The organism is Streptomyces sp. NPDC015144 (genome assembly GCF_043079735.1).
Classification (GTDB): domain Bacteria; phylum Actinomycetota; class Actinomycetes; order Streptomycetales; family Streptomycetaceae; genus Streptomyces.
The window spans coordinates 1-57192 of sequence record NZ_JBIBUU010000032.1; the positions used below are offsets into that span (position 1 = coordinate 1).

Below are 57192 nucleotides of genomic sequence, written 5' to 3' on the forward strand. Positions count from 1 at the left end.
TCAACGGCCTCGCCAACAAAGTCAAATCCGTCTTCCACACCGTCGCCAAACCCGTCAACCGCGCCATCGACAAAATCATCAACCTCATCACCAAAGCCGGAAAGAAACTCTGGAACAAACTCAAAGGAAAGAAGGGAAGTGACAACAAAAAGAAGAAGGGCGACAATTCAACCAACGAAAAAAATAAGCTCCAGGAAAGGAAAGAAAGAGAGCTCCCTAAATCTCTTTCCGAAGCACAACAGATCGTCAGATCTGGCGAGTCGTCCGACACCACTCCCGCCGACCTGCTCACTTCCCTAAACCCCCTCAAAAAGAGATTTCCATGGATCCGGGGGTTCGAACTCGACGGGCCTCACCCCTACTCGGTATTCCTACTGGCCAGTCGCCACACGGTCGGGAAGTTCCGGAAAGCCGACGTAAAGAGGATGACGAGCGCCCACCAGAAAGCCCAGAAGAAATACGAATCCGCCAAAAAAGTCAGCCAGCAGGGCCGAACCAAGGCGGCAGTCGCCAAAGCCAGCGAGGCCGAAAAGGAGAAGTTGACAAATGGATTCCGAGAGCTCGCCAATAAATTCCACATGGGAAGATATCCGGAGCGCGACTACCAGAACGTCCTAAAAAGCACTCAGACTGCAAGATTCCCCATAGAAGACCTCATCGACATCTACGAAAAAGCAGGCGAACTGGCCAAAGATCTGGAGACATTACTTCAGTCACTCAGGAAAACGACACCACCTACGGTCGGGGCCGAAGTAGTCATAAGAATTAACAAGGATCGCATACCTGGAAAAGTCACCGCAGTGGGTCCAGTCGACTTCACCTTGGAAGAATTTAAAGAATATCGCGACGACGGAAAGACCGGACCTCCCATTCAATACCCAATCAGCGGGAAGTGGTACACCTTCGTCCCCGATCAGGGATTCTTCAAGCGGGGACCAGCATGGGAGACAATGAAGAAACAGGAAAGCTGGGCAGAGTACCGGGATGCCCGGCAAGTTCTCAGCTACCGAGCCGGCGCGAACGAGCGCTACCCCGCTGTCCCCAAAGGTAAGAACTGGCACCACATACGCGAGGCCAACAATGGCGGACCGAACACGGTAAAGAACCTCGCGCTCGTAGATGCAAAGATAAACCAGGAAGAATTCAACCGATGGTTCGAATCACCTCAGCCGGGCACAGGAGCAGTACCGGTTCGCGATTTCCTTTCAGGTCAGCCTGACGCGGAGCACATGAGATTCGGAATAGCCTGTATACATGCCCACGGCCTCTCCTTGAAGATGAAGAATATCGGGAGAGGTAACTACCAGGAGATTGAGTGATGAGGACTCAGGTAATACTGCAGTTCCCTAAGCCGCCGCAGAGGGAAACCCTGCTGGACCTCGCCAGGCACGGAGCCAAGGCCCACAAGGTCTACGTGAACACCTGGGTTTTTCCAGGAAGCTCACTGCCACAGGAACTTGAGGCCGACATCAATTCTCGGCAGATCAATTGCACCACGTTCTACGAGTTCAAGCCGACTCCTCAGGACTCATCGAACGAACTGGCTGCATATCTCTGGCTCGGGCGCTTCGAAGCAGTGCGAGAACAGGAACCTGACCTGATGCTCGCGAGAAGCACGGATCTTCGAGAAATCATTGCCAGTGCCCATTTGGCCAGGGAACTTTCCTCGATCTCGCCTGAAATCACCTGGAGGGATTTGAGAGACCAAGAGGGTTTCATGGTGCTGAATCAAGTTGCAGAGCTCCCTGACCCCATCTCAGTACCGCATCCCGTGTCCGTTTCAGAGGGCGAGGACGAAATCTGGGCCGTTCAGAGCGATGGCAGGGAATTTATCACACAGAAAAGCTTCGTTTTCCTCATGGCCGCAGGAATCGCTAATCCTGCCCGCTGCGTAGTGAATGAGCGTGTTCTCCACTGGCGGCGTGGCCTTGTCTTCGGGGGAAACGTTCTCAAATTCTTGATGGAAAATGAGGTCGTTGGCATGCCCCCCGAGCCGTCTTTCCTGACAAGAGCAGGGAGCCCCGGCTGAACGCACGCTGTCAGGAATCGACCACGTGCACCGGCAGGGACTTCACCCCGTTGATGAAGTTCGACACCAACCGCGCGGGCTGAGAGGCGAGTTGGAGTTGCCCCGGCGGCAGGGCCCGGCACACCTCCTCGTACAGGGCGCTCAGCTGCAAGCGTGCGAAATGCGCGCCCAGGCAGACGTGGGGGCCGTCGCCGAAGGAGGTGTGGGGGTTGGGGGTGCGGGTGAGGTCGAGGGTGAAGGGGGTGGGGAAGGCGCGTTCGTCGTGGTTGGCGGAGGCGTGGAGGACGACCACCTTGTCGCCGGCGCGGATGTGGGTGCCGGACAGTTCGGTGTCCAGGGTGGCCGTGCGGCGGAAGGTGAGGACTGGGGGGTGGCGGCGGAGGAGTTCGTCCACGGCCGTCGCCATTCCCGCGTCACCCCGGCACAACCTCGCGTACTCCTCCGGGTGTTGGGCCAGCAGGCTCAGGCCGCCCGGCGCCGCGCTGCGTACCGTGTCGTTGCCGGCCACCACCAGGAGGAAGAAGAACATCTCCAGTTCGGGCGCGGTGAGTTCGGGGTCCGTGGCCAGGGCCGTCATCACGTCGTCGGCCGGGTGGCGGCGCTTGTGGGCGGCCAGGGCGTGGGCGTAGTCGAACATGTCGCGCAGGGCCGACGGGGAGCGCGGGTTGACCGGTCTGCTGTCCGGGCCGAGGGTCGGCGTTCCGGCCTCGTCGGGGTCCTGGTAGCCGATGACGCGTTGCGTCCAGTGGAGGAGCAGGGCGCGGTCGGTGTCCGGTACGCCGAGCAGGTCGGTGAGGTTGAGCAGCGCGTAGTCGTCGGTGACGTGGGCGACGAGGTCGCAGGTGCCGTCGCCGGCCCGCGCCTCGGTGACGGCAGGGCTGAGGAGGGTGCGGGCGCGCTCGCGTACGGCCGTTGCGAAGTGGTCGACGCGCTTCGGGGTGAAGGCGCGGCTGACCAGGGTGCGCAGGCGGCGGTGGTGCGGTGGGTCCTGGTTGAGCATCATGCGGCGGATGAACGGCAGGTCGGCGGGGTCCGGGTCGCGGATCTGGGTGGCGCCCAGGTACGAGGAGAACGTCGCGGAGTCCTTCAGCACCCGCACCACGTCCGTGTGCCGGGCGACCGCCCAGAAGCCGGGGCCCTCCGGCCAGCCGAGCACCTCCGGTTCCTCCTGCCACGCCACCGGGTGGTGGTCGCGCAGGACGCGGTAGCGGTCGTGCGGGACGCCCTGCCCGTACAGCCTCGGGTCGAAGACGTCCGGGACGGCGACGGGCACGGTAGCGCTCACGCGTCCGCCCGCAGGAAGTCCTCCACCACCCGGATCAGGTCGAGCGGGGTCTCGTCCATCGCGTAGTGGCCGCACCCCGGCAGCTCCACCAGCTCGCCCTTCGGGTACCAGCGCATCCAGGTGGCGCGCTGCAACTCCGCCGACAGCGCCGGGTCCAGGGCGCCCGCCACGGCGAGGGCGGGTACGGGCAAGCCCTCGATCCGGTCGTGGAAGTCCTCGCCCGCCCAGGAGTCCAGCCAGGCCCGGAACGCCTTCGCGTCGCTGCACTCCACCGAACGGCGCACCATCCGGTCCAGCCAGCCGGCCGGGCGGCGGCCCCCGGTGGTGGTGTCGAGGATGGTCCGGCGGTTGGCCGGGGTGTCGGCCGCCCCGGCGAAGAGTTCCCACTGCTCGGGCGGGAGCGGCAGCCCGGAGGCGGGGACCGGCGAGACCCCGACGATCCTGCGTACCCGCTCCGGAGCGGCGGCCAGTACCCGCTGGACGACCGATCCGCCCATCGAGTGGCCGATCAGCGAGAACCGCTCCCAGCCGAGCCGGTCGGCCAGCGCGAGCACGTCCCCGGCCCCCTCGGCCGTGGTGAACACGCCGTCCGCGCCTCGGGCCTCCCCGTATCCGCGCAGGTCCACCACGGCGTAGGTGAACGAGCCGAGGTCGAGGTCGGGCAGCACGGGGGCGTACGCGGAACGGTCGGCGAGCCAGCCGTGCACCGCGATCACCTTGTGCGGGCCCTCGCCATGCAGCTCATGGGGCAACTCGTGGGGCGGAACAGGCGGAACAGGCAGTGCGGTCACGCTGACTCCCATGGCGGTACGGATGTGCGTACGGGTACGGGTACGGGGGAACGGCTCACCGGTTCGGGACCACGGTCGCGCCAACTCCGCACCCGCGCAATAGGGCCCGCCCCGACCGGTTCTCAGGCCAGCAGCTCCAGATACGGGCCGAATTCCGAGGCCAGGGTGAGCCGGCCCAGCTTCTGGTACTCGCGCTGGACGGCGTGGATCAGGGTGGGCATCGTCACCGGTTCGCCGGTGTCCGCGGCCAGGTACGCGGCGGTCACCGCGATCGAGCGGATGTTGCCACCCGCCAGCTCGAAGTTCTCCGCGCAGAACGCCAGGTCCAGGTCCCCGCCCCGGGGCAGCACGGGGCCCAGGCAGCGTTCCCAGAGGACGTGCCGCTGCTCGGGGTCCGGGACCGGGAAGTCGACGACGAGGTCCAGGCGGCGGGTGAAGGCGTCGTCCAGGTTGGCCCGGAGGTTGGTGGCGAGGATGGCCAGGCCGTCGAAGGACTCCATGCGCTGGAGGAGGTAGGCGCTCTCGACGTTCGCGTAGCGGTCGTGGGCGTCCTTGACGTCCGAGCGCTTGCCGAAGATCGCGTCGGCCTCGTCGAAGAGGAGGACGCCGTTCACGCCCGCCGCCTCGGAGAAGATCCGCTCCAGGTTCTTCTCCGTCTCGCCCACGTACTTGTCGATGACCGTCGCGAGGTCGACGGTGTAGAGGTCCAGGCCCAGGTCGGCGGCGATGACCTCGGCCGACATCGTCTTGCCGGTGCCGGAGTCGCCCGCGAAGAGCGCCGAGACGCCGCGCCCCCGGCCGCCGCCCGGGCGCATGCCCCACTCCCCCAGGACCCGGTCGCGGTGGCGGGCGCGGGCGGTGAGTTCGCGGAGCTGGGCACGGGTGTCGGGCGGGAGCACCAGGTCGTCCCAGCCGACGGCGGGTTCGATGCGGCGGGCCAGCCGGTCCAGGCCCGCCGCGTTCTGGGCACGGGCGCCCTGGCGGACGTGGTCGGGGGTGAGGGTGCCGCCGTCCAGGTGGGTGGTCTGGGCGGCGCCCCGGGCGGCGCGGGTGATCTGTTCCGGGGTGAGCAGGAAGGGCGAGAGCAGCCGGTCCACGTCGACGGCCGGGGGGACGGGCGCGTCGTACGCGTCGGTCCAGAGGGCCGCCCTGGTGGCGGGTTCGACGCGCGGGGCGTGCAGAAGCAGGGGCGGGGCGGCGGACCAGGCCGCGTCCCAGGGGGCCCGGCCCACCAGGATCGTGGGGACCGGGGTGCCGGTGAGCAGCCTCAGGAGCCCGGGGTGGTCGCGGGCGACGGCGTCGAGCGGGGCGCAGACCAGGCCCGCCCCGGTCAACCGGGCCTCCCGGACCAGGGCGCGGACGGCTTCCGCGGGGGCCGGGTCCTCGGCGAGGCGGGCCAGGTCCAGGCCGAGGACCCGGCGGCCCGCGCAGGTCAGCGCGGAGGCCGCGAGGGCGGTGCCGGCGCCGCCCTGGTCCTCGCGGAGGTAGGCGAGCGGGACGCCGTGGGCGAGGGCCCCGGCGAGCGGGACGGGGTCGCCGACGCCGGGTACGGCGTGCCACGGCGCGAGCAGCTCCGCGAGGCGCGGGTCCGGGGTGTCGTCGCCCAGCAGGTGGGCGGTGACCCGGTCGGGGACGCGCAGCGCCCGGCTGAGGAACGGCCGGTCCAGATCCTCGACGAGCAGCAGACGGCCCTCCCGGAGCGGTCCACGGGCCGCGAGCCGGCCGCGCGCCTCCTGGTCGGCGGGGGACAGCCCGCACAGGCCGAGGGCGAGGCCGATGGAGGGGCGGCGGCGGGTGACGTCGTCGTTGAGGTAGCCGTAGAACGCCTCGAAGCGGTCGTCGAGATCCGGTACGAGCGTGATGAGCAGGATCTCGACGTCGAGCTCGGTCAGGCCGAACTCGGCGGCCAGCGAGGACAACCTGGACTCCGGCCCCGTCCCCGGCCCCGGCTCTGCCCCTAGCCCGTCCCCCGCCCCGTGCGCGGGCACCGGGTCCGGGAACGCGCGGGCTCCGGACTCGTCCAGCAACCGGGCGATGCTCTCGTCCGTGAGGTAGAGGCCGCGGAAGGCGTCGTCCGGCTCCGGATCGGTGAGCTGCCGGGCCTCGACCGCCCGCCGGATGCGCTGTTCCACGGCCACCGCGCGGGCGAGCAGATGGCGCAGGTTCGGATCACCCACGGTGGTCATTCAGCACGGTCCTCCGTAGTCTCCGTTCCCGGAGCCTCCGCCCCGGCCCCCGCGCGTCCCTTGCCCGCCCTCCGGGTCTCCGTGATGCGGAGGGACAGCCCGCGCCGCCGCTCCCCGTCGGGGACCCGCCCGGCGGGCGCCCCGGACGGCCGCCCCGGTCGCCCTCCGTACACCGGGAGCCTGCCGCGCCCCGGCATCGGTTCCGAGACGGCTTCGGCGCGCTCGGGGATGTCCCCGAACCGGGCCTCCAGCCCCTCGTCGCCCACCGGCGGTCCGACCGCGTAGCTCGGCGACGCGGTCACCGGCACGCTGACGACCAGGTCGAGCGAGGGTTTCAGCTCCCCGCCCAGCGCGCTCCACACATCCGCGAACGAGCGGTCCTCGGGCGGCGGCAGCGCGATCGACATCGGCACCGGTGCGCCGATCTCCGCCAGGGTGCCCGCCATCCGGTCCGGCGGCAGCGCCTCGTACCGCAGCAGGCAGCCCAGCAGGGACGAGAGCAGCCGGTGTTCGTCCTCCGGGCGCTTGGTCCACGCCGTGATCAGGTACGACAGCTTGAAGAACCGGGGCGGGCGGCGACGCGCGACGATCGTGCCCCGCTCGTCGTAGTCGTTGTGCAGACCGCGCTCGCGTCTGCGCATGTCCTCACGGATGTCGTACAGGTACAGATTGACCATCGGTGCGTTGACCTTCGCCGCCCACTCCCGGGTCGGGGCGTCGAAGACGACCGCGATCTGGCCGCCGCCGAGCACCTCCGCCCTGATCAGGGCCCGCAGCACGTCATCGACTTCGTGGATCACCCGGTCACCCCCGTGCGGTCGGCGGCGCTCATGCGCGGCCCGCGAAGTCCGGCGGCTGGAGGTTCCGCTGCACCACCAGGACCGGTTTCTGGAGCCGGGCCAAGTCGTGCGCGTCCACTCGCAGGACGCGCGGCCCCAGCTTGTCCTTGCGCAGGACCAGGACCTGCACCTCGAAGGTGCCGTCGCGGCCCACCACGGCCGTGGCTCCACCGGGTGTGATGCCGATGTTCCACGTGAAACGTACCGTCGCCCCCGGCGGGTAGTCCTTGCCCCGGGCCAGCACCGGCTGCCCCGGTTTGGCGACCTGCGGGGTCACGGTCAGCGAGGGCTTCAGGACACGGAGCCGGTCGGTGTCCTCGTTGTTGGTCGTACGGCGGTCCGGCAGGGTGCCGCGCACGGTGGCCCGTACGTCCCCGGTGACCGCCGCGCGGTACGTGGCGTTCTGGGTCACCTCGATCCGGCCGCCGGACGGCACCGTGCAGGGCTTCGCCGCCGTGCAGCGGGTCAGGGCGGGCAGGGTACGGTCCCCCGCCTTGGCGGTCTTCGGCCAGCTGGTGCCGAGGACCACGCCCGTCGCCGGGTCCGGGCCCGCGTTGGTGATGACGAAACGGGCATGGGCCTGGCGCCCGGTGTACGTCCGGTCGGGGCTGACGTCGGCCTTCACCGCCAGGTCCGCCGAGGGCGGGACGGGGGGTTCCAGGACCTCGATCCGGGCGCTGTCCGTTCCCGTGTTGCCCGCCGAGTCGGTCGCCGTGCAGGTCACCGTCGTGATGCCGACCGGGAAGAGCGAACCGGAGGCGGGCTCACAGGTCACCGGGAGCGTGCCGTCGGTGGCGTCCTCGGCGGTCGCGGTGTACGTGACGTGGGCGCCGCCCTTGTCCTCGGCTCGGACGGTCAGGTCGTCGACGGTGACGACGGGTGCGGCGATGTCGTTCACGTCGATGGTGATCCGCTCCTGGAAGTCCGGGTCGGCCACCGCCGCCGGCCCGATCGCCTCCGCACCGGGGACCTGGGTACCCAGCAGGAACTGGACGGTGCAGCTCAGCCGGGCACCCTGCGGCGCGTCGGCGGAGACGTCGATGTTCTCCGCGAAGTGCGCGGTCTCGCCACTGGTGAGCTGCTGGGTGGGCGGATCGAGGCTGACGGAGAGATGCGGGTCGCAGTCGTCGAGCCGGTAGCCGACGCTGGTGGGGAGGTTGCTCAAGCCCTCGATGATGGCGTCGGTGACACCGTCGCCGGGGATCCCGTTCAGCATGCGGCCGTTGGTGGCCTCGGCGATCCGCTTGGCCTGGTCGGGGTCGTGGTACGGGTCCTGGTAGGTCTCGCTGCTGTATCCGGTGCCGTTGAGCCCGTCACCGTTGTCGGTCTCCACGTCGACGGCGATGACCCGCACTCCCTTGTCCTGGAGGGCGAACACCGCCTCCTCGTACGGGATCTTGTTGCTGGGATTGTGGCTCGACGCGTCGCCCACCAGAACCACGACCGGGCTGGCTCCCTCCCGGAAGACCGTGCCGCCGTCCGCACCATTGGCCACTTTCCACAGCGCGTAGATCCAGTCCTCCGACGGGCCCTTGCTCCTGTATCCGCGGGAGGTGTCCAGCTTGTCGACCCCCTGCGTCTGCACGTCCTCCAGGTTCGTGGTCAGCCCCTGGAGAACGGCGAACTCCGCCGTGGGATCGTCCTTCTCGTCGCCGTAGGTGGCCACCGCGAAGCGGGAGTCCGGCTGCTGCTCACGGACCTTCTTCGTGATCTGGTTCAGCCCTTTCTGCACGTCACCGATCGGGACGCCCATGCTGCCCGTGCCGTCCACCAGCAGGACCACGTCCGGCCGGGGCGGGATCGCCGGCGTACGCACCTGCTTGTCCACGCCCGTGGAACCGCCCGGGTCGACCGCGTCGGTGAACTCGGCCGGTGTGACCCAGGGTTCGGGCACGTCGACCGACGGCGCCCCGGCTGTGACGGCCGAGCCGGGCGCGATGCCGGTGGCCACGAGCAGCAGCGCGAGCGCGGGGACCCGGAGCGCGGCGAGGGTCCGGTGCCGCCCGGACGCCCGTCCGCCCGGCCACCGCGTACCCGGCCGTGACCGTGACGTCCGCCGAAGCGGCTGTAACCAGCGCACGGAAGCCTCCCCGTCCTCGCCCGACCCGACGGCACCGCATGCCGGTCGACACACCGGACGCCGGTCGGCACACCGGGCGTCAGGGTCCCGCGCGGACGGGCGACGCGCAGCGGTACGGAAGTCACACCCCCGGGAAGCCCCCACTGCCCGAAAGGGCAGCAGGGCCCCGCCCCCACCGACGGAGCGGCAGCGGGTCGCTGGTCGCTGGTCGGTTCAGATCAGCCCCTGCCGCATCGCGTACGCCACCGCGTGCGAGCGGTTCCGGAGTTGCAGCCGGGTCATCACCGAGTGCAGCACGTTCTTGATGGTGCGTTCGGAGTACGAGAGCTTCGTGGCGATGTCCGCGGTGTCGTATCCCTCCGCGACCAGCCTCAGCACATCCACCTCGCGCGCCGCGAGCCCCGTGAAGTGCAACCCGCGCGGGCCGAGCACCTGCCCCTGGAGGCGGCCCACCTCCTCCAGCAGCCGGCCCAGCAGGTCGGACGGGAGATGCCCCTCGCCCCGCGCCACCGTGCCGATCACCTGCACCAGATGCTCCGGTGTCGATTCGGAGCGCCTGACCACCCCGGCGACACCGCACTCCGCGGCGCTCACCAGCTTCTGTTCGTCGATGTCCGTGGTCACCAGAACGGTGCGCGAGGTGCTGGTGCGCTGAATATGCCGCAGCATCGTCAGCACCGCTTCGTCGACCGCGTCCACGACGACGATCACAATCTGCGGAGAGGACTCCCCTTCCCCCCACTCCACCACGCTGACCTCGGGTCGCGTACGTAATTGACTGGCCACGCCCGCCTGCGAGATCGGGTCCTGAGCTCTTAATGCGACAGTGGTGCGATCCATGGCAATGCTCCCCCTGGGCAACAGCCGATGGCATCACGTCGAACACAACCAACACGGCTGTTTCGTCTGCCTCATTCGCCTGAGGCGGTCAAAAGATGCCCGCCTTTCCTTGAAGGGAAACAAAAAAGCCGTTCCGGGCACGGAATCTGCCCGAATGTGTTCCTCCGCGGCCGATGGCGACGACCGGTACCGAACCTACGGTGCGCCCTATGAGTCTCACGGCAAGCCTCGACGAGGCATCCGTCACGGCCGCACCGGGCGAGGAGACCACTCTCCCCCTGCGGATCCTCAACTCCGGCAGCACCGTGGAGGAGTACCGCTTCGAGGTGCTCGGTGCCTGCGCCGCCTGGTCGACGGTCGAGCCGGCCACGCTCTCGCTGTACCCGGGCGACTCCCGGACCGTCTCCCTCAAGCTGCGGCCGCCCCGGGACTCGACCGTGCCCGCGGGGGAGACGACCTTCGGCATCCGGGTCGTCCCCACCAGTGAACAGGGCGACGCGGTGGTGCCCGAGGGGCGGGTCACCGTGCTCCCCTTCGTCGAGACGACCGCCGAACTCGTACCGCGCAGCTCGCACGGTGCCTGGGGCGGACGGCATCAGCTCGCCGTCGACAACCGGGGCAACGCCCCGCTCACCGTCCGGCTGGGAGCCCAGTCCGGCACCGAGCGGGCCCGGGTCTCGTTCGCGGCGGAGTCCCTGCTGATCGAGCCCGGCCGGGCGGACTTCGGCAAGGTGCGGATACGCCCCGCCAAGCGCGTATGGCGCGGCATCCCGGTCACGCACCCGTTCCAGCTGGTCGCCACCCCGGAGGTGGGCGAGGACCAGGCCCCGGTCGCACCGGTCGTCGTGGACGGCGTCTACCAGCAGGAACCCATCCTGCCGCGCTGGCTGCCCCGGGCCCTGATCCTGGCCGCCGTGCTGCTGATCGCGCTGGTGGGGCTCTGGTACGCGCTGCTGCGCCCGGCCGTGAAGTCGGCGGCCCGGGAGGCGGTCACCCCCGAGGCGGTACGGTCCGCCGCCGCGGCCGACAAGAGCAAGGCCCCCGAGAAGGGTGGATCGGCGGGCGCCTCGGGCGGCGGCGACTCCTCCGGGGCGAACGGAGGCTCGCCGAAGCCGAGCCCCTCACCGAGCTCCGGCTCCTCGTCCGGCGCCGGAGCCACCACCCCGACCAGTGCCCAGGTGCAGGTCAGGGACTCGGTGGGCGGCGGCCCGAACACCGGGGCCGCGCTCCAGGTGCCCAGCGGGCACACGTTCGAGCTGACCGACGTCGTGGTTCAGAACCCGCAGGGCGACGCGGGAACGCTGGAGATCTCGGCGGGCCGGGGCGCGCCCTTGTTCCGCCTGGCGATGGAGAACTTCCGGGACTCCGACTACCACTTCGTCACGCCGATCATGGTGCCCGCCGGGGGCAAGGTCACCATGACCGTCGACTGCCACAAGATCGGGAAGCCGGTGAACGCGCCGACGCCCTCGCGGTGTTCGGAGTCGCTCTTCCTCGGCGGGACGATGAGGACGGACACGGCGGACTGAGACCGGCCGGCCCCACCGACCCGTCCGGATCGGCCTTGCTCGCTCCTCCGGATCGGCCCCACCGGCTCCTCCAGGAGGACACAAGGCACGGAACAAGAGGCTCCGGCTCACTCGGCCGGGGCCTCTTCCTCCTCCTCGCCGCCCTCCTTCGCCCGCTGTACGAAGGAGCCCTGCACGTCGGCGGGCTGCTCGTCCTCGTCCTCCGTCGCGGCCCGCTGCACGGCCGCCGGACCCGCGGCGGAGGCCGGTGCGGGCGCGGGGGTCTCCGCGGCGGGCGCCGGGGCCGGGTCCGCGAGCACCCGGTCCGCGTTGGCGACGGCCTCCCGTTCGAACCGGTCGGACGGGTCGCTGACCCGGATGCCGCCCGCCGTCTCCGTACCGTCCACCGGGCCGTTGCGCTGCTGGATCACATGGGTCAGCTCATGGGCCAGGGTGGTGCGCCCCTGCGGCGAGGCGGGGTCGTAGGCGTCCCGCTGGAAGACCACGTTGTTGCCGACCGTGTACGCGTGCGCCCCGACGCCCTTCGCGGAGTCGTGGGCGGCGGAGTCGGTGTGGACGCGTACGTCGGAGAAGTCCGCGCCCATCCGGGCCTCCATGTCGGCCCTGGTGTCGGTGTCCAGCGGTGCCCCGCCGCCCGAGGAGACCACGTCGTGCACGGGGGAGCGCTCCTCCGTCCCGGGCTCCTCCCCGGTCGCCTTCTTGCGCTGGAGCATCGCCCCCACGGCGCTGTTGCCGACCGCCCGCTGGAGCACGCCCATGCCGCCGGCACCGACCACGTCGGCCCGTCCGGCCGCCGCTGCGCGGTAGAGCCGCCCGGTGTCCGCGGGCTCCCGCACCTCGGGGGTCCGCGCGGCGGACACGGGCTCGTCGTGCCCGTGGTCGTGCCCCGCGCGGTCGTGCTCGTGCCCGGTGTGGTCGTGCTCCTGGTCCCATTCCTGTGCGTGCATCGTCATCTCCCCTGCCCGCGCCCCGGCCGGGAGCGCGTCATGATGGCCTCACCGTTCCACCATCACGACGCCGCCCGTGCCCCGTCCAGCCCGGACCCCGCCGGCCGGGGGCAGCCGGTCCTGCCCGTTCGGGCACCCGTCCGGGCCGCGCCCGGCCCGCGCGTACGGCGAACGGGCGCACCGGCCGCCGGTGAAGTGGCCGGGCCGCACCGTCGTCGCGATGATCGGGGCATGACCCAGAGCGACAAGGACCGGCCGCCGCACACCACCCTGCGGATCGCCCAGGAGCCGGAGGCCGACGCACTCCTCTCCCGCAGCCCGCTCGCCGCCCTGGTGGGCATGTTGCTGGACCAGCAGGTGCCGATGGAGTGGGCCTTCAGCGGCCCGTACTCCCTGGCCCGGCGGATGGGCCGGGACGATCTGGACGCCCATGAGATCGCCGCCCTGGACCCCGAGGCGTTCGCCGAACTCTTCACCACCAAGCCCGCCCTGCACCGCTATCCCGGTTCCATGGCCAAGAGGGTCCAGCAGCTCTGCCAGTACCTGGTCGCGGAGTACGACGGCGACGCGAGCGCGGTGTGGACGGGCGCGTCCGACGGCGCCGACCTGCTCAAGCGGCTGAACGCGCTGCCCGGCTTCGGCACCCAGAAGGCGCAGATCTTCCTGGCGCTCCTCGGCAAGCAGTTCGGCGTACGGCCCAAGGGCTGGCGCGAGGCGGCGGGCCCGTACGGGGAGGCCGGCTCGCACCGCTCGGTCGCCGACATCACCGGCCCGGAGTCGCTCGCCGAGGTACGCGCCTACAAGCAGCACCTCAAGCAGGCGGCCAAGACCGCCAAACGCGCCGCCGGGAAGTGAAAGCCGGAGGGAAGTGAGAGCCGCCGGGAAGTGAGAGCCGCGGGGAAGTGACGGCCTCCGCTACCGCCTGCGCCGGGCCGTACCGAAGAGCGACCGCGAGATCTCCCGCCCGAGCTGCGTCCCCACGGAGCGGGCCAGCGACCGGAACATCCCGCTCGACACCACCTGCTCGACCAGCGAGGTGTCCTCCTCGGCGGCCCTCCCCCGCGCCACCCCGGTCTCCCGCCGCTCTGCCTCCCGGTCCTCTCGGTCCTGCCGGTCCTCCCGGCCGTCCCTCGCGGGAGGAGCGCTCAGCCTCTCGTACGCCGACTCCCGGTCCACCGCCTGCGCGTACCGCCCGTACAGCGGCGAGGCCCGCACCGCCGCCTCCAGCTCGGCCACCGGGTACGGCCCCATCAGGGAGTTCGGCGCCCGCAGCCGGACGGCGGCGACCGGCGTCGGCGCGCCGCTCTCGCTCAGCACCGTCACCACGGCCTCGCCGGTGCCCAGCCCGGTCAGCACCTCCTCCAGGTCGTACGGCGACTTCGGGAAGGTCTTCACCGTCGCCCGCAGCGCCTTCGCGTCGTCCGGGGTGAAGGCGCGCAGCGCGTGCTGCACCCGGTTCCCGAGCTGACCGAGCACGTCCGGGGGCACGTCGCGGGGTGTCTGCGTGACGAAGAAGACGCCCACGCCCTTGGAACGGATCAGCCGCACGGTCCGGGTGATCGATTCCAGAAAGGCCGCCGAGGCCCCGTCGAAGAGCAGATGCGCCTCGTCGAAGAAGAAGACCAGCTTCGGCCGGTCGAGATCGCCGACCTCCGGAAGATCGTGGAAGAGATCGGCAAGCAGCCACATCAGAAAGGTGGAGAAGAGCTGCGGCCGGTCCTGCACCGCCGCCAATTCCAGTACGGAGACGATCCCGCGCCCGTCCGGTGCCTGCCGCAGGAACTCCGTCGTATCGAATTCCGGTTCCCCGAAAAAATCACCGGCGCCCTGCTGTTCGAGCGCGGTCAACGACCGGAGGATCACTCCTGCGGTGGACGTGGAAAGTCCGCCGATCTCCTTGAGTTCCGCCTTTCCGGTGTCCGACACGAGAAACGCGACCACCGCCCGGAGATCCTTCAGGTCCACCAACTCCAGCCCTTTGGCGTCGGCGTAATGGAAGATCAGGCCGAGCGATTCCTCCTGCGTCCGGTTGAGCCGCAGCACCTTGGCGAGGAGCACGGGGCCGAAGCTGGTGACCGTGGCCCGCAGCGGGATGCCGGGACCGATGCCGCCGAGCGCGTAGAACGCGCAGGGGAAGCCCTCCGGCCGCCACTCCTGCCCCACCTCGGCCGCCCGCTGTCCGACCTTCCCGCCCGGTACGCCCGGGGCGGCGATGCCCGAGAGGTCGCCCTTCATGTCGGCGAGGAAGACGGGGACGCCCTCGGCCGAGAGCTGCTCGGCGATGAGCTGGAGCGTCTTGGTCTTGCCGGTCCCGGTGGCGCCCGCGACGAGTCCGTGTCGGTTGAGCATCGCCAGCGGGATCCGGATCCGCGCCCCGGGCAGGCAGTCCCCGTCCCAGAGCAGCGCGCCCAGGTCGAGCCCGGCCCCGGCGACGGCGTACCCCGCGACGATCCCCCGCACCGGCTCCGGCAGCGCTCCACTCCCTGCGCCGCCTCCAGTCCCGTCACCGTCGCCGCTTCCGCCCCCGTCGTCGCTTCCACTCGCGTCCCCCGCGCCCGTAGCGGCCCCGGATCCGGCGCCCGCATCCCGTACGCCCGCGCCCGGGGGCCGCGGCGCGCCCGGGGCCGCACGTTCACCCACCCGTTCGCCCGTATCTCCCCCGGCCGCCCCGGCCCCGCCGGGCACCGCGCCGTCGGCCGCGCCCGGGCCGGGCCCCGGACCAGCCCCGGAAGCGGCGTCCGGCTTCGGACCGTTGCCCGTACCGCCGTTCGCGCCATCGCTGTCACTCATCAGGGCCCCATTCCGGAATGCCTGCATTTGTGGCGTTCTCGCCAGCATCGCAGTCCGGGTCCATGGCTGCGCCCGGAGGCTCCAGCCCGGTAGGCTTTCCGTGTGATCTTCAAGCGCATCGGAAATGGGCGGCCTTATCCCGACCACGGCCGGGAAAGCACCCGGCAGTGGGCGGACGTCGCGCCGCGCCCGGTCCGCCTCGATCAGCTGGTGACCACCAAGGGCAACCTGGACCTCGAAACCCTCCTCGCCGAGGACTCGACGTTCTACGGTGACCTGTTCGCGCACGTCGTGAAGTGGCAGGGCGACCTCTACCTGGAGGACGGGCTGCACCGCGCGGTCCGCGCCGCGCTTCAGCAGCGTCAGGTCCTGCACGCCCGGGTGCTCGAGCTCGGCTGACCGAAGCGGCCCCGCCCCCGCGGCCCGGGAAGCGGGCGAGCCCCTGTACGGCCCGCAGGCCGCCCCGGGGTTCGTTCGGGTGCATTCACACCCGGACGGGTGCGATCCGTTGATCATTTAGTAGGCATCATCACCGAGCCGCACTACGCTGCGCCCATGAGCATGCTCACTCCCCCCGGCATGGGCGGAAAGTACCGCATCACCGGAAACACCTACCCACGGATGCGCCGCCCCCGGCGCCGCGGCAGGCTGATCCTCGCTGCCACCGCCTCCGTGGTCGCCCTCGGGCTGGCCGGCTGGGGCACGATGCAGCTCATCGACGTCTTCACCGGCGGCGACCGGAAGGCCGACGCCGCGGACCACAAGACGGACTGCCCGACCGCCCGGCCGTCCACCTCCACCGCCCACGCGAAGGCACTGCCGAAGCCCTCGAAGATCACCGTCAACGTCTACAACGCGACGACCCGCAGCGGGCTCGCGAAGCAGGCCGCCGACGAGCTGAAGAAGCGCGGTTTCGCCATCGGCAAGGTGGGCAACGCCCCGGCCGAGTACGACAAGAAGGTCCCCGGACCCGGTGTGCTGCTGGGCGCCCCCGCGGCCACCAACGACTCGTTCCCGGTGCTCGGAACGCAGCTGCACGGCGCCACACCGAGGACCGACGCCCGCAAGACGGCGGACGTCGATCTGATCCTCGGCAAGAAGTTCACGGCGTTCGACACGCCGAAGGCAGCGGCCGCGGCCCTCGCCGAGCTGGCGAAGCCGGCCCCCGCCCCGTCCTGCTGACGGCTGCCGGGCCGGTCCCGGCAGCCGCACACGCCACAGGAGTCTCCGGGCCGCCCTTTCCCCCGGGGCCCTGGCCGACCGCGGCGTACGTCAGTCGACCGTGCCGTACATCCGGTCGCCCGCGTCGCCGAGGCCCGGCACGATGTAGCCGTTCTCGTTGAGCCGCTCGTCGACCGAAGCGGTGACCACCGTCACCGGCGTACCGGCCAGCTCGCGCTCCATGACCTCGACGCCCTCCGGCGCCGCGAGGAGCACGACCGCGGTGACGTCGTCCGCACCGCGCTCGATCAGCTCGCGGATGGCCGCGACCAGCGTGCCGCCGGTGGCCAGCATCGGGTCCAGGACGTACACCTGGCGGCCCGAGAGGTCCTCCGGCATCCGGGTGGCGTACGTCTCCGCCTTGAGCGTCTCCTCGTTGCGGATCATGCCCAGGAAGCCGACCTCGGCGGTGGGCAGCAGCCGCACCATGCCGTCGAGCATGCCCAGACCGGCCCGCAGGATCGGCACGACCAGGGGGCGCGGGTACGACAGCTTCACGCCGGTCGTGGTCGTGACCGGGGTCTCGATGTCGACCTGTTCGGTGCGCACGTCCCGGGTGGCTTCGTAGGCGAGCAGGGTGACCAGCTCGTCGGCGAGGCGCCGGAACGTCGGCGAGTCGGTGCGCCTGTCGCGCAGGGTGGTGAGTTTGTGCGCGACCAGTGGATGGTCGACGACGTGGATCCGCATGGACTCAACAGTAACCGGGCCTCCCGCACCCGTGCGCTGGCATCAACCGCATGTTCGGGGGGAAGGTGGGGGCATACGGACCCAGCCTTGGGGTGATGAGTCGATGCCGGACGGCGACAAGCGGAAGCGAAGGCGGACCCAGCCGGACGCGCAGGACCCGCCGGGCTCGTCGGCCTTGCCGGGCTCGCGGGAGCTTCCGGATCCCGGGGCCCCCGAGGGCGCCGACGCCCCCGCCGATCCCGTCGACCCCGAGGAGAGCGCCGCGGCCCGCCGTCGGCGCCGCGCCCAGTTCCTGCGCGAGCTCCACGAGGCGAAGGCGCTTCGCGACCGCGTCCAGCCCCGGCGCGCGCGGGCGGCCCGGATGCGCCAGGCGATGCGCATGCGTACCTTCCGCTGGTAGCCGCCGGGCATCGCACCGGGGGCCGTACGGCGCCCCACCGGTGACCGTGCGGTGCCCGGCGTCCCTCTGCTGGCCGCGTCCAGGAGAACTGATGGCCGACGCAACGGCCGAACTCCTCTCCCGAACGCCTAGTTTCTGCCACGATTCCGATTGGGCGGGACTCAGGACAGCCGGGCCACCGGATGCCCTCCCGCCGGACCGACGCCCCTATGACCAGTGGGAGAGTCACGGTGTACTTCGCCGCACTGCTCGCGCGCACCGAAGACGGGTGGGAAGCGAGCGACACGGAACTCGACGATGTGGAGACCCTGTCCGACCTGACTGATCTGGCCCGTGACGCCTCGGTGGACGAGGACACGGTGCTCGTCTTCATCGAGCAGGAGGACGCCTGGTTCGGCGTCGTCCGGGTGGATGGCGAGGACGACCCCCGGATCTTCGTCTCGGACGCCACCGCCGCCGCCCGTTCCTCGTACGGGGAGATCCTGCTCACCGACGAACTGCTCGGCCGCGAACCCGAGGCCGAGGACACGATCGCCGCCCTCGAAGAGCTCGTCGGCCTCGACGGCACGGAGGACGGCGAACCGGACACGACCCCCGACCACACCTCCGACACCGATACCGACACCGGCTCCGATACCGACTCCGACTCCAACGACCCGGACGACGGATTCGGCGCCGACGCCGACGCCGTACCGGCGGGCCCGCTCGGCGACACCCTCGTCCTGGCCGACCTCGGACTCCCCGAGGCCGAGCTGCTGATGCTGAGCACGGACGTACTGGCGGAGATCGCGGACGCGCTGGGCGCGGCCGAGGTCCTGGAGACCGTCCGTTAAGGTCCGCGGGTGAGTGAACCACCGCACCCGCACCACCCGCACGAAGCGCGCGAACCGTACGACCCCGTGAGAGACCCGTGGCGGGCGCACATGCGCCGCGCCCTGGCCGAGGCCGATCTGGCGGCGCGGGCCGGCGATGTGCCGGTCGGCGCCGTCGTCCTCGGACCGGATGGCGCGCTGCTCGCCACGGGCCACAACGAACGCGAGGCCACCGGCGACCCGACCGCGCACGCCGAGGTCCTCGCCCTGCGCCGGGCCGCCGCGTCCCACGGCGAGTGGCGCCTCACCGGATGCACCCTGGTGGTCACCCTGGAACCCTGCACAATGTGCGCGGGCGCCCTGGTCCAGTCCCGGGTGGACCGGGTGGTCTACGGGGCCCGCGACGAGAAGGCGGGCGCGGCCGGCTCCCTCTGGGACCTCGTGCGCGACCGCCGCCTCAACCACCGGCCCGAAGTGATCCAGGGCGTGCTGGAAGCGGAGTGCGCGAGCCTGCTGACGGCCTTCTTCCGCACCCGCTGAGAACCGATTTCTTCTCCCGGCCCGCGATGGTCTAAGCTCTCTCTCGGTAGCGTGTCCGAGCGGCCGAAGGAGCTCGCCTCGAAAGCGAGTGTGGGGAAACTCACCGAGGGTTCAAATCCCTCCGCTACCGCTCTTGATGAAGGGCCCGACGCATCGCGTCGGGCCCTTCGAGTTTTGTGCTTTCCCCGCACAATGACGAACCCGGCAAACCACCTGCACGGGTGATGTACCGCCCGGCCGCCCCAGGTGCTGGAATGGCCCCATGCCCTCCCCGCGTCACGCCTTCGACACCGATCTCCTCGTCGTCGGCGGAGGCCCGGCCGGCTGCGCGGCGGCCCGGACGGCGGCGGGCGTGGGCATGCGGTCGATCCTGGTCGAGCCGGACGCGCTCTGCCGCAACCTGTACCGGATCCCGGCCCTGAACAACGTCCTGGGCGGCCACACCGACGGCGCCTCCCTGGCCACCGCCATCACCGACGAGCTGCTGACCGGCACCCCGCTCTGCCGGACCGAACTCGGCCGCCGGGTCACCGCGTTGCACGCGTACGACGACCACGCGGCCGCCACCCTCGACGACGGTCGCCGCCTGACCGCCCCGTACGCCGTCGTCGCCACCGGGGTGGGCCCGGTCCAGCCGCACGACACCCCCTGGATCACCGTCGCCCCACCGGCCACGCCTCCGCTGCCGCCGCTCTGGCGCGCCGAAGCGGCGGACGCCGAGGGCCGCACCCTCCTGGTCCTCGGCGGCGACCGCCTGATCGGTACGTTCCTGCGCGCCCACCCGGGTACGCGGACCCGCCTCCTGGTCGCGTACCCGGCGAGCGACGACTACAAGGTCGAGGAGATCCGCGACGACCCCCGCGTCGCCCTGCACCCCGTGGCCCACCTCACCCTGCGCCTCCCGGCAACGGCCGAGGCCCTGGACCGCGACGGAAACCCCCGCCGCCTCACGGCCGACGCCACCTACCTGAGCATCGGCAACTCCCCCGCACCCCCACCCGGCGACCTCCGCCCCGCCCCCACCGGCTACTGCCCACCGGCCGCCCAGCACCCGCGCCTCATCGTCGCCGGCGACCTCCGCTCGCCCCGCTACCAGCGCATCCAGACCGCCCTCGGCTCCGGCGCGGAAGCCGCCCTCCGCGCGTATTACGCGAGCCGCGACGCACCACCACCGGACCATCAAGTCCCCACGCAATGACATGAGTTGACGCCTGGGGGGATAACCTCCCTGCCATGTCATCCCAAGGGCGCAGCGCCGGATCCGTCTTCTGCATCGTCCTGGCGATGCTCAGCATCACCACGGCAGTGATCCTGTCGGCGATCGCGCTGAGCACGGCCTCCCAGGTCTCCGATCCACCTCTGGACGAGTTCAGCAACGAGGTGAGACTCCTTGAGGACGCCGACTGCGACACCAAGGCGGACACCGCGCCCGACCAGCTCTTCATGAGCTGCTTCTTCAAGCACCGGTCGACCATGCAGAAGGACACCGTCCGCTGGGAACGGGAGATCGCGTCCCGCCAGTCGTCCGTCCAGGCCAAGGGCAACCTGGCCGTCGTCTTCGGCCTTCTCGGAGTGACCTTCGCGGTCTGCGCGGTGGCCGCCAACAGGACCACGCGCCAGGCAACGCCCGACTCGGACGCACTGAACGAAACCAGGCCCTCCGCCACGTAAACGCCCAGGTCCGAAGTCTCGCCCCGCGTGTGCGGGGGTGGTCCGCGCGGCGACCGCGTGATCGTCGTCGGCCGCCTGCCGTCCCCGCGCGTGCGGGGGCCTTCCGGATTGGATGCCGGTGCGGCTGGTGATCCGTTGCGTGCCTGGCGGGTTGCGCGGGCCTCGCGTAGGGCCGGCGCGGGGCGGAAAGTGCAGGTCGGGGGAAGCGGCATCGGGGGGACAAGCCGCTTCCCCCGGTGGGAACGGGGCCTCAAGCCCTCGGCGTGGTACGGGGGGGTGGACCGCGGGAGGGCCCCACAGTGAGGGGCCGTTCCTGCGCCCTTTGGATTCCTGCCTCATCCGCCGGGCTCACCGTCCATCCTGCTCCTCCGCCGGTGCCGGGTGGGCGGGCGAAGGGCCTTGATCGGTGGGTCCTTGGTCCTTAAAAGTGCCGTGAGAGGTCACGGTGCCCCAAGGGATCCGGCCATACGTGCGGATAGACTCACCGACTGCGCAGGAGATCGACAGACGGCCGAAGGGGAGGCAGGGGCTGATGGCGCAAGCGAGAAAGATAGCTCTCTACATCATAGTCATCTTTGTCCTGTACACGATCATCACTGCCCCTGAGCGTGCGGCGGACCTCGTGCAGGTAGGGTTCGAGGGCATCGCGAGCGCCGCGAAGGGCGTCGGCTCCTTCATGTCGGAGCTCGTGAAGTAGAGAAGTAGCGCAGCGGGAAAGGGAGTGGGCCGTGATCCGCCATCTGGTCCTGTTCAAGCTGAACGACGGTGTCGAGCGGGACGACCCGCGAGCCGTGGCCGGGGCCAGGGCCTTCCAGGAGCTGGAGGGGCAGATCCCGGAGCTGGAGTTCTGGGAGTGCGCCTGGAACATCACGGACCGGCCGATCGCCTACGACTTCGCCATCAACTCCGCGGTCGCCGACGAGGACGCCCTGAAGCGCTACATCGAGCACCCCGCCCACCAGGCCGCCGCCGGCCAGTGGCGCGAATTCGCCACCTGGGTGATCGCCGACTACCCGTTCTGATTCATTCGGACCGGTTTCCCCTCTCGGTCCGGACCGCCTTCGAGCCCTTCACCACCATGGTGAGGGGCTTTTCCGGTTTTTTAAACCACGTTGAACCCAACACGACGCTATACGGTGCTTGCACACAGTGGACATGTCTTGTGATGCTATGACCGCTTTTGATGGATGAATTGATGGAGTTGACCGCAAAGGGGTGGCGTCATCGTGCCGGCCAGTGCAGCGCCTCAAGTGCCTCCCCAGTCCGGCCAGCCCGGTCAGGAGTCCGGTCAGCCGAGCCCCGCCGGTCAGCCGGACCCCGCCACCCCGGCGGGGCAGGCCGCCGGTACGGCCGCATCCGGCGGGTCGGTCGGGCCCGCGCAGGCCGCCCGGAGCCGGGGGGCGGACACCCGGGCGCTCACCCAGGTCCTCTTCGGCGAGCTCAAGAACCTGGAGCCGGGAACCCCCGAGCACGGCCGGGTGCGGGCGGCGCTGATCGAGGCGAACCTGCCGCTGGTGCGGTACGCCGCCGCGCGGTTCCGTAGCCGGAACGAGCCGATGGAGGACGTCGTCCAGGTCGGCACGATCGGGTTGATCAACGCGATCGACCGGTTCGACCCCGAGCGCGGTGTCCAGTTTCCGACCTTCGCCATGCCGACCGTCGTCGGGGAGATCAAACGATACTTCCGGGACAACGTACGGACCGTCCACGTCCCCCGTCGACTGCACGAACTCTGGGTCCAGGTCACCGGCGCCACCGAGGACCTGACGACCGCTCACGGCCGTTCGCCCACCACCGCCGAGATCGCCGAGCGGCTGAGGATCTCCGAGGACGAGGTGCTCGCCTGCATCGAGGCGGGGCGCTCGTACCACGCGACCTCGCTGGAGGCCGCCCAGGAGGGCGACGGCCTGCCCGGACTGCTCGACCGGCTCGGGTACGAGGACCCGGCGCTCGCCGGGGTCGAACACCGCGACCTCGTCCGGCACCTGCTCGTACAGTTGCCCGAGCGCGAACAGCGCATCCTGCTGCTGCGCTACTACAGCAACCTGACGCAGTCCCAGATCAGTGCCGAACTGGGCGTCTCCCAGATGCACGTGTCCCGATTGCTGGCCCGCAGCTTCGCCCGACTCCGGTCCGCAAACAGGATCGACGCGTAACCGGATCGGGTACAGCACGCGAAGTCCGTTTTCCGGGGCCCGAATGGCCTACACCCCTTGTTAACTGCGCTTATGTCACAAAGACTTGTCGACATGTCACTACAGCGTGTTGCCGACATGTGACATTCTGCGGGAACCGCGTTTGCCGTGGCCCCGCCTCCGGTATTCAGGTGGAGGCTGCGTTCCTCCGATGGTCGCGGCTCGACGCGACCGTCCGCGACCTCAAGGGGGTGGCATGTCCGCAGAACAGGGCAGCTCGAAGGTGCTCACGCTCACGAAGAGCGAACCGGCACCCGCAGTGCTCACCAGCCCGCCGGAAGCCATCGACACCCGTACGCTGTCCCGCTCCCTGTTCCTGCGGCTCGCCGCCCTCGAACCGTCCCCGGACGGCACGGACAGCCCGGAGCGCGCCTACGTACGGGACACACTCATCGAGCTGAACCTCCCGCTGGTGCGGTACGCGGCGGCCCGGTTCCGCAGCCGCAACGAGCCGATGGAGGACATCGTCCAGGTCGGCACGATCGGCCTGATCAAGGCAATCGACCGGTTCGACTGCGAGCGGGGCGTGGAGTTCCCGACCTTCGCGATGCCGACCGTCGTCGGGGAGATCAAGAGGTTCTTCCGCGACACCTCCTGGTCGGTGCGGGTGCCGCGCCGGCTCCAGGAGCTGCGGCTGGCCCTGACGAAGGCCAGCGACGAGCTCGCGCAGAAGCTCGACCGCTCGCCGACCGTCCCCGAGCTGGCGAAGGCGCTCGGCGTCTCCGAGGAGGACGTGGTCGACGGGCTCGCCGTCGGCAACGCGTACACCGCCTCCTCGCTGGACTCGCCCTCCCCCGAGGACGACGGCGGCGAGGGCTCCCTCGCGGACCGGCTCGGGTACGAGGACTCGGCCCTGGAGGGCGTCGAGTACCGCGAGTCGCTCAAGCCGCTGCTGGCCAAGCTGCCGCCGCGCGAGCGCCAGATCATCATGCTGCGCTTCTTCGCCAACATGACCCAGTCGCAGATCGGCGAGGAGGTCGGGATCTCGCAGATGCACGTCTCGCGCCTGCTGACCCGTACGCTCGCCCAGCTGCGGGAAGGACTCATCGCCGACTGACGCCGTGGATTTCCGTACCGGAGCGCGACCCTTCCGATTTGACGGACCGTCAGCCACACTGGCGCGATGCGACGTCGGATTCTCGGATCGAACGGCCGCCGGGGCACCCTGATCGCCGCCTCGGCGGCCGTGCTGTGTCTGGGCGGGGCGCTCGCCGCCTGCGGTGGCGGCGCGGCGGAGACGGGCCACGCGGCGCTCGGGGCGGCCGGTACGGAGCCGGGGACGGGTGCGGGGGGCGCGCCGGGCAAGGTCACCCTGGTCCCGCTCGACCCGGACGGCGGAAGCCCCAAAGCCGGGCCCGGTGCCGGAGCCGACACCGGTGGAGGAGTGGACGGGAGCGGAAGCGGGAGCGGGAGGGGCGGGAAGGCGGGCGGCCGGGACGGAAACGGGTCCGGGAGCGGGTCCAGCGGTCCCTCGGAGGGCGCCTCGCGGTCGCCCTCCGGCTCTCCCGGACGCGGCACGGGGGCGACGCCCCGTCCCACCGTGCCCTCGGCCCCGTCGAAGCCCACCGGGCCCTCGACGCCATCCGCCCCCGGTACGCCCTCCGGGCCCGCCGAGCTGAGAGTGGGCGCCCCCGTCCGGCAGGCGGCGGACGAGCGCTGGTGCGAGAAGGTGACCGTCGAGTTCCGGAACACCGGGGGATCACCGGTGCGCGGGGGAACGGTCACCTTCGCCACGCACGTGATCGGTTCGCTGGGGGTCGACTGGGCGACCGTGGAGTCGACCGGGCCGCTCCCCGCGCCGATCGACGCGGGAGCGGCGCGGACGGCGACGTACACCGTCTGCGTGGACGCCTGGCGGGTGCCCCTGGGCATGCATGTCGAGACCCGGGACGTCACCGCCGTATCGAAGTGACAGGGGACGTGTGTGCCGGCCGGCGGCCGGCGCGGCCGCCGGGACGGTCAGCCGAGCGCGAGCCAGGCCACCGCAGCGAGGACGGCGATCACCACGACGACGCCGACGATCACCCCGGTCCTCGGTCCTCCGGACGAGGCGGCCGGCTGCTGCCGACGCTGCGGCTCGCCCTCGTCGACGAAGGCGCGGAACATCTGGGTGCTGCCGGCCGGGTCGTGGTTGCCCTCGGGGCCCTGCGGGGCGTGGGGGTTGTGTGCCATGGGCCAGGACCCTAGCGAACTCGGCTCTCCTCCCCAACCCCCGGGTCGGGGAAGGGGAAGAGGGGTGAGGGGAGGAAGGGGCCAGGTCGGGGGCGCGGGACGAGCCCGGGGGAGCGCACGGTGGACCCCGGACTCCAGAGCGGACACCCCAGGACCGGCAGCACCTCCCGAAGGACGTGCCCGGGTCGACTGCGCCTGCGACAGGACATGCCCCGGGGCGGACTGCAACTCAGGCGGGACGTGCCCCGGGGCGGACTGCAACTCAGGCGGGACGTGCCCCGGGGCGGACTGCCCCTCCGCCAGAACATGGACCAACGCACCGGCCCGGCCCCTGCGAGTCAGGGTCGGCGGCGGGCATCGGGCCGGGTGCCACCGGGGGCTCTGCTGTGGCATGACACACACCGCGCCCCACGCACCACCCCTGCGCTGCGGGCTTGACTCCGCCCCTACACAGCCTTTTGCGTTCCTTTACTTCTGCAAGTCCACTTTCGTTTGCCTGCAGCAACCAACGGCTTCTATCGTTGCCCTAAGCAACAAGATGCACCGGTGAGATGAGATGTCTGGGGGTCCCGTGGCGGCACGGAGTCGGTACGAAGAACTGGCCCGGCAACTCAGCGCCGTAGGGGCCGTCAAGCGCGGTCTCGCCCGCATCCTCCCCGCCGAGTGCCCGGCCGGGTCCGCCGCCGTGCTGACCCTGCTCCGGCAGCACGGCGAGATGCGGATCAGCCGGCTGGCCGAGCTGCTGGACGTCGACATGTCGGTGACAAGCCGCCATGTCGCCCATGTAGCGGAGCGCGGCTGGATCGTGCGGTCCCCGGATCCGGCGGACAAGCGGTCCCGCATCCTGCGGCTGACCCCCGAGGGACATGACGTACTCGGCGATCTGAACCGGCGGACCACCGAGATGTTCGCCCACAACCTCTCCGACTGGTCGGACGAGGAGGTCGGGCAGCTCAACACGCTGCTGGCCCGGCTGCGCGACAGCTTCGCCTGCCGCGGGCCCGGCGGGTGCGGCCCCGGAAAGCACAGCGGCGACTGCCGCTCCCGACCGGTCGGCAGCGACCACGACCACGACGTACACACCCGTACACCTGTGTAACAGAAGCAAAGACAAGGACTTAAATGGCTACGACCACACCGACCGGTGTGCGGGGCGGCCACGCCAAGCACGGGGGGTCGCCGGACCCCGCGTCCGGCGCGCCGATGACACACCGGCAGATCATGGAGGCACTGGCCGGGCTGATGCTCGGCATGTTCGTCGCGATCCTGTCGTCGACGGTCGTCTCCAACGCCCTGCCCGAGATCATCTCCGACCTCGGCGGCGGCCAGAGCGCCTACACCTGGGTCGTCACGGCCTCGCTGCTGGCGATGACCGCCACCACCCCGCTCTGGGGCAAGCTCTCCGACCTGTTCAGCAAGAAGCTGCTGGTCCAGATATCCCTGGTGATCTACGTCGCGGGCTCGGTCGTCGCCGGTCTGTCGACCAGCAGCGGCATGCTGATCGCCTGCCGTGTCGTCCAGGGCATCGGCGTCGGCGGTCTCTCCGCCCTCGCGCAGATCGTGATGGCCGCGATGATCGCCCCGCGCGAGCGCGGCCGCTACAGCGGTTACATCGGCGCGGTCTTCGCCGTCGCCACCGTCGGCGGTCCGCTGCTCGGCGGTGTCATCACGGACACCAGCTGGATGGGCTGGCGCTGGTGCTTCTACGTCGGTGTGCCGTTCGCCGTCATCGCGCTGATCGTGCTCCAGAAGACGCTGAAGCTCCCGGTCGTGAAGCGTGAGGTCAAGGTCGACTGGTGGGGCGCGTTCTTCATCAGCGCCGCCGTGTCGCTGCTGCTGGTCTGGGTGACCTTCGCGGGCGACAAGTACGACTGGCTGTCCTGGCAGACCGCCGTGATGGTCGTCGGTTCCGTCGTCCTCGGCGCGATCTTCGTCGCCATCGAGTCCAAGGCCAGCGAGCCGATCATCCCGCTGCGCCTCTTCGGCAACCGCACCATCGCGCTGGCCTCGCTGGCCTCGCTGTTCGTCGGTATCGCGATGTTCGCGGGCACCGTCTTCTTCAGCCAGTACTTCCAGCTGGCGCGCGGCAAGTCGCCGACGATGTCGGGCGTCATGACGATCCCGATGATCGCGGGTCTGTTCATCTCCTCCACGGTCTCCGGCCAGATCATCACCAAGACCGGCCGCTGGAAGGCCTGGCTGGTCAGCGGTGGCTTCCTGGTCACCGCCGGACTGGGCCTGCTGGGGACCCTCCGCTACGACACCGAGTACTGGCACATCGCGGTCTTCATGGCCGTCATGGGTCTCGGCATCGGCATGATGATGCAGAACCTGGTGCTCGCCACGCAGAACCAGGTCGCCCCGTCCGACCTCGGCGCGGCCAGCTCCGTCGTCACCTTCTTCCGTTCCCTCGGTGGTGCGATCGGCGTCTCGGCGCTGGGCGCCGTCATGGCGAACCGCGTCACCCACTACGTGAAGGAAGGGCTCGCGGAGCTCGGTCCCAAGGGCGCGGCCATGGGCCACGGCGGCACCGGCGGCGGGGGCATCCCCAACGTCCGTGAGCTGCCCGAGCCGTTCCGTTCGGTCGTGGAGAGCGCCTACGGGCACGGTGTCGGCGACGTCTTCCTGTACGCCGCCCCCGCCGCGCTGATCGCCTTCCTGATCACGATCTTCATCAAGGAGGTCGCGCTCAAGACCAACGCGTCGAGCGAGGCCCCGGCCACTGCCGAGACCCCGGCCGCTGCCGAGGTTCCGGCCGACGCCCTGGCCAAGGCTCCGGTCGCGGTCGCGGCCGTCCCGGCCCCCGCCGCCCCGGTCGCCACCGCGACGGCCGTCGAGGACGCGGCCCCGGCCGCCGCCCCGGCGCCCGCCCTTCGGGGCACGGCCGTGCACGGTGTGGTGCGCGGTGCGGAGAGCGCGCCGGTGGCCGGTGCCGCCGTCACGCTGATCTCGCTGGCCGGCCGCCAGCTGGGGCGCTCCGTCGCCCAGGCCGACGGCACGTACGAGCTGGACGCCCCGGGCTCCGGCAGCTACGTCCTGATCGCCTCCGCCGACGGTTTCCAGCCGCAGGCGTCCACGGTGGTCGTGGGTGACGAGCCGCTCGCGTTCGACATCCTGCTCTCGGGTACGAGCGGGCTCGCCGGTCTCGTACGGTCGGCGGAATCCTCCGATCCGGTCGAGGGCGCCATGGTTGTCGTGACCGATGTGCGCGGCGACGTCCTGGCCACCGGGTCGTCCGACGGGGCGGGCGAGTTCGCCTTCGGCGAGCTGGTGCCCGGCACCGTGACCGTCGCGGTCAACGCCCTCGGCTTCCGGCCGCTGGCGCTGCCGGTGGAGGTCGGCGGCCAGGGGATCACCCGGGTCGAGGCCGTGCTCCAGGCCGGTGCGCTGGTCCAGGGAGTCGTGCGGGCGGGTACCGCGCGTCGTCCGCTGCCGGACGCCCGGGTCACACTGGTCGACGCGGCGGGCAATGTGGTCGCCACCTCGACGACCGGGGAGGACGGGGCGTACGCCTTCACCGACCTGGACGCGGGCGAGTACTCGGTCGTCGCGACCGGCTACCCGCCGGTGGCGAGCGCGCTGACCGTGGCAGGCCGCGGGGCCGACGGCCACGACATCGAGCTCGCCCACCCCGGCGAGTAACAGACCCCCGGCCGGCCGGTGCTTTCGAGCGGAGGCACCGGCCGGCAGGTGGAAATGGGCCCCGGCGTGGGGACGACAGGCAGGGGACGGCCTGCCGTCCCCGCCCGGGGCCCGACTCTTTGAACGAGTCATGGACCTAGGAGAGAGAACCGGATGGGACTTCGCGCACAGGTACGGACCCGCGACGGCTGGGCGGTCCAGCACGCGGTCGTGACGGTCACCGACATGACCGGAACGCAGGTGCTGCGCGCCGCCGCCGACGAGGACGGGGCGGTACGGACCGAGGGCAGCCTGGACGCCGGGGCGTACACGGTGATCGTCACGGCGGTCGGGTACGCCCCCGCCGCCTCGACCGCCATGGTCACGGCGAGCGGGCGGGTCGAGGCGGGCACGGTGGTGCTGAGCCGGCAGGGCGGGGTGGAACTGCCGCCGCCGGGGGCCTGGTCGCTGGATCCGGCGCACTGCTCGGTCGCCGCGGTCGCCCAGCACCTGGGGATCTCCAGCGTGCGCGGCCGGTTCACCGAGTTCAGCGGCCGCATCGAGATCGCGGAGGACGTCCAGCTCTCCCGGGTCGAGGCCGTCATCGCCGCGTCGAGCATCGACACCGGCAACAGCATGCGCGACAAGCACCTGCGCTCGCCCGACTTCCTGGACGCGGAGCGCTTCCCGGAGATCACCTACCGCTCGGACGGGCTGACCCCGACCGGCCCCGACCGCTGGCTGGTCCACGGCGAGCTGTCGATGCACGGCGTGGTCCGCCCCGTCGACCTGGACCTGAGCTACCTGGGCACCGGCCCCGACCCGTGGGGCGGGGTGCGCGCCGCCTTCAACGCCACGGCCGAGCTGCACCGCGAGGACTTCGCGATGAACTACAACCAGGTGGTGCAGGCGGGCATCGCGGCGATCGGCACGACGCTGCGGGTGGAGCTCGACATCCAGGCCGTGCAGGGCGGGACGCTGCCCTCGTAACCGGGCGGAACACCACGCGACCATCGTCGCCAGTCGAGTTCCGTCGTGGCCGGTGGGGTGCCGTCGTGGTCCGCGGACCCGGCACCCCACATCGCGACGAACACAGCGTCATCGTGCTGTCGGACGCCAGCGAACGGCCCGTGACCGGGCTCAGCGGTCCCGCATCGCCTCGATGCCCGCGATCAGCAGTTCCAGGGCGACCTCGAAGTCCCGGTCGCGCATCTCCTCGACCGTGCCGCCGCCCCGGGCGTCCATGACCTCCTGCGAGGACTCGATGATCCGGCTGTGCTGCGGCTGGGAGCGGATCGTGCTCATCGCCTGCCGGTAGTACTCGTCCTGGCTGAGCCCGGCCGCCGTACTGCGCTCCGCGAAGTGCCCCTCGACGGTGCCGAACCCGTACACGAACTGGAAGACCGCGGAGAGCGCGCCGGTCTGGTGGTGGGCGGGGAGGCCGGTCGCCCGGATGACGTCCTGGACGGCGTACGACATCAGCATCGCGTGCGGGCCGATGTTGAGGAAGTGGCCGGCGAGCGTCGACACCCAGACGTGCCGGACGAGCAGCGCGCGGTACTCGGCGGCCAGTCCGCGCAGCCGCTCGTGCCAGTGGGCGTCCTCGGGGGGCACCACGAACTCGCCGTAGACCGTGTCGAGGGCCAGTTCCAGCAGGTCGTCCTTGGTGTCGACGTACCAGTACAGGGACATCGCGGTGACGTCCAGCTCGGCGGCCAGCCTGCGCATGGAGAACTTGGCCAGCCCCTCGGCGTCCAGCAGCCGGACCGAGGTCGTGGTGATCCTCTCCCGGTCCAGCCCGGCCGCCTGGTCCGGCCTCCGGGCGCGCGAGGGAGGCCGCTGTTCCAGCCAGACACTGGTCCTGACGGGCTTCTTCACCCGGTCGGCCGCGGACACCATGACGCACCCTCCTCGTCTCCCCCGTCCCTGATGCTATGCCGCCGCCGCGCCACCGTCCGCGTCCACCCGTACCGGCTCCGAGCGGCCCGCGCGGTGCAGCAGTACGGCGGCGAGCACCCCGCCCGCCAGTACGGCGACCGCCCCGAAGAGCTGGCTGGTCTCCAGCCCGGAGGCGAAGGCGTCGGTGATCCTCGCCCGTTCCCCGGCGTCGGTGGCCGCGGCGAGCGCGGCGGGCAGCGACGCGGCCCCCACCGCCGCCGGCACCAGCGCCGAGAACCGCGAGCCCAGCACCGCGCCGAGCACCGCGACGCCCAGCCCGTTGCCGAACTCGGCGAGCGTGCCGTTGACCCCGGCACCCACGCCCGCCTTCTCCGGCGGAATGGCGCCCATGATCGCGTTGGCCATGGCGGGCATGGCGATCGCGATGCCCGCGCCCATCACGACGAGCCCGAGCAGCATGCCCCCGTACCCGCCCCCGCCGAGCAGGGCGATCGCGGCGAGGCCCGCGGCCAGCAGGGTCATCCCGGACGCGATGGTGCCCGGCGTCCCCAGCCGGGGCACCAGCCGCGCGCCGAGCCCGGTGAGGTTGAGCGCGACGACGGTCAGCGCCAGCGGCGCCGTCCGCAGCCCGGCCTCCAACGGCCCGTAGCCGAGGACGAACTGGAGCTGCTGGGTGAGCAGGAAGAGCGAGCCGCCCATCCCGAAGGCGACCAGGATCGCGCCCGCCACCGCCCCGACGAACCGCTGGTTCCGGAAGAAGTGCATGTCCAGCATCGGGTACGGGATACGCAGCTCCCACAGCACGAATCCGGTGAGGACGGCGGCCCCGGCGAAGGCGGTCAGCAGCACCCGGCCGGAGCTCCAGCCGTGCTCGGGGCCGGAGATGATCGCGTACACGACGCAGGTCATGCCGATCGTGGAGAGCAGCGCGCCGAACAGGTCGGGGCGCTCGCCCGCCGGGTTCTTCGACTCGGGGACCAGCCGGACCACGGCGACCAGCCCGAGGGCCGCGACCGGGATGTTGATCAGGAAGATCGCGCCCCACCAGAAGTGGTCCAGCATCACCCCGCCGATCAGCGGTCCGACGGCGAAGCCGAGCGAGCTGACGGTCGACCAGATGCCGATCGCCTTCACCCGCTCGCCCTCGTCGAAGATCTGGACGATGACGGCGAGGGTCGTGGTCATCAGCAGGGCGCCGCCGACGCCCATGCCCGCGCGGGCGGCGATCAGTTGCGCGGACGACTGCGCCACCCCGGCCACCAGCGAGCCGATGCCGAACAGAGCCAGCCCGGCGACCAGCATCTTCTTGCGGCCGTAGCGGTCGGCGGAGCTGCCGGCCGTCAGCAGCAGGCCCGACTGGACCAGCGAGTAGGCGTTGATCATCCACTGCACATCGGCGGTGGAGGCGTGCAGCTCCCGGGTGAGGGAGGGGATCGCCACGTTGAGAACGGTGTTGTCGAGCAGCACGGTGAGCTGGGCGAGGCAGATGACGCCGAGGATCAGCCAGCGCTGCGGATGGCCGGGGGACGCGAGGTTCTTCTGTCCGGCGACAGTTGCCGTCATGCGGTCTCCTTCTTCCTTGTTCCTGTTCCTCTACGGTGTACGGGTGGCGCGCTGTACACCGTATAGCTCACCTGTACGGTGTACAACTCTTTTCCGCGCGGTACCGTGCTCGGCGCTGATCGACAGGACTTCCCAGGGTTGGAGTGGCATGTCAGTGCGTCGTCGTACGGTCGAAGTGCTCGTGTCGGCAGGGCTGTTGGCGTCGGTGCTCGCGCCGCCCGCGGCGGCCGCCGGGGAGGGGCGCGGGCCCGCCGTCCCGCTCCGGGTGGCCACGTACAACATCCATGCGGGCGCGGGCATGGACAACGTCTTCGACCTCGACCGGCAGGCCGGGGCCCTGCGCGCACTGGACGCCGATGTGATCGGCCTCCAGGAGGTCGACGTGCGCTGGGGTGCCCGCAGCGAGTGGCGGGACCTCGCGGCGGAGCTGGCCGGGCGGCTGGGCATGCGGGTGTCGTTCGCCCCGATCTACGACCTCGATCCGGTCGCGCCCGGGGAGCCCCGGCGGGAGTTCGGGGTCGCGGTGCTGTCGCGGTATCCGATCGTGAGCGCCGAGAACCACGACCTCACCCGGCTCTCCACCCAGGACCCGAGCCCGGTTCCGGCGCCCGCGCCCGGCTTCGGCGAGGTGGTCGTACGGGTGCAGGGGCTGCCGGTGCACGTCTACGCGACCCATCTGGACTACCGCGCGGACCCGTCCGTCCGGATCGCCCAGGTCGCCGACACCCGCCGGATCATGGCGGAGGACCGGGCCTCGGAGCGCGGACCGGTCCGCCAGGTGCTGCTCGGCGACTTCAACGCGGCGCCCGGCGCACCCGAACTCGCCCCGCTGTGGCAGGAGTTGACGGATGTCGAGCCGGGCGTTCCCACGTTCCCGGCGGAGAATCCGGTGGAACGGATCGACTACGTGGCGGTGTCGAAGGACACCGTACGGGCGCGCGGCGCGGCGGTGGCCGAGTCGCTCGCCTCGGACCACCGCCCCGTCGTCGCCGATCTGCTGCTGCGGCGCTGAGGCGCGTCAGGAACCGCTCTTCGGGCTGGTCAGGTCGTAGAAGGTGGCGTTGCCGACGGTGACCTTCTCGAAGTTCTTCTCCACCCAGGAGGAGATCTGCGAGGCGGTTCCCTCACCACTGCCGCCCATGCCTCCCCTGCCTCCACCGCCGCCGCCCATGCCGCCCGCGATGAAGTAGTGGATGCGGCCGTCCTCGACGTACTGCTCGAACTGGGCGAGCGTCGGGGACGGATCGCTTCCGTTGAAGCCGCCGATCGCCATCACCGGCTCCTCGGTGGCGAGTTGGTAGCTGGCGGCGTTCTGGGAGCCGATGGCGGCGGCGGCCCAGGTGTACGTCCCGGCGTCCTTCGCCAGGAGCCGTTCGGCCTCGGCGTCCACGGTGGCGCCGTTGAGCAGGCCGCCCATGCCGCCGCCTCCCATGCCGCTCCCCATGCCTTCGCCACCGGGGCCGTTGCCGCCGGGGAAACCGGGCATCTGGCCGTTCTGGCCGTTCTGTCCGTTCTGGTTGGGCGGGGCGCCCTGGCTGTTCTGGCCGTTCTGTCCGTTCTGGTTGGGCGGGGCGCCCTGGCTGTTCTGGCCGTTCTGGCCGTTCTGGCCGTTCGACGGGTTGGTCCCGCCCGGCGGGGTACCCCCGGGCAGCGCGCCCCCGGGCGGCGTGCCCTGCGTACCGCCCTGTGCACCGCCCCCCTGGCCGGGGAAGCCCATCCCGTATCCCGCCCCGTCGAAGCCGCCGAAGCCGCCCCGGCCCCCGCGCCCGCCGCCTCTGCCCGGTCCGCCGCCGCCGAACATCCCGCCGCCGGACGGGCCCGCCGTGACGATCGAGCCCTGGTGGCCGGTGTCCAGCGTGGTCACGGCGTACGCGGTCGGCCCCGCCAGCGACGCGGCAAGCCCCAGCCCCACGGCGAGGTACGCCACCCGGCGCCCCAGCAGCGGGACGAGCAGCAGCCCGAGCGCCGCCGCGATCCCCGCGACGAGCACCGCCCACCGCAGCCACGGCAGGTAGTCCGGGGTCCGCCCCAGCAGCTCGTACGCCCAGCAGACCGTCACGACGACGGTCCCCGCCAGCACGGTCCGCGCCCACCACCGGGTGCGCTCCTCCCACAGCACCGTGGCACCCATCCCGGCCAGCGCAGCCACGTACGGGGCGAGGGCCACCGTGTAGTACTGGTGGAAGATGCCCGCCATGAAGCTGAAGACGGCCGCGGTCGTCAGCAGTGCCCCGCCCCAGGCGAGGAAGGCCGCGCGGGCGGTGTCCGTCCGCGCCGTGCGCCGGGTCAGCCAGACCCCCGCGACCAGCAGGATCAGCGCGGCGGGCAGCAGCCAGGAGATCTGGCCGCCGATCTCGGAGTTGAACATCCGGCCGATACCGGTCTCGCCCCACTGACCGCCGCCCGGTCCACCGCCCGGTCCGCCTCCGCCGCCGACGCTGCCGGTCTCGTCGCCGTTGATCCGGCCCAGACCGTTGTAGCCGAAGGTCAGCTCCAGGAAGGAGTTGTGCTGCGAGCCGCCGACGTACGGGCGGGAGGAGGCGGGCCAGAGTTCGACGACCGCCACCCACCAGCCGCCCGCGACGACCATGACCAGGGCCGACAGCCCGAGCTGGCCGAGCCGCCGGCGTACCGGTACGGGCGCGCAGACCGCGTACAGCACGGCCAGCGGCGGCAGGATCAGGAACGCCTGGAGGGACTTGGCCAGGAACGCGAGGCCGACCGCGGCCCCCGCCCACACCAGCCACTTCGTACGGCCGTGCTCCAGCGCGCGCAGCACGCAGTAGACCGTGACGGTCATCAGCAGGGCGAGCAGCGCGTCCGGGTTGTTGAAGCGGAACATCAGCGCGGCGACCGGGGTCAGCGCGAGGACGGCCGTGGCGATCAGCCCGGCCACCGCGTTGAACCGGCGCCGCACGGCCGCGTGGAGCACCCCGGCGGTGGCGACGCCCATCAGGACCTGCGGGGCCAGGATCGCCCAGGAGTTGAGGCCGAAGACCCGCACCGACAGGGCCATCGGCCAGAGGGCGGCCGGGGGTTTGTCGACGGTGATGGCGTTGGCCGCGTCCAGCGAGCCGAAGAAGAACGCCTTCCAGCTGCGGCTGCCGGCCTGCGCGGCGGCGGAGTAGAAGGAGTTGGCGTATCCGGAGGCGCTGAGGTTCCAGAGGTAGGCCGCCGCGATGAGCAGCAGCAGGACGAGGAAGGCCGGGCGCGCCCAGCGCGGGTCCTCGGGCCTGCCCCGCCGGACCCGGGCGGCCCGGCAGCGGTCGGGGTGCGGCGTGCTCATCGGTGGGTCTCCCGTTCGTGGTGGAGGGCGTCGGCGGGCTCCTGGCCCCGGGGCGCGGCCCGCTCGGGGAAGACCCAGGCGCGCAGCAGCAGGAAGCGCAGCACCGTCGCCGCGAGGTTGGCCGCGATCAGCACGGCGAGCTCCGTCGTGTGCGAGGGCGAGCCCGACGCCGCCCCCAGCGCCGCCAGCGAACCGCTGGTCAGCGCGAGGCCGATGGCGAACACCACCAGCCCCTGCGCCTGGTGGCGGACGGCCCCGCGCCGCCCCCGTACGCCGAAGGTGAGCCGCCGGTTGGCCGCGGTGTTGGCGACGGCGGACACCAGCAGCGCACCGGCGTTGGCGAGCTGCGGGCCCGCGCCGAGCCGGAAGAGCGAGTACAGGGCGAGGTAGCAGAGCGTGGAGAGCGCGCCGACCGCGCAGAAGCCGACGAGCTGCCGGGCCAGTCCGCCGGGCACCCCGCCGACCGCCCGGTCGCGCGGGTCGTCGCCGAAGGGGCGGGCCAGCCGGTCCAGCGGCAGCGTGCCGACCGCCAGCGCCCGCCCCACCCGCCACACGCCTTTCAGGTCATCGACGGCCGTCCGCACGATGTGGACGCTGGAGTCGGGGTCGTCGACCCAGTCGACCGGCACTTCGTGGATGCGCAGCCCGGCGCGTTCGGCGAGCACCAGCATCTCGGTGTCGAAGAACCAGCCCGGGTCCTCCACCATCGGCAGCAGCCGTTCCGCGACATCGCGGCGGATGGCCTTGAACCCGCACTGGGCGTCGCTGAACCGGGCGGCCAGCGAGGAGCGCAGGATCAGGTTGTAGGAGCGCGAGACGAACTCCCGCTTCGACCCGCGCACCACCCGGGAGCCGCGCGACAGCCGGGAGCCGATCGCCAGGTCGGAGTGGCCCGAGATCAGCGGGGCGACCAGCGGCAGCAGCGCGTTGAGGTCGGTGGACAGGTCGACGTCCATGTAGGCGAGGACCGGGGCCTCCGAGTCGGACCAGACGGTCCGCAGCGCCCGCCCCCGCCCCTTCTGCTCCAGCCGGTACGAGCGGACCCGGGGCAGCTCGGCCGCGAGCCGGGCCGCCACCCGCGGTGTCCGGTCGGTGCTGGCGTTGTCGGCGACGGTGATCCGGAAGCCGTACGGGAAGGTGCGCGCCAGATGGTCGTGCAGGCGGCGCACACAGGGTTCGAGGTCCTTCTCCTCGTTGTGGACGGGTATCACCACGTCGAGCACGGCCGCCCCCGCGGGATCGGCCGGCCCGGCGGCCGTTTCTACGGTGAGGTGGTCCCGGGGCGGCAGGGCGGTGACGCTCCAAGGCGTGTCGGTCGGCATACGGACGACCCTCGCCGCCCGCGCTGTCACACCGGTGTGCCGAGCCTGTCCCCGACCTGTGAGTCCACGGCCGGACGCCGCTCCGTCGCGGGCCGCTACCCCGTCCCGGGCCGCTACTCCGTCCCGGGCCGCTACTCCGTCCCGGGCCGCTGTTCCGACTCCGGCCGGTGTTCCACCTCCGGCCGCTGTTCCGTCGCGGGCAGGTGGACGGCGAACACCGTGCGCCCCGGCACCGATTCCACCGCGACCCGCCCGCCGTGCGCGGCGACGACGGCCTGCACGATGGCCAGCCCGAGCCCGGTGGAGCCCGCGCCGCGCGAGCGCGAGGCGTCCCCGCGCGCGAACCGCTCGAAGACGTGCGGCAGCAGCCCGGACGGGATGCCCGGCCCGTCGTCCTCGACCTCCAGGACCACCCGCGCCCGTCCGGCGTCCGGCCGCACCCGGGTGGTGACGGTCGTCCCCGGCGGGGTGTGGGTACGGGCGTTCGCCAGCAGGTTGACCAGCACCTGGTGGAGCCGGGTGGGATCGCCCTGCACGGTGACGGGCTCATCCGGAAGATCGAGCCGCCAGTGATGGCCGTCGAACCGTTCCTCCCCGGTCCGGCCGGGCCGACGGGCCCCGGCGCGGGCCCCGGTGGGGGCCCCGGTGTCGGCCCCGGTGCGGGCTCCGGCGGGGGCGGCACCACCGGGCTCGCGGACCCCTGAACGGGTCCGCCCGCCAGCACCGACGGGGGCGGGCCCACGGGCCCCGGTGTCGGCGGCGCGGGCGTCGCTCACCGCGTCGACGACCAGCGACGACAGATCGGTGCGCTCCCGGCCCAGCGGACGCCCGGAGTCCAGCCGGGCGAGCAGCAGCAGGTCCTCCACCATGCCCGTCATCCGCTCCGCCTCGGACTCGATCCGCCCCAGCGCGTGCCGGGTGTCGGGCCCGGTCTCCTCGCCGCCGCGCCGGGTCAGTTCGGCGTAGCCGCGGATCGAGGCGAGCGGGGTGCGCAGCTCGTGGCTGGCGTCGGCGACGAACTGGCGCACCCGGGTCTCGCTCCGCTGCCGTGCCGCCAGGGCCGAACCGACGTGGTCCAGCATCCGGTTGAGCGCGGCGCCCACCTGCCCGACCTCGGTGCGCGGGTCGGCCTGGGCCTGCGGGACCCGTTCCAGGGGGGCCACCTCACCGCTGTGCAGCGGGAGTTCGGAGACCAGGGTGGCGGTGGCGGCGATCCGGCGAAGTGGGCGCAGGGCGACCCCGACGATCGCGGCGCCCGCGAGTCCGGCCGCGATCAGCCCGGCGGCGGTGACGCAGACCTCGACGACGATCAGGGTGGTCAGCGCGGAGCCCACCTCGGCGGCGGGGAGACCGACGAGCAGGGTGTTGCCCAGCGGGTCCACGACCGCCTCGACCCGGTTGGCGCCGAGCCCCGGCAGATCGACGCCCCGCGCCCCGTCCCCGGCCGCGATCCCCGCCGCCGCGAGGGCGCTCAGCTGGGCCCCGGTCATCGGCCGGCCGCCGCTCTCGTACCCGGCTCCGAACCCCGTTCCTGTCCCCGTCCCCGTACCGCTCTCCACGACGACGCGCGAGGCGGTGACCTTGCCGTCCCCGGCCAGCACCGCCCCGAAGGCGCCGACCGGCAGCCCGCGCACATCGACGAAGGCCAGCGGGTCATGGGGCTGGGGTATGCCGCCGGGCACCGGCCCCCCGCCCCCGGGCGGCTTCCCGGCCCGTACGGCGACGGCGTGCAACTGGTCGTCGAGCTTGCCGTAGAGATAGCTGCGGTAGGCGATCGTGGTGACCGAGCCGATGACCGAGGCGACGACGGCGATCAGCGTGACCGCCGAGACCACCAGCCGGGTCCGCAGCGTCCACGGCCCCCGCAGCCGGCGCCCGCGCCCGTGGCCGTTGCCGCGCCCGTGGCCGCGTCTACTCACCGGGCTTGATGAGGTACCCGGCCCCGCGCCGGGTGTGGATCATCGGCGACCGGCCCGCGTCGATCTTCTTGCGCAGGTACGAGATGTACAGCTCGACGACGTTGGCCTGGCCGCCGAAGTCGTAGTTCCACACCCGGTCCAGGATCTGGGCCTTGCTGAGCACCCGGCGCGGATTGCGCATCAGGTAGCGCAGCAGCTCGAACTCGGTCGCGGTGAGATGGATGGAGGCCCCGCCCCGGCTCACCTCGTGGCTGTCCTCGTCGAGGACCAGATCGCCGACGACGAGCGTCGACTCGCCGCGTACCGCCGCCGTCCCGGAGCGCCGGATCAGCCCGCGCAGCCGCGCCACGACCTCCTCCAGGCTGAACGGCTTGGTCACGTAGTCGTCGCCGCCCGCCGTGAGCCCGGCGATCCGGTCCTCCACCGCGTCCCGCGCGGTCAGGAACAGCACCGGCACCTCGGCGATCTCCCGCCGCAGCCGGCCGAGCACGGCGAGCCCGTCGGTGTCCGGCAGCATCACGTCGAGGATCACCACGTCGGGCCGGAAGTCCCGCGCCGCCCGGACCGCCCCGGCCCCGTCCCCGGCGCTGCGCACCTCCCAGCCCTCGTAGCGCAGGGCCATGGAGAGCAGCTCGGCGAGCGGTGCCTCGTCGTCCACCACCAGCACGCGGACGGGGGTGCGGTCCGCCCTCAGCAGTTCGGTACGCCCCTGGGGCAAGGTCGTTGTCATGGCCCCGAGCCTGTGCGGCTCCCCTGAAAGCCCTCTTACTCGTTCCTGTGAATTCCCTGAGAAAATCCCGGCCGGGCCGTCTCCGGGCCCCCGTCACCCCTCCCCGAAGACCTTCCGGGCCCCCTGGTTCATCCCTCCCCGAAGAGCTTCCGGGCGTTCCCGTGGCAGACCGCCCGCAGCCAGTCGTCCCCCAGCCCCAGCCGTTCCAGCGCGTGGAGCTGATGGGCGTACGGGTACGGGATGTTCGGGAAGTCCGTACCCAGCAGGATCCGGTCCCCGAGCGCCGCGAGCCGCCCCCGCCCGGCCGCCGGGAAGGGGCTGAACCCCTCGGTGAAGTCGGTGAACGCCATCGTCGTGTCGAGCCGCACCTCCGGGTACGTCTCCGCGAGCGCCAGGAACTCCTCGTACTCCGGCATCCCCAGATGCGCCACGACCAGCGGCAGCCGGGGGTGCCGGGCGAGCAGCCGGGCGACCGGTTCGGGGCCGGTGTGCCTGCCAGGCGCCGGGCCCGAACCGCAGTGGATCACCACCGGGATCCCGGCCTCGGCGAGGAGGCCCCAGACCGGTTCGAGGAGCGGGTCGTTGGGGTCGTAGCCGCCGACCTGGACATGCGCCTTGAAGACCCGCGCCCCCGCCTCGACGGCCTCGCGCACGTACTGCTCGACGCCCTCCTCCGGGAAGAAGGTCGCGGTGTGCAGACAGTCCGGCGTCCGGCGGGCGAAATCGGCGGCCCAGCCGTTCAGCCAGGCCGCCATCCCGGCCTTGTGCGGGTAGAGCATCGAGGTGAACCGGAGCACGCCGAACGACCGGAGCAGCGCGAGCCGTTCCTCCTCGTCGCGCCGGTAGGCGATCGGCCACTCCATCCCGGTCAGCGGCCCGACCGAGTCGAAGTACGCCCACACCTTGCGCAGCACCTGCTCCGGCATGAAATGCGTATGTACGTCGATGATCCCCGGCAGCCCCAACCGCTCCCAGAACCGCACGACGTCACGGGCGTCCTCACCCACCGCGCACCACCCTTCCCTCCGGTCACTCGAACCGCTCCGACGATCTCAGAACAGCCGCCACCGCACCCCACCGCCCCTCGGCGCAGCACCCCCACGCCCCACCAGCCCTCAGAACAGCCCGTCCTGCACCCCACCGGCCCCGAGGTCCACGACCGGCACGTCCACCCCGCCCCGCGCGTCCGCCACCAGCTCCCACCCGGTCATCAGCCGGGTGTCCAGCACCACCACCCCGTCCGGCGCCGTCCCGTCCCCCGCTGCTTCCCCGTCCACCACCGCCAGATGGAGGTCCGGCCCGGCCACCGCCACCAGCCGCCCGCCGACCGCGCCCCCGGCCACCAGCTCGGTCACGGCCCACCGCACCCCGCCCGCCGCTTCCACCCCGCCGAGCCCGAACAGCGCCACCTGGTCGACCGCTTCGAACGGCAACCGCTCCAGCGACTCCGGCCACGCCCCGGTCTCCGTCAGCGCCACCGCCCGCCGGTAGAGCCCGGCGACTTCCTCACCACGCCCCTCCATCCCCGACAGCGCCCCCCGCACCGCCCGCTTCCGCGCGTACGGGATCCGGTCCGGCACCCCGAACGCCGCCCGCAGCACCTCCTCCGTACGACGGCACGCCATCAACGGCCCGCGCCCCAGCCAGCCGAACACCACGGCCCCCTGCTCCCGCAGCCGTGCCGCACCCCGCTCCTCCGCGGTGATCCCGACCTTCACCATCCCGGGCCCGAACCAGGCGAGGTACACCCGGTACGTCCTCGGATCGTCCGCGATCGTGTCGGCGGCCACCGAATGCGCCCGGTCCAGCCGCGCGCACTCCGGGCACCGCGCCCCCGTACTGCGCCCCGGCACCACGGCCCCCACCGGGCACACGTTCCCCCGCGCCCCGACACACCCCCGCTCCCCCACGGCGCGAAACCCCAGCTCCGCCCCGTACGCCAGCGCACTCCCCCGCGCCACCCCACCCCGTCGCCACCCGAGCACGGGCCCCTCGTCCCCCCACCGCAACCCGGTGCACCGCCACGCCACAGCCCCTACCTCCAACCCCAGCCTTAGCCCCCACCGGCCTGTCGGAGCCGCCCGCCATCATGACCCCATGAACACCCCGGACCCTGCCCCCGCCGTCTGGCACCTCCACCACGGCGACCGCACCATCGCCCGCCTGACCGTGACCGGCTCCGACATGCCGTGGGCGCACGCCGACATGGAAACGCTGCCCGGCTTCGAGGAGTTCCGCCCCCTCTTCGCCGAACAGGAGGCGGCCGTCGACGCGGAGGACTGGGAACGCGCCGAGTCCTGCTACGACCGCATACGCGCCGCCCTCACCCTGATCTTCCCCGACGGCACCCCCGTCCCCGAGTTCCTGCTCCACATCCACGCCGACGGAACCGCCGGCTGGCGCTGGCACCACGAGCCCTTCGCCTGAGGAGTCCCCGGCGCCACCGCCCCTTCAGAACCCGATCCGTCCCGCCCCCGCCGGTGCCACACCTCGATGTGACGCGCCGGGCGACCACCAGGTAGCCCGCGAAGTCGACGTCCGGTCCGGCCTTCGCCCACCCGTCCGCCTCCTCGACCGGAACCAGCCCGGTCGTCCCCGGAACGGGGCAAGTTCACCTTGTCCGTGGCCGCCGGAGGGGCCCCAACGCTCGCCCCCTGGCGGCCACGTCCACGCCGCACCCCGTAGGAGCGGGCGCCTGCGAGTCATTCGAGTGTCGCGATGGCGAGACCGGCGAGCGCGACCACGGGTGAGCCAAGAAAGGCGATGCCGCCCATGAGGCGGAAGAACCAGGCACCGAGTCGCGATGGCTCCGTAAGCCCCATATCCAGCGTCCGCGCGGCGGTCACGGCCCTGACGGCGTCTCGCCGCGCAACTGCCTTGTCCGCCGCGCCCCGCAAGTTGAAGAGGAACATGGCTCCCCACGCCATGCCCGCCAGCCCCAGCACGACCAGCCCGATACCTACAACCACAGCCAATCCCCTCCCCTGAGCACCGCCGTGGCCGACGGTTGTCCGAGAACGATGCCAGCCTTTCCGTGGCGAGAACGATCGGTCCTGGTCGGGGTTCCAGTCCCCGGCGAGTCCTGCGACTCCAAGCTGATGCGGACCCGGTGGACGATGGCGCAGAGGGCTGCGGGCACGACGATGTCGGCCGTCTCCACCGGACGTCCGTCGTCGCTGGCCGCAACCGCCGCATCCTCCCCGCATGGGTCGATGCAGTCAGGGTGTTGTTGTACTTCGCTGCTGTACACCCCGACAACGCGAGAGGCCCGGACTTTCGTCCGGGCCTCTCACCTGTGTGCACTCGGCAGGATTCGAACCTGCAACCTTCTGATCCGTAGTCAGATGCTCTATCCGTTAAGCTACGAGTGCTTGTGCTTCCCGGTTTTTTCTTCCCGGTCGGCGTTGCGAGAACAACATTACATGACCTGCGCCGTAGCGCGAAATCCATTAGCCAAACCCTCCCTGACCTGCACAAATGCCGCGATTCGCGTCCGCGCGGACGAGATGCGGGGCGACCGTTGACGACGGGGAGCGGGCGTCAACTTCGATGGCGAGAGTTTCACTCTGCGCAAGGGTGGGGCGTCGGGATACAGCGGGGACTTCCGGCCATGACGGAGTGGGCGGGAGAGGGCCAGGGGGCCCGTGCGGTGCGTGTGGTGCGGGTGGGGCGGGGCAGAGGGGGCGGCAGCAGGAGCCCGTCCGGGATGCGGGTAGCGAAACCCGGTGGGGCGGGTTGGCCGAACGTCGACGTTCGTCACTTTACGTAACCATGCCGGGTGCGGTGCGCTACGGGACGTATCGGGTCCGCCGCGGCGCACGGAGGTGCGGCCGGTAGTACGGCGGCGTGTTCCAGCAGCGTCGACGTGAGGGGAAGAACCATGTCCACACCTCCTGCTCCGCTCCGGGTCGCCCTGGCCAACGGCGGCTTCGAACAGCCCGCCGTCACCGGCGTGGAGATCCTGCCGGACGCCTCGCAGACCCAGGCGCCCAAACGCGTCCCGGGCTGGCTCACCACCGCCACCGACCACCGGATCGAGCTGTGGCACTCGGGCTTCAACGGGGTGCCGTCGGCCGAGGGCACCCAGTTCGCCGAGCTCAACGCCAACCAGGTCTCCACGCTCTACCAGGACCTGCCCACCACGCCCGGCACGAAGCTGTACTGGCGGCTCTACCACCGCGGCCGCCAGGGCGACGACACCATGGCGCTGGACATCGGCGCGCCCGGCGCCACGGTGCAGCAGCGGCGCTTCACCGACGGCACCACCGCCTGGGGCTACTACACCGGCACGTACACCGTCCCGGCCGGGCAGACCCTGACGCGCTTCGCCTTCCGGTCCGTCTCCGCGGCCGGCGGCAACCAGAGCATCGGCAACTTCCTGGACGGCATCTTCTTCGGCACCGCCCCGTACGTCGTCCTCACCAAGGACGCCGCTCCGACCGGGCCGCTGGACGTGGGCGACGTCATCACCTACCGGATCAACGCCCGGAACGAGGGCGGCGGCGCGGCCGAGAACCTCGTGCTGACCGACGCCGTCCCGCCGGGGACGACATACGTGCCCGGGTCGCTGCGCATCGTCGACGGCCCGAACGCCGGGGCGAAGACGGACGCGCACGACGGCGACCAGGCGTACTACGACGCCTGGGGCGGCAAGGTCGTCTTCGGGCTCGGCAACGGCGCCACGGCCGGGGAGGGCGGCAGCCTGCCCAACACCGAGACCCTGCCCACCGGCACCACGGCCGAGTACCGGGTCACCATCGACCGCGCCTCCGGTGGCCGGCAGATCGCGAACACCGCCACCGCCACGTACGAGAACCGGCTCGGCGACACACCGGAGCCGCTGACCGCCACCTCCGACGAGCGGGTCACGCAGGTCAACCCGGCCGCCGATCTGAGCGTGGTCAAGGCGGCCGACGCGACCACCGTCACCGTGGGCCAGACCGTGACGTACCGGATCACCGTGCACAACGCCGGACCGAACCGGGCCACCGGCGTCACCGTCACCGACCGGCTCCCGGACGGCCTCGTCCTCCTCTCCGCGGAGGGCCCCGGCGTCTACGACCCGGTCGCCGGGCGGTGGACCGTGGGCGTCCTGGACGACGGCGCCCGGGCCACTCTCGTCCTGCGCGCCAAGGCCACCGCGCCAGGCCGGGTCACCAACTCCGCCACGGTCCGGGGCAACGAGAAGGACCCCGACCCCGGGAACAACACCGACTCCGTCACCATCTGCGTCGAGCCTGCCCCGAGCTGCTGCGACCCCTGCGCCACCCGTCCGTAGCCTCCCGGGGTCTCCGTGGGCACCGAAGGAGAAAGATCCCGGAAACGACTCAGGGAGTTCAGCCACTGTGGGCCGAACTCCCTGATCGAAGGGCGGAGGCGGAGGGATTTGAACCCTCGATGGGCTTTAAGACCCAAACCGCATTAGCAGTGCGGCGCCATAGACCGGACTAGGCGACGCCTCCATGCACGCTTCGCGCGAGCGCGAATGGTGCGTGCAGATGATGACACAGCCAAGCGGTGCGTCACCAATCGGTGCCCACGGTACTAGGCAGTCGGGTGCGAGGGCAAAGCGCTTCCCGACGCGCAACGCCACGGCGTGCGGAGCGTTAGGGAGAGAGGGCGGGAAAACGGGTGAAACGGGAAGCCGGCTTCCCATCTCCCTGCCTCTCACCCCCTGCCCCGCCCCGTGTCCCGTTCGTTCCGCCCGTCGGCAGCTCGCCGGCGCACCTGAGTCCAGGAGCCCGCATGTCCCACGCGTCCCGCGCGTCCCGCATGGCGTGCATGTCCCGCATGACGCGCCGCCTCGCCCGAGCCGCCACCGCTGCCCCCGCGGCTCTCGTGGCCCTCGTCGCCGTCACGGCCCTCGCCGCTCCGGCGACGGGTGCGGGCATGAGTGCGGACGGCGCCCGCGCCCATGCCCGCACCCAGTTGACGATCACGGTCTCCGGCTCGGGACACGCCGGGGCCGACGGCGTCTTCCGGCTCCGTTGCGCCCCGCCGGGCGGCAGTCATCCGGCGGCCCGGGCGGCCTGCGACCGGCTGGACGAGCTGGCGGGCAGAGGAGCGGCCCCGTTCGCCCCGGTGGCCCGGGACGCGCTGTGCACCATGCAGTTCGGCGGCCCGGCGACCGCCCGGATCACCGGAACCTGGCGCGGCCGGGGCGTCGACGCGGCGTTCGACCGGAGCGACGGCTGCGAGATCTCGCGCTGGAACACGCTGCGGCCGGTGCTCCCCGAGGTCGGCTGAGGGACGGGTTCGTACACCGTATGCACAGGACCTTGGTGAGAGCTCCCCCTCATCCACAGCCCCGCGGCGCCTCGCAGCCCTTAGAATCCCTCAGTGACAGGCTGCGGCCCGAGGGGCAAGATGGGGCCCGCTGTCAGCAAGGTGCGGTAATCAGGGAGGAAGCGTCGTCGTGAGCAGCAGGCCATCCCGGGGCGCTGCTCGCCTCGCAGCCATACTCGATGCACTCCCCGACGGGCTGCTGCTCGTCAACTGCAACGGCACGGTCGTCAACGCCAACACGATCGCGCTCGGCATGTTCGAGGCGCCGGGCACCGCGCTCGTCGGGCGCGGGCTCCTGGATCTGCTGCCGGAGTTCGACTCCAAGCTGATCCCGGGTTCGATGCGGCGCCCCGAGGAGGCCGACGAGCGGGGCCGTACGAAGCCGAAGCGGATGACCGCGCGGCGGACCGACGGCACGGAGTACCCCGCCGAGGTCACCAGCGCCAGCCTGGAGGACGGGCAGGCCGCGTACACCGACTTCCAGGGTGGCTACGGCGGCGGGTACACCGGCGACGAGCTGCTGATGCTCGTCGTGCGGGATCTGTCGGGCACGGTGGACACCGAGGCCGAGCTGGCCCGTTCGCAGCGGCAGACCGAGATGATCCTGCGGGCCGCGGCCGAGGGCGTGGTCGGCACGGACACGGACGGCCGGGTCGTGCTGGTCAACCCCGCCGCCGCGCAGATCCTCGGTTTCCGGGCCAGCGATCTCGGCGGCCAGGAGCTGCATCCGCTGATCCTGCACTCGCGGGGGGAGGGCGAGCCGTTCCCGTACGAGGAGTCGCCGCTCGCCGACACGCTCCGCTCCGGGCGCAAGCACCGGGTGCGCGGCCAGGTCCTGTGGTCCAAGAGCGGCGCCCAGGTGCCGGTCGACCTGACCACCGCGCCGGTCCGGGACGGGGACCAGCTGGTCGGCGCCGTCATGACGTTCACCGACCGCAGGCCCTACGAGGAGCTCGCCTCGCGTCACCGCGACGAGTTGGCCGAGCTGACCGCGAACCACGCCGCGGAGCTGGCCGAGCTGACGGAGCGGCACAGCGCGGAGCTGGCCGACCGGTCCGAGCGGTACGCGGTCGAGCTGGAGGAGCAGGGCGAGCGGTTGGCGGCGATGACCGCCCGGCACGGCCAGCTCACCGCCGTGCTCGGCGAGTCGCTGCGCGGCCCGTTGGAGGAGCTGCGCGGTGAACTGGCCACGCTCGCCGCCGACCCGGCGGGCCAGCTGTGGCCCGAGGCGAACCAGATCCTGCACCACCTGGCCGCGGGCTACGCCCGGATGACCACCCTGGTCGACAACGTGCTCGGCTACCAGCGCCTGGACGCCGGTTCCGAGAAGCTGGTCAAGACGAACGTGCTGCTCGACTCGGTCGTGACGGCCGGCATCGACGCGGCCGTCGAGCTGATCGGCCCCGGGCGCGCGCAGTTCGCGGTGCACGCGCCGCCGATCGAGGCGGAGGTGGACGCGGACCGGCTGGTGACCGCGCTCGCCCATCTCGTCGCGGACGTCGCCGGCATCGACTCGACGGGCAAGGCCCGGCCGGTGCCCGGCGGCGGGTACGTCGACTCCACGGTCGTCGTCGCGGCGGCGCAGCGCGGCGAGGTCGTCCGCATCGAGGTGCGCGGCCCGTACGCCGGGGGCGATCCGGTGCACGAGCCGATCGTGCGCGGGATCGTGCGGGCGCACGGCGGCGTGCTCCAGACGCACGAGGTGCCGGGGATGAGCGGCAGCGCGTATGTGCTGGAGGTGCCGCTGGGTACGGGGTCGGGGACGGTGCCGGCCAGCGCGCCCGAGCAGGGGCCCGCGCCCCTTTCCGCTCCCGTTCCCGTTTCCGAGCAGGGTTCCGGGGCTGGTGCGGAGCCCGGGCCGTCGCCGGTCGACGAGGGCGCGCAGGTGCCCGTCGCCGGGGCCCTTCCGGAGCCGGAGGGCGCGGGGCCGCAGCCGGGGAGCGGGCGGCGGCGGGCGCGCCGGGCGTCCACCGACGCGTTCCTGGAGAGCCCGGTGGGCGGTTCCGGGGCGGGTGGCGAGCAGGCGGTGGCCGAGCCGCCGACCGGGCGGCGGCGGGCGCGCCGTGAGCCCGTCCAGGACGAACAGGCGCTTCGGGCAGCTGCCGGGGCGCAGGACACGCAGGGTGGTTCGGGGCGTCGGCGGGGACGGCCGAGCCCGGCCGAGGCCGGGGTCCAGCCCGATACGCGGCCGCAGGCGGCCGGACAGGCGCTGGCCCTGCCCGCCTCCGCTTCCGCGCCAGCTCCTGCCGAGGGCGCCGTGGTGACAGCGGCCGAGGGAGCGCAGGGCGGCGGGCGGCCGCAGCTCGGCCGGGCCGTGCCGCCGCAGGGCGTTCCTGCGGACGGCCATCGCGGACCGGGTACGACCGAGGGTCCGGGCAACCCTCGCGCGTCGCAGGGCGGCGAGGGGCAGTTGGCGCTGACCGCCGCCCCGTCGGCCCCCGTGGCGGCTCCGGTGCCCGCTCAGGGACGGCCGGGCACCGACAACGCCACGCCCCATCCGCCTCAAGCACCCCAGGGCCCGCAGTCACCTCAGGGTTCGCAGACACCGCAGAGCCCGCAGACACCACAGGGCCCGCAGGCGCCTCAGCCGTCCCAGGCGGCCGCGCAAGCGCCTCAGGCGCCGCAGGGGCGCCGGGCCCGGCGGGCGCTCGCCGCCGACCGGGAGCGGGCCGCCCAGGCCGAGCCCGCCGGACCCCGGACCGCGTTCGCGCTGCCGCCCGCCGAGGCCGACCGGCCGCCCGTCGCGGCCGGTGGTGCCGACGCCACGCCCCCGGCCCGTCACGACGCCGTGCGCACCGCCCCCGACGACGACCACACGCCGCCGCAGCCGCACCCCGTGCCCGCCGCGCCGAGCGGCCGCCGCCGGGCCCGCCCCGCCGAGGCACCCGCCCCGGTGACCGGCGAGGGGGCGACGGAGCCGTCCGCCGGGCCGACCGCGCACGCCACCGGCACCGCGCCCGCCCAGGCCCCCGAGCCCGCCGCCCTCCCGCAGGGCGCCGCGCCGCTGCCGGACGCGCGTCGGCAGCCGCTGCCCGCGGAGACCTTGGCGCCGGGCGTCTCCCCGGACTCGACGCAGGGGCGTGCCTTCAGCGTGCGGACGCTCGGGCAGGGCGTGCCCTTCGCCCAGCACATCGCGCACCAGCAGAACCAGACGCTCGGCGGTGCCGGGCGGCGCCGCAAGCTCGCCGCCCCGCCCGAGGAGGAGCACGGCCCCCAAGCCGCCCCGTCGGCGTCCGCCCCGGGCGTACCGGCGCAGTCGCACACCGCGCCGGAGGCCGAGGCCGAGGGCCGGGCGTACGCGATAGGCGCGCCCGACGAGGGTGCCGAGGGACCGGAGCCGTTGGACGGTCCGGGCGGCGCGGTCGAGGTCGCCAACCGCCCCTCGCCGCTCCCGGTCGACGACGAGCTGCCCCCGGAACCGCTGGACAACCCGCGTCGGCTGCTGGTCTGGCCCGCGCCCGACGTCTCCACCCAGCAGGCGTTGAGCGACCGCGGTTACCGGCCGGTGATCGTGCACTCCCGCGAGGAGGTGGACGCCCAGATCGCGGCGTTCCCCGCCGCGCTCTTCGTCGATCCGCTGACCGGCCCCATCACCCGCAAGGCCCTCCAGTCGCTGCGCCAGGCAGCGGTGGCGGCGGAGGTTCCGGTGCTGGTGACGGCCGGTCTGGGGCAGGCGTCGCGGGAGGCGGCGTACGGGGCCGACCCGGCCGTTCTCCTCAAGGCGCTCGCCCCGCGCGACAGCGAGCAGCATCCGCCCCGGGTGCTGCTGATCGAGGAGCACGAGGAGATCGCGCTGGCGCTGACGGAGACCCTGGAGCGCCGCGGCATGCAGGTGGCGCGGGCGGCCACCGACAGCGAGGCGGTGACGCTCGCCGGGCGGACGCGGCCCAACCTGGTGGTGATGGACCTGATGCAGGTGCGCCGCCGCCGGGCCGGGATCGTCGACTGGCTCCGGGCGAACGGCCAGTTGAACCGCACCCCGCTGGTCGTCTACACCTCCGCCGACATGAGCGGGGCCGAGCTGCCGAGGCTCGGCTCGGGCGAGACGGTCCTCTTCCTGGCCGAACGGTCCACGAGCGACGAGGTCCAGTCGCGGATCGTCGACCTGCTGGCGAAGATCGGCACGAACTGACGCGGTCGTTCCGAACGACCGGGGGCGGTACGGGAATCCCCCGTACCGCCCCCGTCGTTCCTGCCGGTCCAGCAGTTCCAGCCGGTCCTGTCGGTCCAGCCGGTCCTGCCGTTCCCGGACGGCTCAGAGCTGGGTGATGTCCAGCTCGCCCTCCGCGTACTGTCTGCGGATCACCTTCTTGTCGAACTTGCCGACGCTGGTCTTCGGCACGGACGGGATGATCGTCCAGCGCTCCGGAAGCTGCCACTTGGCGATGCCGGACGACGCGAGGAACTCCCGCAGCGCGGTGTATTCGACGGCCGCGCCGTCCTTGAGGACCACGGTCGCCAGCGGGCGCTCGCCCCACTTCTCGTCCGGGACGGCGACGACCGCGGCCTCGGCCACGTCCGGGTGGGCCATCAGCGCGTTCTCCAGTTCGACACTGGAGATCCACTCGCCGCCGGACTTGATGACGTCCTTGGCCCGGTCGGTGAGGGTGAGGAAGCCGTCCTCGCTGATCACTCCGACGTCACCGGTTTTCAGCCACCCGTCCGCGCTGAACTTGTCCTCGGGGCGCAGCGGTTCGTCGTCCGGGCCGCCGTGGTACGCGCCGGCGATCCAGTTGCCGCGTACCTCCAGCTCACCGGCGGACTTGTTGTCCCAGGGCAGGTGCTCGCCGCCGGGGCCGACCAGCCGTGCCTCGACCCCGGCCGGGAAGCGCCCCTGGGTGACGCGGTAGGGCCATTCCTCCTCCGCGGTCAGCCCGGCGGGCGGGTGGGCCATGGTGCCGAGCGGCGAGGTCTCCGTCATGCCCCAGGCGTGGCAGAGGCGGACGCCCAGCTTGTCGTACGCCTCCATGAGGGAGGGCGGGCAGGCGGCGCCGCCGATGGTGACCCGGGCCATGGAGGTCAGGTCGCGGGGGCGGGCGGTGACCTCGGCGAGCAGCCCCTGCCAGATGGTGGGGACGGCGGCTGCGTGGGTCGGCCGCTCGCTCTCGATCATCTCGGCGAGCGGGGCGGGCTGGAGGAACCGGTCCGGCATGAGCATGCTGACGCCGGACATGAACGTGGCGTGCGGCAGGCCCCACGCGTTCACGTGGAACTGGGGCACGACGACCAGCGTGGTGTCCCGGTCGGTCAGCCCCATCGACTCGGCCATGTTGACCTGCATGGAGTGCAGGTAGATGGAGCGGTGGGAGTAGACGACGCCCTTGGGGTCGCCGGTGGTGCCGGAGGTGTAGCAGAGGGCGGCGGCCTGGCGTTCGTCCAGCTCGGGCCAGTCGTAGTGGTCGGGCCGGCCGGCGATCAGCTCCTCGTAGTCGTGCACCCGGGGCGTGGCCCCGTCGAGGAGGGAGAGGTCGCCCGGACCGGCGACGACCACGTGCTCGACCGAGGGCATCTGCGGCAGGAGCGGGGCGAGGAGCGGCAGCAGGGAGCCGTTGACGATGACGACCTTGTCGTCGGCGTGCGCGACGATCCAGACCAGCTGTTCGGCGGGGAGCCGCAGGTTGAGCGTGTGCAGCACCGCGCCCATGGAGGGAATCGCGAGGTATGCCTCGACATGTTCCGCGTTGTTCCACATGAGCGTGGCCACCCGCTGGTCGCCGTCGATGCCGAGGTCGTCGTGGAGCGCGTGCGCGAGCCGCGTCGCCCGCCGGCCGGTCTCCGCGAAGCTGCGGCGCCGCGGTCCGGCCTCGGTCCAGGTCGTGACCTGCGACTTCCCATGAATGGTCATCCCATGGTGGAGGATGCGGGTGACAGTCAGCGGTACGTCCTGCATGGTGCTCAGCACGGCGTCCTCCCGGTGGGCGCTACGCGGCAGTAGGGTTGGCCTGATTCTGCGCACATACCACTCGGTATGTCACTACTTCCGGGAGTACGAATCAGTTTCGTTCGACTTTTTCGTTCGACTCTTTCAACGGGTTGGCCCGTCGGTCCCGCCTGCGCCGGTCACCGCACCGGAGCCAGCTCCGGGTCCTCCCTGAGCTTGCCGAGCGCCCGCGAGACCGCGCTCTTGACCGTACCGACGGAGACTCCGAGCACCTCGGCCGTCTGGGCCTCGCTCAGGTCCTCGTAGTAGCGCAGCACCACCATCGCGCGCTGCCGGTCCGGCAGCCTGAGCACGGCGCGCCACATCGCGTCGCGCAGCACCTGGTGCTCGGCCGGGTCCGGGCCCTGGACGGTCTCCGGCTCGGGCAGCTCCTCGCAGGCGAACTCGTCGACCTTGCGCTTGCGCCACTGCGAGGTCCGGGTGTTCACCAGCGCCCGGCGGACGTACCCGTCCAGCGCCCGGTGGTCCTCGATCCGGTCCCAGGCCACGTAGGTCTTGGTGAGCGCGGTCTGCAGCAGGTCCTCGGCGTCGCTCGGGTTGGCGGTGAGCGAGCGCGCGGCGCGCAGCAGCACCGGCCCCCGCGCCCGGACGAAGGAGGTGAACGACGGATACGGGGCGTACGGGGCCCGCGCGGCGTGCGCGGGCCGTGCGGCACGCGGTACGTGCCCGGAGTACGGGCGGTGCCCGGTGGTGACGGCTCCCCCGGAGCCGCCCGTGCAGACTGGCGTGGTCATGCCTTCCACGCTATGAGCGGGCGCCGTCACGGGGATCGGCCCCAGGTCCCGAAAGCGCGTCCGACTCAGGACGTAGGGGTGGGGACTGCCCCACCTCCTGTAGGTGGAGTCCGCGTCGGCCCGGATCAGGGGGCGCGGTCGGGGTCCGAGGGGCACGGGCGGGCCCGGGATCAGCCGTCCGCGCCCAGGACCAGACCGGACGTGGGGACGCCGGTGCCCGCGGTGACCAGGGTTCTCGCGGCGCCCGGGACCTGGTTCACCGACGTTCCGCGGATCTGCCGGACCGCCTCCGCGATCCCGTTCATCCCGTGGAGGTACGCCTCCCCGAGCTGGCCCCCGTGCGTGTTCAGGGGCAGTGCGTCCGCCGCGACGAAGTCGGCCGCCTCGCCCGGCCCGCAGAAGCCGAACTCCTCCAGCTGCATCAGGACGAACGGGGTGAAGTGGTCGTAGAGGATGCCCACGTCGATCTCGGCGGGGGAGAGGCCGGAGGTGCGCCAGAGCTGCCGGGCGACCACGCCCATCTCGGGCAGCCCGGTCAGGTCGTCGCGGTAGAAGCTGGTCATCTGCTCCTGTGCCCGCCCGGCACCCTGCGCGGCGGCGACGACCACGGCGGGCGGCCGGCGCAGGTCCCGGGCCCGCTCGGTGCTGGTGACGACGATCGCCTGCCCGCCGTCGGTCTCCTGGCAGCAGTCCAGCAGCCGCAGCGGTTCGACGATCCACCGCGAGGCGGCGTGGTCGGCCAGGGTGATCGGCTTCCCGTAGAAGTACGCGGCCGGGTTCCGGGCGGCGTGGCGCCGGTCGGTGACCGCGACGTGCCCGAAGGCCTCCGGCGTCAGCCCGTAGGTGTGCAGATAGCGCTGGGCGGCCATGGCGACCCAGGAGGCCGGCGTGAGCAGCCCGAAGGGCAGGTTCCAGCCGAGCGCGGTGCCTTCGGCGGTGGGCTCCCGCCGCTGCACGCCGGAGCCGAAGCGGCGCCCGGAACGCTCGTTGAACGCGCGGTAGCAGACCACGACGTCGGCCACCCCGCAGGCCACGGCCATCGCCGCCTGCTGCACGGTGGCGCAGGCCGCGCCGCCGCCGTAGTGGACGCGGGAGAAGAACGACAGCTCGCCGATCCCGGCCGCCTGGGCGACGGTGATCTCCGGGCTGGTGTCCATGGTGAAGGTGACCAGCCCGTCGACGTCGGCGGGGGTCAGCCCGGCGTCGTCCAGGGCGGCCCGGACCGCCTCGACGGCCAGCTTCAGCTCGCTGCGCCCGGAGTCCTTGGAGAACTCCGTCGCGCCGATCCCGACGACGGCGGCCCGGCCGCCCAGCCGGTCGGCCCCGCGTACGCTCATGCCGCCACCCGCCCCTCGTCCCTGCCCATGTCGTCCGTGTCCGGGTCGTCCGTGTCCATGTCGTCCGTGTCCGGGTCAAGCTCCACCGTCACGGTTCCGGTGACGTGACGGCCGATGCCGTTGGTACCGACGACGGCGATCTCGGCCGTCCCGTCGCCACCCACGGCGGTGACCGTGCCGCTCAACACCATCGTGTCGCCGGGGTAGTTGGGCGCGCCCAGCCGGATGGCGACCTTGCGAAGCACCGTCCGGGGGCCGAGCCTGTCGGTGATGTACCGGCCGACCAGGCCGTTGGTCGTCAGGATGTTCATGAAGATGTCCGGGGAGCCCTTCTCCCGGGCGAGTCCGGCGTCGTGGTGCACGTCCTGGTAGTCGCGGGAGGCGATCGCGCCCGCCACGATCAGGGTGCGGGTCACCGCGATCTCCAGCGGTGCGAGTTCGTCACCGGCCTTCACTCCATGCCCTCCTTCACCAGCGCGTCACCGAGTTCCTGGAGCACTTCGCCGCCGCACCCCAGATGGGCGTCGAGCTGGCGCCCCCAGAGGAAGTGGCGGTGCACGGGGTGGTCGAGGTCCGCGCCGGTGCCGCCGTGCAGATGCTGTCCGGCGTGCACCACCCGCTTCCCCGCCTCCGACGCCCACCAGGCAGCGGTCAACGCCCGGTGCGCGTACGGCAGTCCCGCGTCGTGGCGCCAGGCGGCCTCGTACGCGGTGACCCGGATGGCCTCGGTGTCCATATGGGCGTCGGCGGCCCGCAGCAGCACCCCCTGCTTGGTGGCGAGTGGGCGCCCGAACTGCTCCCGGGTGTTCACATGCGCCACGGCACGGGCCAGCGAGCCGGCGCACACCCCCGCCTGCACCCCGGCGAACGCCGTCCGCGCCATCGCCAGCACGCCCGCGTACGCCCCCTCGCCGCCGAGCCGCTCCCCCACCGCCCCGTCCAGCACCAGCCGCGCCGCCGACCACGGCGCGGTCGTCTCCACCGGCTCGGCCAGCACCCCGGGCCCGCCGGCCGCGACGAGCCACAGCCGCCGCTCCCGGTCCGGGACGAGCACCAGCGTCGCGTCCCGCAGCCACGGCACGTACGGCACGCTCCCGGTCAGCCGCCCGTCGCCGTCGGACCGTACGCCGCCGCGCTCCGGGAACGCCCCGGTGGCGACGGCCGTGCCGTCCCGGAGCGCGGGCAGCAGCCGCTCCCGCTGCTCGTCGCTGCCGTGCCCGGCGACCGCCAGCAGCCCGTGGACGCAGCTCGCCGCGAACGGCACCTGCGCCGTTGTGCGCCCCTGCTCCTCCAACAGCAGCACCAGGCCCAGCAGCCCGATCTCCTCGACGGCCGCGGTCAGCCCGGCCGCGCACAGCTCCTTCCACAGCTCGGCGTCCGTGCCGGTGCCCGCGACCGCCAGCCGCTCGGGCGTCGACAGGTCGCCGAAGATCCGGGCCGCCAGCCGTCGCGCCTCGGACTGCTCCTCGGTGGGTGCGAAATCCATCTCAGCCCTCGCCTCCCCGGAACACCGGAAGCTCCAACTCCGGGTCCGTACGCAGGAATTCCAGCCGCACCGGCATACCGATGCGGACCTTGTCGTACGGCACCCCGACGACGTTGCTCACCATCCGCACCCCTTCGGCCAGCTCGATCAGCGCGACCGCGTACGGACCGCCCTCACCATCCGGGGCGAAGGCGGGGAACGGCGGATGGTGCATCACCACATGGCTGTGGACGGTGCCCTCGCCGCTCGCCTCGACCGTGTCCCACTCCGGGCCGCCGCAGGCGTTGCAGCCGGGCAGCCAGGGGAAACGGAGCGTGCCGCAGCCGCCGCAGCGCTGGATCAGCAGCCGGTGCTCGGCCACGCCCTGCCAGAACCCCGCGTTGTCGCGGTTGACCACGGGCCGGGGGCGCACCGCCTTCTTCGCGGGCTCCGGTTTCACCTTCTCCGGGGATCGCGGTTTCGCGGCGGGCGCGTACTTGAGGATGCGGAAGCGGTGCGTGCCCGCGAGTTCCCCGTCCGCCCGGACGTCCATCCGCGTGGTGACGAAGTGGCCGGTGCCCAGCTTCGTCGTCTTCCGTTTCGAGACGGCCTCGATCACCGCGTCGAAAGAGATACGCTCCCCGGGCCGCAGCGGCCGCAGGTACTCCTGCTCGCAGTCGGTCGCGACCACCGAGGTGTACCCGGCGCCGTCGAGCAGCGCGAACAGTTCCTCGTACGCCGCCGAGCGGTCGGTGTGGCCGGAGAGGCCGCCCATCGTCCACGCCTGGAGCATCGTCGGCGGGGCGATCGCGTCCGGCCCGGTGTACGCCGGGTTCCCGTCGCCCATCGCCTCGCACCAGTGCCTGATCATCGGTGCGTTGACCGGGTCCTTCCCGGTGCCGGCGGTCGCCGCGGGCCGCCCCTCGAAGGCTTTGAGCCGCCCGTACAGCTCGTCGCTCCCCGGACCCGCCTCATTCCCCTCCCGCACCACCGTCACCGCCTGCCCCTCGTCATGCCGAGCCGCATCGTCGCGACGATCTCCCGCTGCACCTCGCTCACCCCGCCCCCGAAGGTGTTGATCTGCGCCGCCCGGTTCATCCGCTCCAGCTCCCCGTCCCCGAAGGCCCCGGGCGAGCCGCCCCTCACCAGCCCGGCCTCGCCCACGATCTCCTGGCACATCCGGTACACCTCCACGGCGCTCTCGGTCCCGGCGAACTTCACCCCGCTCGCCTCGCCCGGCGCCGGTGACCCCGCCCCGACCTCCGCCACGAGACGCCAGTTGAGCAGCCGGGTCGCCGCCAGCCGGGCGTACGCCTCGGCCAGCCGGATCCGTACCCACGGCTGGTCGGCCGGGCGCCGCCCGGTCTCCGGGTCCGGGGTACGGGCGTGGGCGAGCGCCGCCTCGTAGAAGTCCTCGGCCTGCATCCCGATCGCCGCGAGCGCCACCCGCTCGTGGTTCAGCTGGTTGGTGATCAGCCCCCAGCCCCCGTTCTCCGGCCCGACGAGATGGGTGGCGGGCACCCGGATCCCGTCGTAGTAGGTGGCGGTCGTGGTCAGCCCGCCCACGGTCTCGATCGGGGTCCAGGAGAAACCGGGGGCGTCGGTCGGGACGAGCACGATCGAAATGCCGCGGTGCTTGGGCGCCTCGGGATCGGTGCGGCAGGCGAGCCAGATCCAGTCGGCGTTCTGGGCGTTGCTGGTGAAGATCTTCTGCCCGTCGATCACCCAGTGGCCGCTCCCGTCGGCGTCCTGACCGCGCACCGCCCGGGTGCGCATCGAGGCGAGGTCCGTCCCGGCCTCCGGCTCGCTGTAACCGATGGCGAAGACGAGCTCGCCGCTGAGGATCCGGGGCAGGAAGTACGCCTTCTGCTCCTCGGTCCCGTACTTCATCAGCGTCGGGCCGACGGTGTTGAGGGTGACCATCGAGACGGGGGCGCCCGCCCGGTACGCCTCGTCGAAGAAGATGAACTGCTCGTCCGCGCCGCGCCCCTGGCCGCCGTACTCGACCGGCCAGCCGAGCCCGAGCATCCCGTCGGCACCGATCGCGCGCAGGACGCGCCGCTGCTCGTCGGGGTC

Annotated in this window: 50 protein-coding genes, 3 tRNA genes and 1 pseudogene (1 of these 54 only partly in view); 25 read left to right on the forward strand and 29 right to left on the reverse strand. The window is 72.0% G+C overall.

Going from position 1 to position 57192, the window contains the following annotated elements; all coding sequences use genetic code 11:
- A partial coding sequence (locus ACF08W_RS33345; RefSeq protein ID WP_392281587.1) for a hypothetical protein occupies positions 1 to 1319 on the forward strand: 1319 nt, incomplete at its 5' end.
- Positions 1319 to 2029 carry a hypothetical protein gene (locus tag ACF08W_RS33350; protein ID WP_392281588.1) on the forward strand — a complete coding sequence of 237 codons (711 nt, stop codon included), beginning with the start codon at positions 1319 to 1321 and terminating at the stop codon, positions 2027 to 2029. The genes ACF08W_RS33345 and ACF08W_RS33350, both read left to right, overlap by 1 nt.
- A gap of 10 nt (positions 2030 to 2039) precedes the next feature.
- On the opposite strand, the gene ACF08W_RS33355 is transcribed toward ACF08W_RS33350, so the two are convergent.
- From ACF08W_RS33355 to ACF08W_RS33380, 6 genes are all read right to left on the reverse strand, one after another.
- Positions 2040 to 3314, reverse strand: coding sequence for a cytochrome P450 (locus tag ACF08W_RS33355; protein ID WP_392281589.1), 1275 nt, complete (start codon positions 3312 to 3314; stop codon positions 2040 to 2042).
- Complete coding sequence (locus ACF08W_RS33360) at positions 3311 to 4105, reverse strand: alpha/beta fold hydrolase (RefSeq protein WP_392281590.1); 795 nt, start codon at positions 4103 to 4105, stop codon at positions 3311 to 3313. The genes ACF08W_RS33355 and ACF08W_RS33360 overlap by 4 nt, the downstream gene beginning before the upstream one ends.
- A gap of 122 nt (positions 4106 to 4227) precedes the next feature.
- Positions 4228 to 6291, reverse strand: a complete 2064-nt coding sequence (locus ACF08W_RS33365; protein ID WP_392281591.1) for an ATP-binding protein — start codon at positions 6289 to 6291, stop codon at positions 4228 to 4230.
- Positions 6288 to 7091 carry a DUF4255 domain-containing protein gene (locus ACF08W_RS33370; protein ID WP_392281592.1) on the reverse strand — a complete coding sequence of 268 codons (804 nt, stop codon included), beginning with the start codon at positions 7089 to 7091 and terminating at the stop codon, positions 6288 to 6290. The genes ACF08W_RS33365 and ACF08W_RS33370 overlap by 4 nt, the downstream gene beginning before the upstream one ends.
- 28 nt (positions 7092 to 7119) lie before the next feature.
- Positions 7120 to 9210 carry a VWA domain-containing protein gene (locus ACF08W_RS33375; protein WP_392281593.1) on the reverse strand — a complete coding sequence of 697 codons (2091 nt, stop codon included), beginning with the start codon at positions 9208 to 9210 and terminating at the stop codon, positions 7120 to 7122.
- Between the two features lie 213 nt (positions 9211 to 9423).
- Positions 9424 to 10050, reverse strand: a complete 627-nt coding sequence (locus tag ACF08W_RS33380; protein ID WP_352273936.1) for a response regulator transcription factor — start codon at positions 10048 to 10050, stop codon at positions 9424 to 9426.
- 209 nt (positions 10051 to 10259) lie between these two features.
- On the opposite strand from ACF08W_RS33380, the gene ACF08W_RS33385 reads away from it, so the two are divergent.
- Entirely contained in the window at positions 10260 to 11579 is a 1320-nt protein-coding gene (locus ACF08W_RS33385) for a hypothetical protein (protein ID WP_392281594.1), read from the forward strand.
- 107 nt (positions 11580 to 11686) lie between these two features.
- Here ACF08W_RS33385 and ACF08W_RS33390 read toward each other — a convergent pair whose 3' ends face one another.
- On the reverse strand, positions 11687 to 12532 hold the full coding sequence (locus tag ACF08W_RS33390) for a DUF4157 domain-containing protein (RefSeq protein WP_392281595.1): 846 nt from the start codon (positions 12530 to 12532) through the stop codon (positions 11687 to 11689).
- Between the two features lie 225 nt (positions 12533 to 12757).
- On the opposite strand from ACF08W_RS33390, the gene ACF08W_RS33395 reads away from it, so the two are divergent.
- Positions 12758 to 13381 (forward strand): HhH-GPD-type base excision DNA repair protein, encoded by a 624-nt coding sequence (locus ACF08W_RS33395; protein ID WP_392281596.1) that lies wholly within the window; start codon positions 12758 to 12760, stop codon positions 13379 to 13381.
- Positions 13382 to 13441: 60 nt separating this feature from the next.
- Here ACF08W_RS33395 and ACF08W_RS33400 read toward each other — a convergent pair whose 3' ends face one another.
- Positions 13442 to 14986 carry a helicase HerA-like domain-containing protein gene (locus ACF08W_RS33400; RefSeq protein WP_392281597.1) on the reverse strand — a complete coding sequence of 515 codons (1545 nt, stop codon included), beginning with the start codon at positions 14984 to 14986 and terminating at the stop codon, positions 13442 to 13444.
- A 432-nt stretch (positions 14987 to 15418) separates the two neighbouring features.
- On the opposite strand from ACF08W_RS33400, the gene ACF08W_RS33405 reads away from it, so the two are divergent.
- Entirely contained in the window at positions 15419 to 15715 is a 297-nt protein-coding gene (locus ACF08W_RS33405; protein ID WP_072488263.1) for a type II toxin-antitoxin system VapB family antitoxin, read from the forward strand.
- A 180-nt stretch (positions 15716 to 15895) separates the two neighbouring features.
- On the forward strand, positions 15896 to 16498 hold the full coding sequence (locus ACF08W_RS33410) for a LytR C-terminal domain-containing protein (RefSeq protein WP_385203891.1): 603 nt from the start codon (positions 15896 to 15898) through the stop codon (positions 16496 to 16498).
- Positions 16499 to 16588: 90 nt separating this feature from the next.
- Here ACF08W_RS33410 and upp read toward each other — a convergent pair whose 3' ends face one another.
- Positions 16589 to 17224: a uracil phosphoribosyltransferase gene (gene upp / locus ACF08W_RS33415; RefSeq protein ID WP_352273941.1), complete on the reverse strand. Its 636-nt coding sequence runs from the start codon at positions 17222 to 17224 to the stop codon at positions 16589 to 16591.
- A gap of 103 nt (positions 17225 to 17327) precedes the next feature.
- Here upp and ACF08W_RS33420 point away from each other — a divergent pair, with 103 nt between their 5' ends.
- The 11 genes from ACF08W_RS33420 to ACF08W_RS33470 all read left to right on the forward strand — a co-directional run bounded on the left by ACF08W_RS33420 (position 17328) and on the right by ACF08W_RS33470 (position 24754).
- Positions 17328 to 17624 (forward strand): hypothetical protein, encoded by a 297-nt coding sequence (locus ACF08W_RS33420; protein WP_392281598.1) that lies wholly within the window; start codon positions 17328 to 17330, stop codon positions 17622 to 17624.
- A 230-nt stretch (positions 17625 to 17854) separates the two neighbouring features.
- The gene (locus ACF08W_RS33425; protein WP_392281617.1) at positions 17855 to 18457 is read left to right on the forward strand and encodes a hypothetical protein; all 603 of its coding nucleotides are present in this window, start codon (positions 17855 to 17857) and stop codon (positions 18455 to 18457) included.
- Between the two features lie 90 nt (positions 18458 to 18547).
- Positions 18548 to 18976: a tRNA adenosine(34) deaminase TadA gene (gene tadA, locus ACF08W_RS33430; RefSeq protein ID WP_352274222.1), complete on the forward strand. Its 429-nt coding sequence runs from the start codon at positions 18548 to 18550 to the stop codon at positions 18974 to 18976.
- Positions 18977 to 19021: 45 nt separating this feature from the next.
- Positions 19022 to 19106 (forward strand) — tRNA-Ser (locus tag ACF08W_RS33435).
- Positions 19107 to 19238: 132 nt separating this feature from the next.
- Complete coding sequence (locus tag ACF08W_RS33440) at positions 19239 to 20174, forward strand: FAD-dependent oxidoreductase (RefSeq protein ID WP_385202496.1); 936 nt, start codon at positions 19239 to 19241, stop codon at positions 20172 to 20174.
- A 35-nt stretch (positions 20175 to 20209) separates the two neighbouring features.
- Positions 20210 to 20647, forward strand: coding sequence for a hypothetical protein (locus ACF08W_RS33445; RefSeq protein WP_385202499.1), 438 nt, complete (start codon positions 20210 to 20212; stop codon positions 20645 to 20647).
- A 469-nt stretch (positions 20648 to 21116) separates the two neighbouring features.
- Entirely contained in the window at positions 21117 to 21344 is a 228-nt protein-coding gene (locus tag ACF08W_RS33450) for a hypothetical protein (RefSeq protein WP_352274240.1), read from the forward strand.
- Positions 21345 to 21375: 31 nt separating this feature from the next.
- Complete coding sequence (locus ACF08W_RS33455) at positions 21376 to 21669, forward strand: Dabb family protein (protein WP_352273945.1); 294 nt, start codon at positions 21376 to 21378, stop codon at positions 21667 to 21669.
- Positions 21670 to 21873: 204 nt separating this feature from the next.
- Positions 21874 to 22803, forward strand: a complete 930-nt coding sequence (locus tag ACF08W_RS33460; RefSeq protein WP_392281599.1) for a SigB/SigF/SigG family RNA polymerase sigma factor — start codon at positions 21874 to 21876, stop codon at positions 22801 to 22803.
- Between the two features lie 235 nt (positions 22804 to 23038).
- Entirely contained in the window at positions 23039 to 23899 is an 861-nt protein-coding gene (locus ACF08W_RS33465) for an RNA polymerase sigma factor SigF (protein WP_352273947.1), read from the forward strand.
- A gap of 66 nt (positions 23900 to 23965) precedes the next feature.
- A complete protein-coding gene (locus ACF08W_RS33470; RefSeq protein ID WP_392281600.1) occupies positions 23966 to 24754 on the forward strand; it encodes a hypothetical protein in 789 nt (262 codons plus the stop codon).
- A gap of 47 nt (positions 24755 to 24801) precedes the next feature.
- Here the strand turns inward: ACF08W_RS33470 and ACF08W_RS33475 are convergent, their stop codons facing one another.
- Positions 24802 to 25014: a hypothetical protein gene (locus tag ACF08W_RS33475; RefSeq protein ID WP_352273949.1), complete on the reverse strand. Its 213-nt coding sequence runs from the start codon at positions 25012 to 25014 to the stop codon at positions 24802 to 24804.
- A 571-nt stretch (positions 25015 to 25585) separates the two neighbouring features.
- On the opposite strand from ACF08W_RS33475, the gene ACF08W_RS33480 reads away from it, so the two are divergent.
- The 3 genes from ACF08W_RS33480 to ACF08W_RS33490 all read left to right on the forward strand — a co-directional run bounded on the left by ACF08W_RS33480 (position 25586) and on the right by ACF08W_RS33490 (position 29625).
- Positions 25586 to 26113 (forward strand): MarR family winged helix-turn-helix transcriptional regulator, encoded by a 528-nt coding sequence (locus ACF08W_RS33480; RefSeq protein ID WP_385202509.1) that lies wholly within the window; start codon positions 25586 to 25588, stop codon positions 26111 to 26113.
- Positions 26114 to 26136: 23 nt separating this feature from the next.
- On the forward strand, positions 26137 to 28656 hold the full coding sequence (locus ACF08W_RS33485; RefSeq protein WP_385202512.1) for an MFS transporter: 2520 nt from the start codon (positions 26137 to 26139) through the stop codon (positions 28654 to 28656).
- A gap of 153 nt (positions 28657 to 28809) precedes the next feature.
- Complete coding sequence (locus tag ACF08W_RS33490) at positions 28810 to 29625, forward strand: YceI family protein (RefSeq protein WP_392281601.1); 816 nt, start codon at positions 28810 to 28812, stop codon at positions 29623 to 29625.
- A gap of 150 nt (positions 29626 to 29775) precedes the next feature.
- Here ACF08W_RS33490 and ACF08W_RS33495 read toward each other — a convergent pair whose 3' ends face one another.
- Positions 29776 to 30534, reverse strand: coding sequence for a TetR/AcrR family transcriptional regulator C-terminal domain-containing protein (locus tag ACF08W_RS33495; protein WP_352273953.1), 759 nt, complete (start codon positions 30532 to 30534; stop codon positions 29776 to 29778).
- A 33-nt stretch (positions 30535 to 30567) separates the two neighbouring features.
- Complete coding sequence (locus ACF08W_RS33500) at positions 30568 to 32097, reverse strand: MFS transporter (protein ID WP_392281602.1); 1530 nt, start codon at positions 32095 to 32097, stop codon at positions 30568 to 30570.
- A 148-nt stretch (positions 32098 to 32245) separates the two neighbouring features.
- Between ACF08W_RS33500 and ACF08W_RS33505 the strand changes: the two genes are divergently transcribed.
- A complete protein-coding gene (locus ACF08W_RS33505; protein ID WP_392281603.1) occupies positions 32246 to 33109 on the forward strand; it encodes an endonuclease/exonuclease/phosphatase family protein in 864 nt (287 codons plus the stop codon).
- Between the two features lie 6 nt (positions 33110 to 33115).
- Here the strand turns inward: ACF08W_RS33505 and ACF08W_RS33510 are convergent, their stop codons facing one another.
- The 6 genes from ACF08W_RS33510 to ACF08W_RS33535 form a co-directional block, all read right to left on the reverse strand.
- Positions 33116 to 35383 carry an ArnT family glycosyltransferase gene (locus ACF08W_RS33510; protein WP_392281604.1) on the reverse strand — a complete coding sequence of 756 codons (2268 nt, stop codon included), beginning with the start codon at positions 35381 to 35383 and terminating at the stop codon, positions 33116 to 33118.
- Positions 35380 to 36705 carry a glycosyltransferase gene (locus tag ACF08W_RS33515; protein ID WP_385202527.1) on the reverse strand — a complete coding sequence of 442 codons (1326 nt, stop codon included), beginning with the start codon at positions 36703 to 36705 and terminating at the stop codon, positions 35380 to 35382. The genes ACF08W_RS33510 and ACF08W_RS33515 overlap by 4 nt, the downstream gene beginning before the upstream one ends.
- A gap of 131 nt (positions 36706 to 36836) precedes the next feature.
- Entirely contained in the window at positions 36837 to 38624 is a 1788-nt protein-coding gene (locus ACF08W_RS33520; protein WP_392281605.1) for a sensor histidine kinase, read from the reverse strand.
- Complete coding sequence (locus ACF08W_RS33525) at positions 38617 to 39354, reverse strand: response regulator transcription factor (protein ID WP_352273958.1); 738 nt, start codon at positions 39352 to 39354, stop codon at positions 38617 to 38619. The genes ACF08W_RS33520 and ACF08W_RS33525 overlap by 8 nt, the downstream gene beginning before the upstream one ends.
- A 128-nt stretch (positions 39355 to 39482) precedes the next feature.
- Entirely contained in the window at positions 39483 to 40361 is an 879-nt protein-coding gene (locus ACF08W_RS33530) for an amidohydrolase family protein (RefSeq protein WP_392281606.1), read from the reverse strand.
- A 108-nt stretch (positions 40362 to 40469) separates the two neighbouring features.
- On the reverse strand, positions 40470 to 41384 hold the full coding sequence (locus ACF08W_RS33535) for a DUF2797 domain-containing protein (protein ID WP_392281607.1): 915 nt from the start codon (positions 41382 to 41384) through the stop codon (positions 40470 to 40472).
- Between the two features lie 67 nt (positions 41385 to 41451).
- Between ACF08W_RS33535 and ACF08W_RS33540 the strand changes: the two genes are divergently transcribed.
- On the forward strand, positions 41452 to 41781 hold the full coding sequence (locus ACF08W_RS33540; RefSeq protein WP_392281608.1) for a hypothetical protein: 330 nt from the start codon (positions 41452 to 41454) through the stop codon (positions 41779 to 41781).
- A gap of 275 nt (positions 41782 to 42056) precedes the next feature.
- Here ACF08W_RS33540 and ACF08W_RS33545 read toward each other — a convergent pair whose 3' ends face one another.
- The 3 genes and pseudogenes from ACF08W_RS33545 to ACF08W_RS33555 form a co-directional block, all read right to left on the reverse strand.
- Positions 42057 to 42323: a hypothetical protein gene (locus ACF08W_RS33545; RefSeq protein ID WP_392281609.1), complete on the reverse strand. Its 267-nt coding sequence runs from the start codon at positions 42321 to 42323 to the stop codon at positions 42057 to 42059.
- Positions 42314 to 42532 (reverse strand): annotated as a pseudogene (locus tag ACF08W_RS33550) (hypothetical protein); the annotation flags it as partial. The pseudogene ACF08W_RS33550 and the gene ACF08W_RS33545, both read right to left, overlap by 10 nt.
- A gap of 120 nt (positions 42533 to 42652) precedes the next feature.
- A tRNA-Arg gene (locus ACF08W_RS33555) sits at positions 42653 to 42725 on the reverse strand.
- A 509-nt stretch (positions 42726 to 43234) separates the two neighbouring features.
- Between ACF08W_RS33555 and ACF08W_RS33560 the strand changes: the two genes are divergently transcribed.
- Positions 43235 to 44632 carry a hypothetical protein gene (locus ACF08W_RS33560; protein WP_392281610.1) on the forward strand — a complete coding sequence of 466 codons (1398 nt, stop codon included), beginning with the start codon at positions 43235 to 43237 and terminating at the stop codon, positions 44630 to 44632.
- Positions 44633 to 44725: 93 nt separating this feature from the next.
- Here the strand turns inward: ACF08W_RS33560 and ACF08W_RS33565 are convergent.
- A tRNA-Ser gene (locus tag ACF08W_RS33565) sits at positions 44726 to 44816 on the reverse strand.
- A 283-nt stretch (positions 44817 to 45099) separates the two neighbouring features.
- Between ACF08W_RS33565 and ACF08W_RS33570 the strand changes: the two genes are divergently transcribed.
- Together ACF08W_RS33570 and ACF08W_RS33575 are read left to right on the forward strand one after the other, a co-directional pair.
- Entirely contained in the window at positions 45100 to 45600 is a 501-nt protein-coding gene (locus ACF08W_RS33570) for an SSI family serine proteinase inhibitor (protein ID WP_392281611.1), read from the forward strand.
- Positions 45601 to 45769: 169 nt separating this feature from the next.
- Positions 45770 to 49771, forward strand: coding sequence for a PAS domain-containing protein (locus tag ACF08W_RS33575; protein ID WP_392281612.1), 4002 nt, complete (start codon positions 45770 to 45772; stop codon positions 49769 to 49771).
- Positions 49772 to 49894: 123 nt separating this feature from the next.
- Here ACF08W_RS33575 and ACF08W_RS33580 read toward each other — a convergent pair whose 3' ends face one another.
- From ACF08W_RS33580 to ACF08W_RS33610, 7 genes are all read right to left on the reverse strand, one after another.
- Positions 49895 to 51541: a long-chain fatty acid--CoA ligase gene (locus tag ACF08W_RS33580; RefSeq protein WP_385202548.1), complete on the reverse strand. Its 1647-nt coding sequence runs from the start codon at positions 51539 to 51541 to the stop codon at positions 49895 to 49897.
- 158 nt (positions 51542 to 51699) lie between these two features.
- On the reverse strand, positions 51700 to 52314 hold the full coding sequence (locus ACF08W_RS33585; RefSeq protein ID WP_392281613.1) for a SigE family RNA polymerase sigma factor: 615 nt from the start codon (positions 52312 to 52314) through the stop codon (positions 51700 to 51702).
- A 170-nt stretch (positions 52315 to 52484) separates the two neighbouring features.
- On the reverse strand, positions 52485 to 53651 hold the full coding sequence (locus ACF08W_RS33590; RefSeq protein ID WP_352273968.1) for a lipid-transfer protein: 1167 nt from the start codon (positions 53649 to 53651) through the stop codon (positions 52485 to 52487).
- Positions 53648 to 54106 (reverse strand): MaoC family dehydratase, encoded by a 459-nt coding sequence (locus ACF08W_RS33595; protein ID WP_392281614.1) that lies wholly within the window; start codon positions 54104 to 54106, stop codon positions 53648 to 53650. The genes ACF08W_RS33590 and ACF08W_RS33595 overlap by 4 nt, the downstream gene beginning before the upstream one ends.
- Positions 54103 to 55137 (reverse strand): acyl-CoA dehydrogenase family protein, encoded by a 1035-nt coding sequence (locus tag ACF08W_RS33600; protein ID WP_392281615.1) that lies wholly within the window; start codon positions 55135 to 55137, stop codon positions 54103 to 54105. The genes ACF08W_RS33595 and ACF08W_RS33600 overlap by 4 nt, the downstream gene beginning before the upstream one ends.
- Before the next feature lies 1 nt (position 55138).
- The gene (locus ACF08W_RS33605) at positions 55139 to 56113 is read right to left on the reverse strand and encodes a bifunctional MaoC family dehydratase N-terminal/OB-fold nucleic acid binding domain-containing protein (protein WP_392281616.1); all 975 of its coding nucleotides are present in this window, start codon (positions 56111 to 56113) and stop codon (positions 55139 to 55141) included.
- On the reverse strand, positions 56110 to 57192 hold the 3' portion of the coding sequence (locus ACF08W_RS33610) for an acyl-CoA dehydrogenase family protein (RefSeq protein WP_392281618.1). It continues 108 nt past the right edge of the window; the window shows 1083 of its 1191 coding nt (coding positions 109-1191); the start codon falls outside the window, past its right edge; its stop codon occupies positions 56110 to 56112. Before ACF08W_RS33610 ends, ACF08W_RS33605 begins: the two co-directional genes overlap by 4 nt.

Bases quoted from the DNA above. Each gene is read 5' to 3' on its own strand.
- ACF08W_RS33485 (WP_385202512.1), top strand. From the start codon at position 26,137: ATGGCTACGACCACACCGACCGGTGTGCGGGGCGGCCACGCCAAGCAC.
- ACF08W_RS33475 (WP_352273949.1), bottom strand. From the start codon at position 25,014: ATGGCACACAACCCCCACGCCCCGCAGGGCCCCGAGGGCAACCACGAC.
- ACF08W_RS33380 (WP_352273936.1), bottom strand. From the start codon at position 10,050: ATGGATCGCACCACTGTCGCATTAAGAGCTCAGGACCCGATCTCGCAG.
- ACF08W_RS33410 (WP_385203891.1), top strand. From the start codon at position 15,896: ATGGGCGGAAAGTACCGCATCACCGGAAACACCTACCCACGGATGCGC.
- ACF08W_RS33445 (WP_385202499.1), top strand. From the start codon at position 20,210: ATGTCATCCCAAGGGCGCAGCGCCGGATCCGTCTTCTGCATCGTCCTG.
- ACF08W_RS33500 (WP_392281602.1), bottom strand. From the start codon at position 32,097: ATGACGGCAACTGTCGCCGGACAGAAGAACCTCGCGTCCCCCGGCCAT.
- ACF08W_RS33440 (WP_385202496.1), top strand. From the start codon at position 19,239: ATGCCCTCCCCGCGTCACGCCTTCGACACCGATCTCCTCGTCGTCGGC.
- upp (WP_352273941.1), bottom strand. From the start codon at position 17,224: ATGCGGATCCACGTCGTCGACCATCCACTGGTCGCGCACAAACTCACC.
- ACF08W_RS33540 (WP_392281608.1), top strand. From the start codon at position 41,452: ATGAACACCCCGGACCCTGCCCCCGCCGTCTGGCACCTCCACCACGGC.
- ACF08W_RS33505 (WP_392281603.1), top strand. From the start codon at position 32,246: ATGTCAGTGCGTCGTCGTACGGTCGAAGTGCTCGTGTCGGCAGGGCTG.
- ACF08W_RS33525 (WP_352273958.1), bottom strand. From the start codon at position 39,354: ATGACAACGACCTTGCCCCAGGGGCGTACCGAACTGCTGAGGGCGGAC.
- ACF08W_RS33365 (WP_392281591.1), bottom strand. From the start codon at position 6,291: ATGACCACCGTGGGTGATCCGAACCTGCGCCATCTGCTCGCCCGCGCG.
- ACF08W_RS33490 (WP_392281601.1), top strand. From the start codon at position 28,810: ATGGGACTTCGCGCACAGGTACGGACCCGCGACGGCTGGGCGGTCCAG.
- ACF08W_RS33510 (WP_392281604.1), bottom strand. From the start codon at position 35,383: ATGAGCACGCCGCACCCCGACCGCTGCCGGGCCGCCCGGGTCCGGCGG.
- ACF08W_RS33495 (WP_352273953.1), bottom strand. From the start codon at position 30,534: ATGGTGTCCGCGGCCGACCGGGTGAAGAAGCCCGTCAGGACCAGTGTC.
- ACF08W_RS33600 (WP_392281615.1), bottom strand. From the start codon at position 55,137: ATGGATTTCGCACCCACCGAGGAGCAGTCCGAGGCGCGACGGCTGGCG.
- ACF08W_RS33350 (WP_392281588.1), top strand. From the start codon at position 1,319: ATGAGGACTCAGGTAATACTGCAGTTCCCTAAGCCGCCGCAGAGGGAA.
- ACF08W_RS33585 (WP_392281613.1), bottom strand. From the start codon at position 52,314: ATGACCACGCCAGTCTGCACGGGCGGCTCCGGGGGAGCCGTCACCACC.
- tadA (WP_352274222.1), top strand. From the start codon at position 18,548: ATGCGCCGCGCCCTGGCCGAGGCCGATCTGGCGGCGCGGGCCGGCGAT.
- ACF08W_RS33560 (WP_392281610.1), top strand. From the start codon at position 43,235: ATGTCCACACCTCCTGCTCCGCTCCGGGTCGCCCTGGCCAACGGCGGC.
- ACF08W_RS33395 (WP_392281596.1), top strand. From the start codon at position 12,758: ATGACCCAGAGCGACAAGGACCGGCCGCCGCACACCACCCTGCGGATC.
- ACF08W_RS33465 (WP_352273947.1), top strand. From the start codon at position 23,039: ATGTCCGCAGAACAGGGCAGCTCGAAGGTGCTCACGCTCACGAAGAGC.
- ACF08W_RS33515 (WP_385202527.1), bottom strand. From the start codon at position 36,705: ATGCCGACCGACACGCCTTGGAGCGTCACCGCCCTGCCGCCCCGGGAC.
- ACF08W_RS33420 (WP_392281598.1), top strand. From the start codon at position 17,328: ATGCCGGACGGCGACAAGCGGAAGCGAAGGCGGACCCAGCCGGACGCG.
- ACF08W_RS33470 (WP_392281600.1), top strand. From the start codon at position 23,966: ATGCGACGTCGGATTCTCGGATCGAACGGCCGCCGGGGCACCCTGATC.
- ACF08W_RS33570 (WP_392281611.1), top strand. From the start codon at position 45,100: ATGTCCCACGCGTCCCGCGCGTCCCGCATGGCGTGCATGTCCCGCATG.
- ACF08W_RS33590 (WP_352273968.1), bottom strand. From the start codon at position 53,651: ATGAGCGTACGCGGGGCCGACCGGCTGGGCGGCCGGGCCGCCGTCGTC.
- ACF08W_RS33385 (WP_392281594.1), top strand. From the start codon at position 10,260: ATGAGTCTCACGGCAAGCCTCGACGAGGCATCCGTCACGGCCGCACCG.
- ACF08W_RS33390 (WP_392281595.1), bottom strand. From the start codon at position 12,532: ATGACGATGCACGCACAGGAATGGGACCAGGAGCACGACCACACCGGG.